Source organism: Streptomyces cavernicola, from assembly GCF_029968035.1.
Classification (GTDB): Bacteria; Actinomycetota; Actinomycetes; order Streptomycetales; family Streptomycetaceae; genus Streptomyces; species Streptomyces cavernicola.
The window spans coordinates 56,876-114,546 of sequence record NZ_JASCIQ010000028.1; the positions used below are offsets into that span (position 1 = coordinate 56,876).

Annotated in this window: 43 protein-coding genes and 2 pseudogenes (1 of these 45 cut by a window edge); 29 read left to right on the top strand and 16 right to left on the bottom strand. The window is 72.7% G+C overall.

From position 1 onward, the window contains the following. Nucleotides 1-1,016: 1,016 nt before the first annotated feature. The 10 genes and pseudogenes from QIS96_RS24755 to QIS96_RS24800 all read left to right on the top strand — a co-directional run. Nucleotides 1,017-1,460 (top strand): SRPBCC family protein, encoded by a 444-nt coding sequence (locus QIS96_RS24755; protein ID WP_282544939.1) that lies wholly within the window; start codon nt 1,017-1,019, stop codon nt 1,458-1,460. A 351-nt stretch (nt 1,461-1,811) separates the two neighbouring features. Then, nucleotides 1,812-4,235, top strand: coding sequence for an MFS transporter (locus QIS96_RS24760; protein WP_282544940.1), 2,424 nt, complete (start codon nt 1,812-1,814; stop codon nt 4,233-4,235). A 232-nt stretch (nt 4,236-4,467) separates the two neighbouring features. Further along, nucleotides 4,468-6,951: an ATP-binding SpoIIE family protein phosphatase gene (locus QIS96_RS24765; protein ID WP_282544941.1), complete on the top strand. Its 2,484-nt coding sequence runs from the start codon at nt 4,468-4,470 to the stop codon at nt 6,949-6,951. A gap of 265 nt (nt 6,952-7,216) precedes the next feature. Then, nucleotides 7,217-7,720 (top strand): hypothetical protein, encoded by a 504-nt coding sequence (locus tag QIS96_RS24770; protein WP_408907246.1) that lies wholly within the window; start codon nt 7,217-7,219, stop codon nt 7,718-7,720. After that, nucleotides 7,720-9,114: a hypothetical protein gene (locus tag QIS96_RS24775; RefSeq protein WP_282544981.1), complete on the top strand. Its 1,395-nt coding sequence runs from the start codon at nt 7,720-7,722 to the stop codon at nt 9,112-9,114. The genes QIS96_RS24770 and QIS96_RS24775 overlap by 1 nt, the downstream gene beginning before the upstream one ends. After that, the gene (locus QIS96_RS24780; RefSeq protein ID WP_282544942.1) at nt 9,111-10,634 is read left to right on the top strand and encodes a VWA domain-containing protein; all 1,524 of its coding nucleotides are present in this window, start codon (nt 9,111-9,113) and stop codon (nt 10,632-10,634) included. Before QIS96_RS24775 ends, QIS96_RS24780 begins: the two co-directional genes overlap by 4 nt. Before the next feature lie 89 nt (nt 10,635-10,723). Beyond that, complete coding sequence (locus tag QIS96_RS24785; RefSeq protein ID WP_282544943.1) at nt 10,724-11,857, top strand: ATP-binding protein; 1,134 nt, start codon at nt 10,724-10,726, stop codon at nt 11,855-11,857. Between the two features lie 23 nt (nt 11,858-11,880). Next, nucleotides 11,881-14,784 carry a hypothetical protein gene (locus tag QIS96_RS24790; RefSeq protein WP_456316880.1) on the top strand — a complete coding sequence of 968 codons (2,904 nt, stop codon included), beginning with the start codon at nt 11,881-11,883 and terminating at the stop codon, nt 14,782-14,784. A gap of 202 nt (nt 14,785-14,986) precedes the next feature. Further along, the gene (locus QIS96_RS24795; protein ID WP_408907248.1) at nt 14,987-15,379 is read left to right on the top strand and encodes a hypothetical protein; all 393 of its coding nucleotides are present in this window, start codon (nt 14,987-14,989) and stop codon (nt 15,377-15,379) included. A gap of 385 nt (nt 15,380-15,764) precedes the next feature. Beyond that, nucleotides 15,765-15,923, top strand: a pseudogene (locus QIS96_RS24800) (DUF1345 domain-containing protein); the annotation flags it as partial. 78 nt (nt 15,924-16,001) lie between these two features. On the opposite strand, the pseudogene QIS96_RS24805 reads toward QIS96_RS24800, so the two are convergent. Then, nucleotides 16,002-16,997 (bottom strand): annotated as a pseudogene (locus QIS96_RS24805) (cation diffusion facilitator family transporter). A 133-nt stretch (nt 16,998-17,130) separates the two neighbouring features. Here QIS96_RS24805 and QIS96_RS24810 point away from each other — a divergent pair. After that, complete coding sequence (locus tag QIS96_RS24810) at nt 17,131-18,063, top strand: LysR family transcriptional regulator (RefSeq protein ID WP_282544944.1); 933 nt, start codon at nt 17,131-17,133, stop codon at nt 18,061-18,063. Here the strand turns inward: QIS96_RS24810 and QIS96_RS24815 are convergent. From QIS96_RS24815 to QIS96_RS24830, 4 genes are all read right to left on the bottom strand, one after another. Further along, nucleotides 18,060-18,992 (bottom strand): LysR family transcriptional regulator, encoded by a 933-nt coding sequence (locus tag QIS96_RS24815; protein ID WP_282544945.1) that lies wholly within the window; start codon nt 18,990-18,992, stop codon nt 18,060-18,062. The genes QIS96_RS24810 and QIS96_RS24815 overlap by 4 nt on opposite strands. Nucleotides 18,993-19,010: 18 nt before the next feature. Then, on the bottom strand, nt 19,011-19,850 hold the full coding sequence (fdhD, locus tag QIS96_RS24820; protein WP_282544946.1) for a formate dehydrogenase accessory sulfurtransferase FdhD: 840 nt from the start codon (nt 19,848-19,850) through the stop codon (nt 19,011-19,013). After that, entirely contained in the window at nt 19,850-22,198 is a 2,349-nt protein-coding gene (locus QIS96_RS24825) for an FdhF/YdeP family oxidoreductase (RefSeq protein ID WP_282544947.1), read from the bottom strand. The genes fdhD and QIS96_RS24825 overlap by 1 nt, the downstream gene beginning before the upstream one ends. A gap of 169 nt (nt 22,199-22,367) precedes the next feature. Further along, nucleotides 22,368-23,738 (bottom strand): NAD(P)/FAD-dependent oxidoreductase, encoded by a 1,371-nt coding sequence (locus QIS96_RS24830; protein WP_282544948.1) that lies wholly within the window; start codon nt 23,736-23,738, stop codon nt 22,368-22,370. Between the two features lie 258 nt (nt 23,739-23,996). On the opposite strand from QIS96_RS24830, the gene QIS96_RS24835 reads away from it, so the two are divergent. Next, nucleotides 23,997-26,471: an ATP-dependent Clp protease ATP-binding subunit gene (locus tag QIS96_RS24835; RefSeq protein WP_408907247.1), complete on the top strand. Its 2,475-nt coding sequence runs from the start codon at nt 23,997-23,999 to the stop codon at nt 26,469-26,471. 235 nt (nt 26,472-26,706) lie between these two features. Here QIS96_RS24835 and QIS96_RS24840 read toward each other — a convergent pair whose 3' ends face one another. Beyond that, nucleotides 26,707-27,192, bottom strand: coding sequence for a GreA/GreB family elongation factor (locus QIS96_RS24840; protein WP_282544950.1), 486 nt, complete (start codon nt 27,190-27,192; stop codon nt 26,707-26,709). 145 nt (nt 27,193-27,337) lie between these two features. Between QIS96_RS24840 and QIS96_RS24845 the strand changes: the two genes are divergently transcribed. The 5 genes from QIS96_RS24845 to QIS96_RS24865 all read left to right on the top strand — a co-directional run bounded on the left by QIS96_RS24845 (nt 27,338) and on the right by QIS96_RS24865 (nt 33,820). After that, the gene (locus QIS96_RS24845) at nt 27,338-28,180 is read left to right on the top strand and encodes a M55 family metallopeptidase (RefSeq protein WP_282544951.1); all 843 of its coding nucleotides are present in this window, start codon (nt 27,338-27,340) and stop codon (nt 28,178-28,180) included. Beyond that, nucleotides 28,173-29,510 carry a M20/M25/M40 family metallo-hydrolase gene (locus tag QIS96_RS24850; RefSeq protein WP_282544952.1) on the top strand — a complete coding sequence of 446 codons (1,338 nt, stop codon included), beginning with the start codon at nt 28,173-28,175 and terminating at the stop codon, nt 29,508-29,510. Before QIS96_RS24845 ends, QIS96_RS24850 begins: the two co-directional genes overlap by 8 nt. Before the next feature lie 271 nt (nt 29,511-29,781). Further along, on the top strand, nt 29,782-31,812 hold the full coding sequence (locus QIS96_RS24855; RefSeq protein ID WP_282544953.1) for a S9 family peptidase: 2,031 nt from the start codon (nt 29,782-29,784) through the stop codon (nt 31,810-31,812). Then, nucleotides 31,809-32,762, top strand: a complete 954-nt coding sequence (locus tag QIS96_RS24860) for a S66 peptidase family protein (protein WP_282544954.1) — start codon at nt 31,809-31,811, stop codon at nt 32,760-32,762. Before QIS96_RS24855 ends, QIS96_RS24860 begins: the two co-directional genes overlap by 4 nt. Nucleotides 32,763-32,824: 62 nt before the next feature. Further along, nucleotides 32,825-33,820 carry an aminoglycoside phosphotransferase family protein gene (locus QIS96_RS24865; RefSeq protein ID WP_282544955.1) on the top strand — a complete coding sequence of 332 codons (996 nt, stop codon included), beginning with the start codon at nt 32,825-32,827 and terminating at the stop codon, nt 33,818-33,820. A gap of 9 nt (nt 33,821-33,829) precedes the next feature. Here the strand turns inward: QIS96_RS24865 and QIS96_RS24870 are convergent, their stop codons facing one another. After that, nucleotides 33,830-34,348 (bottom strand): hypothetical protein, encoded by a 519-nt coding sequence (locus QIS96_RS24870; protein WP_282544956.1) that lies wholly within the window; start codon nt 34,346-34,348, stop codon nt 33,830-33,832. Nucleotides 34,349-34,558: 210 nt separating this feature from the next. Between QIS96_RS24870 and QIS96_RS24875 the strand changes: the two genes are divergently transcribed. The 3 genes from QIS96_RS24875 (at nt 34,559) to QIS96_RS24885 (ending at nt 39,107) form a co-directional block, all read left to right on the top strand. Then, nucleotides 34,559-36,367: a CocE/NonD family hydrolase gene (locus QIS96_RS24875; protein WP_282544957.1), complete on the top strand. Its 1,809-nt coding sequence runs from the start codon at nt 34,559-34,561 to the stop codon at nt 36,365-36,367. Nucleotides 36,368-36,401: 34 nt separating this feature from the next. After that, nucleotides 36,402-36,974, top strand: coding sequence for a GNAT family N-acetyltransferase (locus QIS96_RS24880; RefSeq protein WP_282544958.1), 573 nt, complete (start codon nt 36,402-36,404; stop codon nt 36,972-36,974). 174 nt (nt 36,975-37,148) lie between these two features. Further along, nucleotides 37,149-39,107 carry a DUF5107 domain-containing protein gene (locus tag QIS96_RS24885; protein ID WP_282544959.1) on the top strand — a complete coding sequence of 653 codons (1,959 nt, stop codon included), beginning with the start codon at nt 37,149-37,151 and terminating at the stop codon, nt 39,105-39,107. Between the two features lie 343 nt (nt 39,108-39,450). On the opposite strand, the gene QIS96_RS24890 is transcribed toward QIS96_RS24885, so the two are convergent. From QIS96_RS24890 to QIS96_RS24910, 5 genes are all read right to left on the bottom strand, one after another. Further along, the gene (locus QIS96_RS24890; protein ID WP_282544960.1) at nt 39,451-39,804 is read right to left on the bottom strand and encodes a VOC family protein; all 354 of its coding nucleotides are present in this window, start codon (nt 39,802-39,804) and stop codon (nt 39,451-39,453) included. Between the two features lie 54 nt (nt 39,805-39,858). Continuing rightward, complete coding sequence (gene mdlC / locus QIS96_RS24895; RefSeq protein WP_282544961.1) at nt 39,859-41,472, bottom strand: benzoylformate decarboxylase; 1,614 nt, start codon at nt 41,470-41,472, stop codon at nt 39,859-39,861. Nucleotides 41,473-41,525: 53 nt separating this feature from the next. Beyond that, a complete protein-coding gene (locus tag QIS96_RS24900) occupies nt 41,526-42,332 on the bottom strand; it encodes an ABC transporter permease (protein ID WP_282544962.1) in 807 nt (268 codons plus the stop codon). 34 nt (nt 42,333-42,366) lie between these two features. Further along, entirely contained in the window at nt 42,367-43,365 is a 999-nt protein-coding gene (locus QIS96_RS24905) for an ABC transporter substrate-binding protein (RefSeq protein WP_282544963.1), read from the bottom strand. 118 nt (nt 43,366-43,483) lie between these two features. Further along, on the bottom strand, nt 43,484-44,293 hold the full coding sequence (locus QIS96_RS24910) for a class I SAM-dependent methyltransferase (RefSeq protein ID WP_282544964.1): 810 nt from the start codon (nt 44,291-44,293) through the stop codon (nt 43,484-43,486). A 169-nt stretch (nt 44,294-44,462) separates the two neighbouring features. Between QIS96_RS24910 and QIS96_RS24915 the strand changes: the two genes are divergently transcribed. After that, on the top strand, nt 44,463-46,082 hold the full coding sequence (locus tag QIS96_RS24915) for an ABC-F family ATP-binding cassette domain-containing protein (RefSeq protein ID WP_282544965.1): 1,620 nt from the start codon (nt 44,463-44,465) through the stop codon (nt 46,080-46,082). Between the two features lie 279 nt (nt 46,083-46,361). Here the strand turns inward: QIS96_RS24915 and QIS96_RS24920 are convergent, their stop codons facing one another. Both QIS96_RS24920 and QIS96_RS24925 read right to left on the bottom strand, forming a co-directional pair. Further along, the gene (locus tag QIS96_RS24920) at nt 46,362-47,909 is read right to left on the bottom strand and encodes a PTS ascorbate transporter subunit IIC (RefSeq protein WP_282544966.1); all 1,548 of its coding nucleotides are present in this window, start codon (nt 47,907-47,909) and stop codon (nt 46,362-46,364) included. Between the two features lie 4 nt (nt 47,910-47,913). Then, the gene (locus tag QIS96_RS24925; protein WP_282544967.1) at nt 47,914-48,774 is read right to left on the bottom strand and encodes a PTS sugar transporter subunit IIA; all 861 of its coding nucleotides are present in this window, start codon (nt 48,772-48,774) and stop codon (nt 47,914-47,916) included. Between the two features lie 172 nt (nt 48,775-48,946). Here QIS96_RS24925 and QIS96_RS24930 point away from each other — a divergent pair, with 172 nt between their 5' ends. From QIS96_RS24930 to QIS96_RS24955, 6 genes are all read left to right on the top strand, one after another. Then, nucleotides 48,947-49,174, top strand: a complete 228-nt coding sequence (locus QIS96_RS24930; RefSeq protein ID WP_282544968.1) for a DUF6158 family protein — start codon at nt 48,947-48,949, stop codon at nt 49,172-49,174. Nucleotides 49,175-49,179: 5 nt separating this feature from the next. Beyond that, nucleotides 49,180-49,752, top strand: coding sequence for a TIGR03086 family metal-binding protein (locus QIS96_RS24935; protein WP_282544969.1), 573 nt, complete (start codon nt 49,180-49,182; stop codon nt 49,750-49,752). Between the two features lie 196 nt (nt 49,753-49,948). After that, nucleotides 49,949-50,767 (top strand): SigB/SigF/SigG family RNA polymerase sigma factor, encoded by an 819-nt coding sequence (locus QIS96_RS24940; protein WP_282544970.1) that lies wholly within the window; start codon nt 49,949-49,951, stop codon nt 50,765-50,767. A gap of 195 nt (nt 50,768-50,962) precedes the next feature. Then, entirely contained in the window at nt 50,963-51,688 is a 726-nt protein-coding gene (locus QIS96_RS24945; RefSeq protein ID WP_282544971.1) for a hypothetical protein, read from the top strand. 213 nt (nt 51,689-51,901) lie between these two features. After that, on the top strand, nt 51,902-53,149 hold the full coding sequence (locus QIS96_RS24950; protein ID WP_282544972.1) for an aminotransferase class I/II-fold pyridoxal phosphate-dependent enzyme: 1,248 nt from the start codon (nt 51,902-51,904) through the stop codon (nt 53,147-53,149). Then, complete coding sequence (locus QIS96_RS24955; RefSeq protein ID WP_282544973.1) at nt 53,146-54,294, top strand: MBL fold metallo-hydrolase; 1,149 nt, start codon at nt 53,146-53,148, stop codon at nt 54,292-54,294. The genes QIS96_RS24950 and QIS96_RS24955 overlap by 4 nt, the downstream gene beginning before the upstream one ends. Here QIS96_RS24955 and QIS96_RS24960 read toward each other — a convergent pair. Beyond that, the gene (locus QIS96_RS24960) at nt 54,287-54,910 is read right to left on the bottom strand and encodes a DedA family protein (RefSeq protein WP_282544974.1); all 624 of its coding nucleotides are present in this window, start codon (nt 54,908-54,910) and stop codon (nt 54,287-54,289) included. The two genes, QIS96_RS24955 and QIS96_RS24960, sit on opposite strands and share 8 nt — an antisense overlap. Next, nucleotides 54,907-55,683 (bottom strand): MBL fold metallo-hydrolase, encoded by a 777-nt coding sequence (locus QIS96_RS24965; protein WP_282544975.1) that lies wholly within the window; start codon nt 55,681-55,683, stop codon nt 54,907-54,909. The genes QIS96_RS24960 and QIS96_RS24965 overlap by 4 nt, the downstream gene beginning before the upstream one ends. A 118-nt stretch (nt 55,684-55,801) precedes the next feature. On the opposite strand from QIS96_RS24965, the gene QIS96_RS24970 reads away from it, so the two are divergent. Both QIS96_RS24970 and QIS96_RS24975 read left to right on the top strand, forming a co-directional pair. Then, on the top strand, nt 55,802-56,206 hold the full coding sequence (locus tag QIS96_RS24970) for a hypothetical protein (protein WP_282544976.1): 405 nt from the start codon (nt 55,802-55,804) through the stop codon (nt 56,204-56,206). A gap of 675 nt (nt 56,207-56,881) precedes the next feature. Next, nucleotides 56,882-57,671, top strand: partial view of a phage holin family protein gene (locus tag QIS96_RS24975; RefSeq protein ID WP_282544984.1) — the 5' portion only. Its footprint extends 1,352 nt past the window's final position; 790 of the gene's 2,142 nt are visible here — the first part of the coding sequence; it begins with the start codon at nt 56,882-56,884; its stop codon lies beyond the right edge, outside the window.

Genomic DNA, 57,671 nt, shown 5'->3' on the forward strand with positions numbered 1-57,671 from the left:
GGCCCTCGTCCAGAAGGCTGGCTTTGGGCCTACCCCGGAGGCTGGGTCGGCCGGTCTCGGGCTGGGGTCCACGGGCCCGGCGGTGTGCTGAATTTGGCTCGAGTCCAGGTTCGGGCTTCTGGCCTGGGCCAGGCTGGGCCGATTGCCCTCCTAGGCGGGGCGTGCTGGGCTCGGCCCGCGCTCGGCTCCGGCCCCGATAGGGGCGCGGGGAACTGCGCGACCAGCCACGACGGTGCTTCAGCCGAACGACGGCACCGAGAGGGGCCGGGGCGCAGCCCCGAGCCGACCGCAGGGCGAGAGCCCAGCCACGAGGGCGCTGCCGCCGAATGACAGCGCGGAGAGGGGCCCGGGGTGCAGCCCCGAGCCGACCGCAGGGCGAGAGCCCAGCCACGAGGGCGCTGCCGTCGAACGACAGCGCGGAGAGGGGCCCGGGGGTGCAGCCCCCAAGCTGTCTGCAGGACTTTCGGGAAGGGGCGGGGAGGGGAAAAACCAGCCCGGCAAGCCGGCGCCACAGGGAGGGCAAGAGGGAAGGCCAGCCCGGCATCCCGATGCCACGGGAGGAGGCGGAAGGGGAAGCGTCAGAACGGGAAGGCGGCAGGCGGGAGGAGCCGGCCCGGCATCCCCGTGCCACGGGAAGAAGCGGGCCGGGGGAACACAAGCCCAGCATCCCGGTGCCGCGGGAGGAGGCGGGCCGGGGAAGTGCAAGCCAAGCGTCCCCCTGCCACGGAAAGCGGCGGGCACGGGAAGCGCAAGCCGACGATCCCCGTGCCACGGGAAGAAGCGGGCAGGGGGAACACAAGCCCAGCATCCCCGTGCCACGGGAAGAAGTGGGCCGGGGAACACAAGCCCAGCATCCCCGTGCCACGGGCGGGGGAGGGGGCACGGCGGGAACAGCCGCACCGGCAACCCCGGGCCGCCGGTAGAGGCGGGTGGGGGGAAAGTCCCGCCTCGGCAACCGTCACAATGGAGTGCGCAGCACCCCGTACCCCCGAAAGCAACGCAGTGGAGGAAGTGCCATGGCACAGGTCGAAGCCGTGACCGAGCGGATCATCGCGGCGGACCCGGACGATGTCTTCGACGCGCTCGCCGACTACAAGGACGTGCGCCCGAAGGTGCTGCCCGAGCACTTCAGCGAGTACGAGGTCCGCGAGGGCGGCGACGGCGAGGGCAGCCTCGTGCACTGGAAGCTCCAGGCCACCAGCAAGCGCGTCCGCGACTGCCTCCTCGAGGTGACCGAGCCGACCGACGGGCAGCTCGTCGAGAAGGACCGCAACTCCTCGATGGTCACCACCTGGACCGTCACCCCCGCGGGTGAGGGCCGTGCCAAGGTCGTCGTATCGACCGTGTGGAACGGCGCGGGCGGCATCGGCGGCTTCTTCGAGAAGACCTTCGCCCCCAAGGGCCTCGGCCGGATCTACGACGCCCTCCTCGCCAAGCTCGCCGCCGAGGTGGAGAAGTAGGGGAGCAGAGGCCCCGTAGGGGCCCCGCGGTGGGCCGGTCGTGATCGTCGTGATTGTCGCGGTCGGCTCGCCGTCCACCCCGTCGTCCGACCCGCCTCCCAACCCCAACCCCCGCCCCCGCCCTGTCACTTGTTCGGGTGGTTTCCCGTGCGCCCCGCGGCGCACCCCCGCGTGCGCCCCGTATGCGTGCAGCGCGTCAAACCCCGAGGTCCACAGGGTGAGCGCGCGGCCCAACACCCGTACGGGAAGCGGCCGTCGGCCCTGTTTGAGGCGAACCGTTCAGTTGCCCGAGGTTGTCGCGTAATGCGAGAAATGGGCGGCGCGATCGGGCGCGGATGAGGGGAGCGGGACGTGCGTGGGACGACTCTGGTGCAGGACGAGCAGGCCCCCGAGGCCGCACCGGCAGCGGAGCAGCCCCCACCGCCCGCAGAGCCCGACCCCGAGCCCGCCCCCGGTGCCGCACCCGAACTCAGCCCGCGCCGGGTCCGCCTCGTCTTCGCCGGGCTGATGCTCGCGCTGCTCCTCGCCGCCCTGGAGCAGATGATCGTCGCCACCGCGCTGCCGAAGATCGTCGGCGAGCTGCACGGCCTCGACAAGATGTCCTGGGCGATCACCGCGTACCTCCTGACCGCCACCATCGGACTGCCGATCTACGGCAAACTCGGCGACCTCCTCGGCCGTAAGAGCGTCTTCCAGTTCGCGATCGTGGTCTTCATCATCGGCTCCGCGCTCGCCGGTTGGTCGCGGACCATGGACGAGCTGATCGCCTTCCGCGCGGTCCAGGGCATCGGCGCGGGCGGCCTCATGATCGGCGTGCAGGCGATCATCGCCGACATCGTCCCGCCCCGCCAACGCGGCCGCTACATGGGCGTGATCGGCGCCGCGTACGGACTCGCCTCCGTCGCCGGACCCCTGCTCGGCGGGTTCTTCACCGACCACGCGAGCTGGCGCTGGTGCTTCTACATCAACGTGCCGTTCGGGCTGCTCACCCTCGCCGTCATCGCCGTCGTGCTGAAGCTTCCCAAACCTGTCGCCAAGCCTCGCTTCGATGTTCTGGGCGCCCTGCTGCTCGCCGTCGCCTCAACCTGCCTGGTGTTGCTGACCAGTTGGGGCGGCACGGAGTACGAGTGGGGCGATCGCGTGATCGTCGGGCTCGCCGTCGGGTCGGTGCTTTCGACCGTGCTGTTCCTCGTCGTCGAGCGGTTCGCGGTCGAACCGATCATTCCGCTGCGGTTGTTCCGCGACCCGACGTTCAACATCACCGGGCTCGTCGGCGCGGTCGTCGGCGTCGGCATGTTCGGCGCCGCCAGCTATCTGCCGACCTTCCTGCAGATGGTCGACGGGGCCACCGCCACCGAGTCGGGCCTCCTGATGCTGCCGATGATGTTCGGCATCGTCGCCGCCTCCATCGTCTCCGGCCAACTCATCAGCCACACCGGCCACTACCGCATCTACCCGATCATCGGCGGCGCCGCCTCCGCCGTCGGCATGTGGCTGCTCTCCCGCCTCGAAACCGACACCTCGCGGCTCGACTACAGCATCTGGATGGGCGTGCTCGGCATCGGCATCGGCCTGATCATGCCGGTCCTCATCCTCGCCGTGCAGAACGCGGTGCCGCCCGCCGACCTCGGCACCGCCACCAGCGCCAACAACTACTTCCGGCAGATCGGCGGCAGCGTCGGCGCCGCCGTCTTCGGCACCCTCTTCGCCGACCGGCTCGCCGACGCGCTCACCGACCGGCTGCCCGCCGGCGTCGACCTGCCCGACCCCGAGTCGATCACGCCCCAACTCGTCCACCGGCTCCCCGAGCAGCTGCGCGAGGGCTACATCCAGGCGTACGCGGACGCCATGCCGCGGATCTTCCTGTACCTCGTGCCGGTCCTCGTACTCGGCCTCCTCATCGCCCTGTTCCTCAAGGAGACACCTCTGTTGTCCGCCAACCCGGCCAGCGCCGACCTTCAGAACAACGCCGAGCCCAGGGCCGCCGTTCCCGCCGCCCGCACCGCCGCGCACTCCGCGGGCGTGCCCGTCTGCGGCAGCGTCCAGCACCCCGACGGGACCAGCGTGCCGCGCGCCGCGCTCACCCTGATCGACGTCACCGGACAGCAGATCGGCCGCGGCGCGAGCGGCGACGACGGGCGGTACGCGCTGTCCACCCCGGGCGCCGGTTCGTACGTCCTGATCGCCGCCGCGGGCGGGCACCAGCCGCAGGCCGTGTCCGTCACCGTCGGCGAACGGCCCGTCGAACTCGACGTCGTGCTCGGCGGCGCCGGACGCCTCGCCGGGACCGTCGTCACCGCCGACGGCAGCCCCGTACGGGACGCCGCCGTGACCCTCACCGACGTACGCGGAGAAGTCGTCGCGAGCGCGCGCAGCGGGCGCGAAGGGGGCTATGTCATCAGCGAGTTGGTGGCCGGCGAGTACACCCTCGCCGCCAGCGCGCCCGCCTTCCGGCCGGCCGCCGTCCCGGTCAGCGTGCAGGCCGCGCGCGAGACCCGGCAGGACATCGAACTCGCGGGCGGCGCCGTGCTGCGCGGCACCGTGCGGGCCACCGGAGGGCGGTGCGTCGAGGACGCCCGCGTCACCCTCCTCGACGCCGCGGGCAACGTGGTCGACACCCTCACCACCGGACCGGACGGCACATTCCGCTTCGTCGACCTGTCCTCCGGCGAGTACACCGTGATCGCCGCGGGCTACCCGCCGGTCGCCACCGTCCTCCAGGTCGCGGGCGGCGGGCGCACCGAGCGCGACCTCCAACTCGGCCACGAGGACTGACGATCCGGGCCCCGCGCAACCTGCGCCCGCCCGTGCGCCGCACCTCGCGCCGATGCGCCGCACGTCGCGGCCGGTGCGCGCGGGACTCGCGCGGCAGGGGGCGCACAGGGGGCGCGCCGAGAGCGCGTCGTTCCGGTGCAAATTCCGAAGATGCCCCACGCGGCGGGGCACACCCGCCGTACCGTGGTCGTGGCGCAGATCTTCATCTGCGTCACGGGAAGGAGCCCAGACCATGGAGCGTGGCACTCCGGATGGGCCGGCGACGCAGTCAGCCGTCGCCGGCCGTATTCCGCTGGCCGTGGTCGTCGTGGACGGAGCAGGCCTCGTCTCGCACTGGAGCAGCGGCGCCCGCCGCCTGTTCGGGTACGTGAAGGACGAGGCGGTGGGCCGTCGCGCCGTCGACCTGCTGCCTGTCTCCGGCGCCCTGCCCGAGGACGCGACACCCCTCGAAGTGCCCGTGGAGTACGAGGAGTTGGGGCCCGAGGAGGAGCTGGGCCCCGAGCTGGAAGCGTCCCTCGGCGGGCGCACCTCCTACCCGGCCGCGGGCCGCGCCCGCCTCTCCGAGCCGGGCCGGGACCCGGTGGACGTGCTGTGGTGGGCGTACCCGCTGGTCGGGCCGGGCCCCGAGCGGCTGCTCGTGCTCGCCGCCGACGCCGACCGGCTGCGCCGCGAGAACCCCGACGACCCCATCGATCCGGAGGGCGCCACCGAGAGCATCGCCCCCGGCTTCGGGCTGCACACCGAGTTCCCCGGGTACGACGAGCTGGCGCGCAGGCTGCCCGAGATCCTGCCCAGCATGAGCGTCGCCGAGGGCTCGCGGATCGTCTCGCAGGTCCTCGAACTGGGCTATCCCGTCCTGGAGTTCAGCCAGCACGACCGCGTCCCGGTCACACCGGACTGGGGCGTGCCCCGGCGCGCGGAGCGCAAGGTGCGCCGCGAGCGGGTGGCGCGCGCCCTGGCCGAGGGGAAGCCCGTCCCGCCCGAACTCGCGGACGAGGCCGAGGACCTGGAGTACCGCGCGGTGCGCGAGCGCCTGGAGTTCCTCAACGAGGTCAGCGGGCGGATCGGCACCTCCCTCGACCTGGCCCGCACCATCAACGAGGTCAGCCAGGCGATCGTGCCCCGCTTCGCCAACGTGGCCTGCACGTATCTGCGCGAACAGGTCGTCGCGGGCGAGGGGTTCGCGGAAGGCGTGCCCGACTCCACCACCATGTGGCACCGCGTCGCCCTGGAGCACACCGACGAGCCGGGCCGCTGGGACGACGTCGTGCCGGTCGGCGAGGCCATGCCGTTCCCGGCGGACACCCCGTTCTTCCAGTGCATGACGACCGGGGACCCTGTGCTGATCCCGCACATCAGCGAGGAGATGGGCCATGCCATCGCCTCCGAGCTGGACAAGCGGGACATCCGGCCGTTCATCGTCGACCGCTCGATGCTGATCGTGCCCCTCAAGGCGCGCAACGTCGTCCTCGGCTTCAGCGTCCTGCTGCGCCACCCGGACCGCATCGTCTTCAACGACATGGACCGCGTCACCGCCGCCGAACTCGCCGCCCGCGCGGCCCTGGTGCTCGACAACGCCCGCATGTACACGTACCAGGAGAACGTCGCGGAGACGCTCCAGGACAGCATGCTGCCGCACATCGCGCCGCGCATGTCCGGCTGCGACATCGCCACCCGCTACCTGCCCGGCACCCTCCTCGGCCGGGTCGGCGGCGACTGGTTCGACTCGGTGAAGCTGCCCGGCTCCCGCACCGCGCTCGTCGTCGGCGACGTGATGGGACACGGCCTCAACTCGGCCGCGATGATGGGCCAGTTGCGCACGGCCGTGCAGACCATGGCCGCCCTCGACCTGCCGCCCGCCCAGCTCCTGCGCAACCTCGACGACCTCGCCCAGCGCCTCGGCGAGCAGTACCTGGCCACCTGCCTGTACGCGGTCTACGACCCGATCGCCGGCGAGCTGCAGATCTCCAACGCCGGGCACATCCCGCCCGTCGTGGTCCGCGCCGAGGACGGCCGCAGCGACCTCCTCGAACTGCCCACGGGCGCCCCGATAGGCGTCGGCGGCGTGCCCTTCGAGACGGTACGCGTCCCGGTCGCGCCCGGCGACCGGCTCGTGATGTGCACCGACGGCCTGGTCGAGGTGCGCGGCGAGGACATCGGCGTCGGCCTCGCCACGCTCTGCGAATCGGCCGCGCACCCGGCCGCGTCCATGGACGACGCCTGCGACACCATCATCCGCGCCCTCGCTGTGACATTTGCTGAAGCGGGCCGCGGCGGCCGCAAGGACGACGTCGCCCTCCTGATGGCCCGGCTCAACGGCATCGCCGCCGAGGACGTCGCGGACTGGCGGCTCCAGGCCGAGCCGTGCGAGGTCGGCCGGGCCCGCCGCCTGGTCCGCGCCCAGCTGCGCCGCTGGGGCCTCGAACAGCTCGTGGAGAACGCCGAGTTGCTGGTCAGCGAGGTCGTCACGAACGCGGTGCGGCACGCCCGGAGCGACCGCCTTGCGCTGCGCCTGGTCCGCTCCGACGTCCTGCAGTGCGAGGTCCTCGACGACGAGCACACCTTGCCCACACTCCTCAGCGCAGGCCCCGACGACGAGTCCGGCCGCGGCCTGGCCGTCGTCAGCGCCCTCGCACGGGAGTGGGGCTCGGCGCGCGCGGGCGACGGAAAGTCCGTCTGGTTCGAGTTGGCGTTGCCGGGACGACGCCGGGGCTGAGGGGGCTTTTCCCCCTCCCCTCCCCTCCCCTCCCCTCCCCTCCCCTCCCCTCCCCGCCCTTTCCCGAAAGTCCTCAGCGGACAGCTCCGGAGGCTGCCGCCGGATCACGTGACCCGACGGAGGCGCGGGGAGGTGAAGCCTCAACTATCCCTGTGACCAGCACCTTTGGCCTCCCCAGGTCGATTGTCAGTGGTCGCCAGTAGGTTCTTTCATGTCCCCACCGATCCGGCCGGGGACAGTCCTCTGGTGCATGGGAGATGGTGCGTTGTCAGGGTGGGAGAGGTCGAGCACGGCACGGGTCATAGCGCCCGCACGGCCGCGGAAGCTCGCCAAGGTTCCGTTCGTCGAACTCGCCGACGGACGCTTGCAGGGGGTGGTCTCCAGCGGCTCCGACATCAGCCGCGTGTACGTCTCGTCGGTCACGGTGGGCGCGTTCGCGTACGCCTGCAGCACGAACAACAACCGGCCGTGCGGAGGCACCAGCAGTTCGTACTGCAACCACATCCGCGCGTTGATCGACCAGGCGGTGCTGCAGTACGGCGCCGAGCGCGTCGCCCGCTATCTGAAGTGCGACCTCGGTGACACCGAGGCCGACGCGTTCAGCCTCACCCAGGCCATGGTCGGCACGCACCCGATGCCGGGCGACAGCAACGCCGCGGCCACGGTCTTCAGCCGCTTCCTGCGGCACCTCGCCTACCTGGAGTTCGACGCGACCACGGCGCCCCTGCCGGAGATGCAGTGGTTCCCGCCGACGAGGGCGGTGGCCTGATGCGCACGGATCTGCTGACCGAGACCGTCGACGGCCTCGACGAGGCCCTCGCCGCCGTGGACGCCTTCGACGGTGCGCTCGCCGCCGGGCTGCTGCGGCCCCAACCCGCCCAGGCGGCAGGCCTGTTGGAGCTCGCCGACGCCGTCGCGGGCACGCCGCTCGCCGCGAAGGTCACCGAGGCCGCCGACAAGGCCGCCGCCGGCGCCGCCGACGAGAACCACTTCGTCGCGCTCGCCGCCGCCCGTACGGCACTCCTCGGCTCCGTCCACGACGCCCTCGGCGCCCGGGTCGAGGAAGCCACCGGCCGCCCGCGCGGCACGCACACCCAGGCCGACAGCCCGCGCGAACCCGGCGAGCAGGTCAACGTCCTCCTCGCCGCCCGGTCCTGGCTGTCCGACCTGGCCCGCTGCGGCTGGCAGGGCATGGACCACGACGTGGTCTCCGGCGCGGCCCCCGTCGTCTCGGCGCTGCTGCCCGAGCCCGGCCTGCGCCGGCTCGCCGCCCTCCTCGACGGCTTCGCCGCCGAACTCGCCGCCTCCTGTCCGGGCGCTTCCCTCAAGAGCGTCCCCGAGCGCCGCTGGGCCGACCTGTGGGCGCGCGCCATGCTCCTCACGGTGCCCGGCGCCGCCGACGCGCCCGAGACCGGCACGGTCACCGGCCGGCTGCTGCCCCTCGGCGCGGACGTCCAGGAGCACCCCACCGCCGTACAGGCCCAGATCCACGCCGTGTTGGAGCCCGCGGACGGCTCGGGCGCCCGGCTCGTACGGGCCAGCGTCTCGGCGCCCAAGCCGGACACGGTCGTCGGCGCGGGCCTGTGGCAGCTGCTGCGGCCGCACATGTCGCTGCTCGAAGCGCTCAGCGAGGGCCGCTCCATGGAGCTCACCGACATGCCGGTCACCGCCGAGGGCGACCTCCTGTGGAGCGACGACCACGCCCGCAAGGGCGAGCCCGCCGACGCCTTCGCCACCGCCCGCGTAGCCCTGCCCACGGCCGCCGAAGCGCCCACGGCACCCCTCGACCGGCATCCGTCACGCCTCGCCGTCCCGGTGTTCGTCGAGGGGTACGCGGCCCAAGCAGCGGAGGACGAGCTGACGTTCACGATCGCCGGGCCGGAGCTCCACGTCGACGCCGACCGCATCCCCGCCGCGTCGCCGCTCACCCCGCAGGCCGTCGCCAAGTCCGGGGCCTGCATCGGGCTGCTGCGCTGGGACGCCGGGCGGTTCAGGCTGCAGCCGCTGGCCGTGGAGTCGACGGTGCGGAAGAAGACCGTCGCGCTGCACGCCGGGGCATGGGCGGGCGGCACCACCGACAAGGTCGGAGCGAAGGGCGAGAAGACGGCCACCGACGCGGTGAAGGTGCTGCGGGAGCGCGCGGGAAGGCTGCTGCGGAAATGACCGAGCCCATCACGCCGGAGCCCATCACGCCGGAGGCCACGGCCCCGGCTGCTACGACTGAGGCCGCGGCTGCCACGCCCGAGGCGGTGGCCGGGCCTGAGGTGACGGCCGAGGACAGTCGTCGGCAGGTTCTGTACTGGCGGCTGCTCGCCCGGCTCTTCGACTCGGAGGAGCAGGCCACGCTCGAATCGGCGAGCCTCGCCGTCGTGGAGGACATCGACCTGCCGGCGGCCCTCCTCGACCCACAGGCCTCGGTCGACTCGATCGTGCAGCGCCACCCTGACCTGGCCGCCGAGTTCGACGGACTCATGGCGCCCCAGGACTCGGACGCGCAGGACGAGCGGGACCGGGCCGCCGAGGTGCGGCGCGCCGCCCTCGTCTCGAAGGTGCTGCTCAACACGTTCACCACCGGCCAAGGAACCGTCAGCGCCGAGCAGTTGGCGCGCTGGCAGTCCGACGCGGGCTGGCTGGAACGCGCCCTCGGCTGCAAGCCGGGCGACCTGCGCGGCGGCCGCCCCGGCGGCGGCGCGGGCGGCAACACCGCAGGCGGCAGCGGCGGCGTCCCCGGCGGCGTCAGCCCCACCGGCACCGGAGGCGGGCGCGCGAACCCCGACCTCAGCCGGCTCATCCCCGCGATCGGGCCCGAACTCGGCTCCATCGAAGCCGAGTTGGTGAAGCGCATGCACCTGCGCGAGGTGCTCGCCGACCCGCAGCTCGCGGCGCAGCTCACGCCCAGCATGTCGCTGATCGAGCAGCTCCTCCGGGACAAGAACAACCTCTCCGGCGTAGCCCTCGCCAACGCCAAGGCGCTCATCCGCCGCTTCGTCGACGAGGTCGCCGAGGTGCTGCGGACCCAGGTGGAGAAGTCCACGGTCGGCGCCCTGGACCGCTCCGTCCCGCCCAAGCGGGTGTTCCGCAACCTCGACCTCGACCGCACGATCTGGAAGAACCTCACCAACTGGAGCCCGGAGGAGGAGCGGCTCTACGTCGACCGCCTCTACTACCGCCACACCGCCCGCAAAACGACCCCGCAGCGCCTGATCGTCGTGGTCGACCAGTCGGGCTCGATGGTCGACTCGATGGTGAACTGCACGATCCTGGCGTCGATCTTCGCCGGCCTGCCCAAGGTGGACGTGCACCTCATCGCGTACGACACCCAGGCGCTCGACCTGACGCCGTGGGTGCACGACCCCTTCGAGACGCTGCTGCGCACCCAGCTCGGCGGCGGCACCGACGGCACGGTCGCGATGGCCCTGGCCCAGCCGAAGATCGCCGAACCGCGCAACACCGTCGTCGTCTGGATCTCCGACTTCTACGAGTGGCGCGGCGAGGAACTCTTCGAGTCCATGGCCGCCGTGCACCGCTCCGGCGCGAAGTTCATCCCCGTCGGCTCGGTGACCAGCGCGGGCCGCGGCAGCGTCAACCCGTGGTTCCGGGAACGGTTCAAGGACCTCGGCGCGCCGGTGCTCTCCGGGCACATAAAGAAGCTCGTGCACGAGCTGAAGACGTTCCTCGCCTGAGCCGAGCCGAGCCGAGCCGTACCCCGGCTCCGCCGACCATGCGAGACCTCAACTCCTCCTTCCGTAAGACCTGTTCAGAAAGGCTTGCCATGTCCGACCTGCTGCGCGCCCCCGCCGAGATCAAGTACGCCGAGGAACTCGACTGGCTGGAGTCCATCGACGACAACCCCAAGCCGTTCTCCTGGCGGCTCTCGCCCAAGATGGTCCGGCTCTTCATCGTGGGCTCCGAGCGCGCCGACGGCCTGGACCGCGAGATCGCGCCCAAGTGGTTCGGCGACCGCAGTTTCGTCGAGCGCTCCATCGTCACCCTCGCCTCGGACCGCGGCCTCCTCCTCATCGGCGACCCGGGCACCGGCAAGAGCTGGCTGGCCGAGCTGCTCTCCGCCGCGATCTCCCGCAACTCCACGCAGGTGGTGCAGGGCACGGCCGGTACGACCGAGGACCACATCAAGTACTCCTGGAACGTGTCGATGGTCATCGCCAAGGGCCAGTCGCGGGAGTCGATGATCCCCTCCCCGATCATGACCGCCATGGAGACCGGCACCATCGGCCGCTTCGAGGAGCTGACCCGCTCCACCAGCGACGTGCAGGACGCGCTGATCTCGATCCTCTCCGAGAAGTACATCTCCGTACCGGAGTTGGGCGGCGACCAGGCCGGTGAGGACGGGGACAACATCGTCTTCGCCAAGCCCGGCTTCTCGATCATCGCCACCGCCAACAGCCGCGACCGCGGCGTCAACGACCTGTCGTCGGCCCTCAAGCGCCGCTTCAACTTCGTCCGCATCCCGGTCGTGACCAACAAGAAGAGCGAGGCGGAGATCGTCCGCTTCCGCACCGAGGAACTCCTTCGCCGCCACCAGATCGAGCTCGACGTGCCGCCCACGCTGCTCGACGTGCTGCTGCAGAGCTTCGCCGACCTGCGCGCCTCCTCCGCCGCGGCCGGCAGCGACGACGAGAAGCTGGAGTCGGCCCTGTCCACCGCCGAGCAGATCGGCGTCCTGGAGGATGCGATCCTGCACAGCAACTTCTTCGGCGAACGCGCCCTCACCGCCCGTACGCTGGCGTCCTCGCTCGTCGGCTCGCTCGCCCGGCGCGAGCCCGAGGACCTGGCCATCCTCAACAAGTACCTGCACGGAGTGGTCGAGCCGCGCAGCACCGAAGAGGGCGGCTCCTGGCCGGAGTTCCTCGAGGGCGGCCGCGACGCGATCGCGACCCTCTCGTGAGCGCGCCCCACGTGCAGCCCCACGTGCAGTCCGGCGAGCAGTCCGGCGAGCAGCCCCACGGGCCGTCCCACGAGCAGCCGTTCGCCTCGCTGCGCGGCCAACTCCAGGAAGCCGCCGCCACGTTCGCCGGCGGGCAGGACGCCCTGGAGGGCATCCTTCTCGGCCTCGTCGACGACGTGGACCGTGCGGTGCGCGAACCCCTCGAGATCTTCCCCGTCTGTCACCACTCGCCCGCGTCCGCGCTCGCGATGGCCCGCAGGCTCCGGGAGAAGCAGCCCAAGGTCGTGTACCTGGAGCTGTGCGAGGACATGGCGCCGCTCCTGACGGAACTGCGCAACTGCAAGCTGCCGGTGGCCGTCCAGTCCTTCGCGACCGAGATCGACGGCTTCCCCGCCGAGTGGTCGCCGCTCTCGGTGGTCGCCCCGATCACCGAGGCCTCCGCCGAGTACCAGGCCATCGCGTACGCCCTGGACACCCCGGGCGTCGAGCTGGTCCTCGTCGACCGCTCCTCGGACCACGTCTTCCAGTGGGACGCCCGCGGCGAGCAGCACGAGCGGACCGATCAGGCGGCCGACCCGGACGCGCCGCCCGCCGAGGAGGAAGCGGCCCTGCACGGGGACGCGGTCGGCGTGGACATCGGCGACCTGCGGCCGCGCTTCGCCGAGCTGGAGGAGCACCTGCTGCGCCACGGCCGCGTCCGGCACTGGTCGGAGTGGTGGCACCAGTACGTCGAACTGCCCCTCGGCGACAGCGACCACGACACGTACCGGCAGGTCATGTTCCTCATCGGCAGCCTCTTCCGGCGCCTCGCCCCGGGCGACCCGCACCGGGTGCGGGTGGACGAGGACCGCGAGCGGTACATGTGGACCCGGATGCGTGAGCACCGGGCGGCGACCGGCGTCGACCCCGCCGACTGCCTCTACGTCTGCGGCGCGTTCCACGCGGCAAGCCGCGTCGAGGAGTTCGGGATCGAAGGGGCGGACACCTTCGAGATCAGTCCGCGCAGCGCCACCAAGTGGCAGCACGGACTGATCCCGTCCAGCCACGCGGCGATCGAGGCCCAGTTCGGGCTCGCCGCCGGCTCGGTGTCGATCGCCGCCACGGTCTGGGCGAAGAACGTCAAGCGCACCCGCGTCCAGCCCTACCGCCTCGAAGGGCAGGCGGGCACGAAGAAGTCCAGAGCCAAGAAGAAGGCCGTGGCCGCGGCCCCGCCCGTGCCGGAGATCGAGGCCGCGGACCGGCTGACCGGCTTCCTGCAGCAGCCACCCGTCCTGGACGCCCTCGACGAGGCGGAGCTGCGCGGCTGGTCGGTGGACGTCGTGCGCGCCGCCCGCAGAAACGGCTACCTGGCGTCCACCGCCGACGCCATCGCCGTGTTCGAGACGTCGATCCTGCTCGCCGGGATGCGCGACCGGGCCAAGCCCACGCCATACGACTTCCAGGACGCGGCCGTCACCTGCATCGAGAAGGACGCGGTGCCCGGACGGCGGGACGTGCGGCGGATCGTCGAGATCATGATGGGCGGCGACCGCGTCGGACAGGTCGGGTATGAGTCGCTGCCGCCCCTGGCCCGGGACGTGCACTACCGCCTCGCACCCCTCCAACTGCCCCTGGAGAAGCGGGGCGTGCAGCGGGCCCTTCTCGACATCGCGGGACGGCCGGAGCTCGAGGCCTGCTCCGACGTGCTGTGGATGCTGCGCCGCCTCCTTCCGCACGGCGCGGCCCGCCCGATCATGGGCGAGCGGAAGCTGGGCGAGCGGTCCATCCAGGAGTCCTGGGACCTGGCGCTCGGCACCCACCAGCGCGCGCTCATCGAGCTCGGCTACGAGGGCGTCAGCATCGAGCAGGTCCTGGAACAGCGGCTGCGCCGCACGGCGTACGCGCCGACGGCCACCGCCGCCACGGTCCTCGAAGCCGTCGAGGACGCCACGCTCTACCTGGGCAGCCGCCGCCTCGCCGACGAGCTGGGCTCGCACGCCCTGACGGTGCTCGCCGCGGAGCGCAGCGTCGACGGAGCGCCCGAGGTGCTGCGCCGGGTGCGCCGGCTCCTCGCCTACTACCGGACGAGCGAGCCGGTGCTTCCGCCGTGGATCGAGTCCTTCGTCAAGGCGGGGTACGCGCACTATTGCACGCTGCTGCCGGTGGCGTTCACCGACGAGGACGCGACCGTACGGCAGGTGGCGGCGATGCTGGGCTTCCTGTTCAGCATGGAGAGTCTCGCGCTGTCCCTCGGCTGCGACCGGACCCAACTGGAGCTGGCCGTCGGGCAGTCGCACCCGGAGGACCCGTCGAAGACGGCGCTGCTCTGGGCGGCGCAGACCCACCTGGGAACGCTGCCGCGGGCCGAACTGCGCTCCCGCTGCGACGAGTTGCTTGGCAATCCGCTGGTGGTGCCCTCGTATCCGCGCTATCTCAGCGGGTTCGTGCACGCGCTTGAGCCCGTGCCGGGGCTCACCGACTTCGTGGTGGAGGCGGTGTCGAACGCCTTCGGCCGGCTGCCGGACCCGGTGCTGCTGCCCTGGCTGCCGACGCTGATCACGACACTCCGCAAGGACGGGGCGGACCTGGCTCCGCTGCTGATACGGGAGGCGGGCCGGATCTTCCCCGGACGGCTCGCCGCCCTGGACGAGTGGGTTCCGCCGTGGCTGGCACAGCCCGTCGTGGACGCGGCACGGCGCGGCGGGCGTACGGGCGGGGGAGCGGGCGGGGGAGCGGCGCACGCCAAGCGCAGCACGCTGCTCGTCGCGCACCCGCAGACGTGTGACGCGCTGGCGGGGCTGCTCGGCTACGACGGCGCGTGGGCCTCGGCGGACCCGGGCGCGGATGCCGGCTCAGGCACCGGCTCAGGCACCGGCGGTGGGGGTGCGGTGCTGGTCGGCCGGCATCCGGAGACGGCGGCGGCGCTCGGGGCCCTGCTCGGCGGGTGAGTCCGTGCATGTGTCGGCACACGTGTCGTCGCGCCCGTCGATGAAGGGAAGTGCCCGAACAGGTCGCCATTTGCATTCCATTGGCGGCCGGGCGTGTAACGCGGCGGTGTTTCCGGGGCGCAGAAGAACATGAAAAAGGGGGTGCCTTCCAAGGCGTTTTACCGCTGCCCTCGGAAACCCTGCCGACGCCACGACACTTCAGATCGGATTTTCAGTGAGCCACGAGCCTGTTTCCGGATACCAGACGTACAACGGGCCGCCCGCCGGTCCCGTCGGGCCTGCGGGACCGCCGCAGCCCGAGCGCCGCGTGCGTAACGAAGGTACAGGTCGCAAGGTGGCGCTGGCGATCTGCACGGTCGCCGACATCGCGGCGGGCTTCCTCGGTCTGTGGATCCTGCTGTTCCTTCTCGAGGCGAATCAAGGAAATGGCTTCGTCGAGTTCGTGCACGATATGGCGGACTGGCTCGGCGGTTGGGCACAGGATATTTTCACGATGGACACCGAAGGCTTGCGAGTGATCCTCAATTACGGCCTGCCGGCGGTGATTTACCTCGGGCTCGGCCACGGGATAGCAGCCCGGCTCAACCGCGCCTGATCCCTGAGCGCGCGCCGGCTCGCCGGGCCGACCCGCCGCCCCCCCGCCTAGCGTGGGCGCATGAGTACCGGGATGTCCGTGGGCGCCGTTCCACGGCTGGGCGGGGCGGTGGTCGTCAGCGTCCAGTAGCCTCGCGATCGGAGGCTGAGACGCGAAAGGCACGAACCACTCGCCGGTGGGTGGGGACACGGTTGCAGCTTGGACCAGCTCCTTGAGACTCGGGTCGCCCAGAGGCGGCTCGCGGCGACTCCGCCACCCTCCGGGGTGCGCGGTAGTGGGGCGCAGTCAATCGCCCCTGTACGGAACTTCGTACTGGACGCAGCCGATCCCCTCACAGCCAGTGAGGCTCGAGCAGCAAGCCTGGTCGTTCAAGACCCGGTAGTTGACCTACAACCTCGGCGTGACCTACCAGGTCTCGGACACCGACGTCTCGGCGACCGGGATCAGGGCCGTCGTCCTGCGGCACTCGGTCCTGTCGTACGTCTTCGGGACGGGCATCCTGGCCACGGCGATCAACCTCGTCGTGGGCATCGTCACCGGCTGAGGCCCCCGGGGGCCCTAGGCCGTGTCCGGAAAGTCCCGCCCGCCCTCCGGGCGGACGACGGGACTTTACGGACACGACCTAGGGATGTGCCCGGCGGCCCGGGGTCGGGTCGAGGTAGACCCGGCGGACCGCCGGAAGCAGGGCGCGCAGACGGGCCTCGGCCTCCTCGCAGGCCGCCTCGATCTCGGCGGCGGTCGAGGCGTCGCGGAAGTCGACCTTGGCGGCGACCAGGATCTCGTGCGGGCCCTGCGCCAGCGTGGTGAGCTCCAGGACGTCCTCGACATGGTCGAGGGCGAGCAGCTCCCGGCGCAGCGCGTCCCGCGTCGGGCGGGGCAGAGCGCGGCCGATCAGGAACTCGGTGTTGGAGTGCCTGAGGGTCGCCACGTACGAGATGAGGAGGCACTCGACGCCTTGCCGTGGTGAGGGCGCGGAGGGCCCGCACAGGGCGGCGCCGCCGTCGCCCACGAAAGTGGGGACGGCGGCGAGCAGTGCCCAGATTTGACGTCCTCGTCTGTGTGAACACAGACGATTCCGGTCAGCAACGCTGCGCGCTGCGCCCTTGGGTTCCTGCTTCACTGGCCCCTGCCACCCGAGGGTGGTCTTACAAGGCCTCCACAGGCCTGACTTCCCGCCCGCCCGGCGGTAGGTCCGACAACTCCGTTGTCGGACAAAGTGACTTTAGCGGTGATGCTGGGCCCTTCGGGGCGCTGAGGTGGGGATGCCCAGCACTCCACCCTGAGGGATGGCGTGCTGGGCAAGTGTTCGGAAACGGGCGGGCCCGTAGCCGAGCGGGTGGTCCTCGTCGGCGGGCTTCTCGCTGCGCCGCAGGGCGGTGAGCAACAGCAGCTCGGTGACGGTGTCGGCGATGGAGTGCCCGGCCTCGGACAGCATGGCGCTGGAGCCGCTGATGACCCCGGCCACGGCCTTGGCGAGCGCGATGCCGAAGTTGGCGGCGGCCGCGACGACGACGGTGAACGCCGACTCGCCCCCACTGCCGGTGTCCCTCCCGGGCGCGGGCGAGAGCGCAGGCGAGGGCGAGGGCGACGGCGAGGGCTGTTCGTCCTGTGGCTGCATGCGCGGCAGTATGCCCGGGTGATGAGGAATGTCCAAGCTGGGCGGCGAGGAGAGAGCGGCCTGCGTCCGCTCGCGGGTCCGAGCGGCGAACACCGCCTTTACCTGCGGCTTTCTTTCGCGTATCCATGTCCGCATGCTGTTGCGCCAGTTGGAGTACTTGAGTGCCTTGTCGCGAGAAGGGCATTTCGGCCGCGCGGCAGAGGTCTGTCACGTCTCGCAGCCCGCGCTCTCCGCGGGCATCCGCAAGCTGGAGGCCGAACTCGGCGTGCAGATCGTCCAGCGCGGCCAGCGGTTCGAGGGCTTCACGCCCGAGGGCAAGGAGGTGTTGCAGTGGGCGCACCGCATGCTCGCCGAGCAGGGCGCGCTGCGGCACACGCTCGCGAGCATGCGCGGCGGGCTCGCCGGGGTGCTGCGCATCGGCGCGGTGCCGACGGCCCTCACCATCGCCTCGCTGCTGACCGCGCCGCTGCGGGAGAAGCACGAGCGGGTGCGGTTCTCCCTTGAGTCGATGTCGTCGCGGGAGATCGTCAGCCGGCTCAACGACTTCGAGATCGACGCCGGCATGACGTACGTCGACGGGGAGCCGCTCGGCAAGGTGCGCGTGGTGCCGCTCTACCGGGAGCGGTACGTGTTCCTGACGCCGCTCGACGGGCGGTTCGGCGGGCGGGACGAGATCGGCTGGGCCGAGGCCGCGCTCGCACCGCTGTGCATGCTCACGCCCGTGATGCAGAACCGCCGCATCCTCGACGCCTGCTTCGCCGAGGCCGGGGCGCTCGTCAGCCCGGTCGTCGAGACCGACACCGTCGAGGCGATCTACGCGCACGTCACGTCCATGCGGCTGTCCAGCGTCATCCCCCACGCCTGGCTGCACAACTACGGCGTACCGGACGGCACGCGCGTACTGCCGCTGCCGCGCCCGACCGGTTCCTGCCACGTCGGTCTGGTCCTCGCCGACCGGGCCCCCGAGTCGATGCTGGCCCGCGCCCTGGTGGAGACGGCGCGCGAGGTCGACCTGCACGGCGCGCTCGACGAGACGCTCCGCCGCCACCTCTCGCCCAGCGCCTAGTACGACCCGTCCGGCACCCGCTCCAACGCCGCCCGCACATCCGTCCTGCGGGCGACGTCGGTGAGGGCGCGGGCGAGTACGGACCCGGGTTCGCGGGCGGCGACGATCAGGCCCATCGGCATCGTGTGCGCGGGCTCGGCCATGGGCAGGGCCCGCATGCCGTGCGGCACGCCGAAGACGTGCAGCCAGGTGTGCGGCACGACGCCGGCCCAGCGACCGGTCCTGACGTGGGCGAACAGCGCTGCCACCGAGTCCGTCTCGACCCGCGGGGCGGCCTCGAGCCCGGCCTCGGCGAACACCTCGTCCAGGACCTGGCGCCCCTGCATGGCCGGGTTGAGCAGGCAGAGCGGCAGCCGCGCGGCCTCCGCCCAGCCGACCGAGGTCTGCTCGGCCGACGGCCCGAATCCCTCGGACGCATCGGCGAGCAGCACGTACCGCTCCTCGTACAGCGGGATCGCGCGGACGCTGTCCGGGAGTTCCCGGTGCAGATACGTGATGCCGGCGTCGAGTTCGAAGTTCTGCACCTGGCGGACGACGTCCACGGCCCGCAGGTCGGCCGTCACCTCGACCGTGACCAGCGGGTGGGCGGTGCAGAGCGGGGAGGTGAGCTGGGCGACCGCGCCGGAGGCGGTGGGCACGGAGCCGATCCGCAGGGTGCCGGAGAGGCCGGTGCGCAGGGCGGTGACCTCGCTCTTCATGGCGTCTCGGTCGGCGAGGATGCGCTGGGCCCAGGCGACGACGCGCTCGCCCTCCGGGGTGAGGCCCTCGTACTTCCGGCCGCGCCGGACCAGCGGGACGTCGAGGTCCTCCTCCAGTTTGCGGATGGCCTCGGAGAGGGCGGGCTGGGAGACGTAGCAGGCCTGGGCGGCGCGGGCGAAGTGCCGTTCCCGGGACAGGACCACGAGGTATTCGAGCTGACGGAGGAGCACGATTCGGGTCTACCGGACTTACCGGGTGACCGGAAGTGGCGCGAGGCGTTCGGGGCGGCTGTAGACGTTCATGGACGTGCCGCGCAGAAAGCCGACGAGGGTGAGGCCCGCGTCCTCGGCGAGGTCGACGGCGAGCGACGAGGGCGCGGAGACGGCGGCCAGCATCGGGATGCCCGCCATCACCGCCTTCTGCACCAGCTCGAAGGAGGCGCGGCCGCTCACCATCAGGACGGTGTCCCGCAGCGGAAGCGTCCCGCCGCGCAGGGCGTGCCCGATCGCCTTGTCGACGGCGTTGTGCCGGCCCACGTCCTCGCGCAGGCAGATCAGCTCGCCCTCGGGCGTGAACAGCGCGGCGGCGTGCAGCCCGCCGGTGCTGTCGAACACCCGCTGCGCGGCCCGGAGTTGATCGGGCAGCGTGCTCAAGGTCTCGGGCGTGACGCGCAGCGGGTCGTCCGCCACCGGCCAGGTCGTCTGCGTGCGGACGGCGTCGAGGCTGGCCTTGCCGCAGAGCCCGCAGGACGACGTGGTGTAGAAGTTCCGCTCCAGGGACGCGTCGGGCGGGGCCACGCCGGGGATGAGGGCGACGTCGACGATGTTGTACGTGTTGCCACCGTCGTCCGTCGCCCCCGCGCAGTACCGGATCGCGGCGATGTCCTCGGCCCGCCGGACGACGCCCTCGCCGACGAGGAAGCCCGCCGCGAGGTCGAAGTCGTGCCCCGGGGTGCGCATGGTGATCGTCAACGGCCGCCCGCCGACCCGGAGTTCCATCGGCTCCTCGACGGTGAGGGTGTCGGGCCGGGTGGACTGCCGGCCGTCCCGGATGCGCAGGACGGGCTTGCGCGCGGTCACACGTCCCATCAGACGCTCCCCGCCGCCGCGCCCTGCGACTCCTCGGACCCGTTCTCCGCCTCGGACGCCTCCGTCGTACGCGAGGGCTCAAGGCGTACGAGAACACCCTTGGAGGTCGGGCAGTTGCTGATGTCGGCGACGCTGTCGAGCGGCACCAGGACGTTGGTCTCCGGGTAGTAGGCCGCGGCCGAACCCTTGCTGCTCGGGTACGAGACGATGCGGAAGCCCTCGGCGCGCCGCTCCCGGCCGTCGTGCCACACGGTCACCAGGTCCACCAACTCCCGGTCGGTCAGGCCCAGTTCGCGCAGGTCGTCCGGGCTGACGAGGACGACGCGGCGGGCGTTGTGGATGCCCCGGTAGCGGTCGTTCGGCGCGTACCAGACGGTGTTCCACTGGTCGTGGGAGCGCAGGGTCTGCAGCAGCAGGTGGCCCGGCGGGATGTCCGGCATCGTGAAGTCGTTGCAGGTGAACCGGGCCTTGCCGGTGGCGGTGCGGAACTCGTACGCGTTCACCGGGTTGGGCAGCGTGAACCCGCCGGGCACCGAGACGCGCGCGTTGAAGTCCTCGAAGCCGGGCACGACCCGCGCGATACGATCCCGGATCGTGCCGTAGTCCCGCTCGAACTCCTCCCAGGGCAGGGCCGGTTCGTCGCCGAGCGTGGCGCGGGCGAGGCGGGCGACGATCGCGACCTCGCTCAGCAACTCCGGGGAGGCGGGCGGCAGCTTGCCGCGCGAGGCGTGCACCTCGCTCATCGAGTCCTCGACGGTGATGAACTGCTCGACGCCGTCCTGCACATCACGGTCGCTGCGCCCGAGCGTGGGCAGGATCAGCGCCGTGTCGCCGCAGACGGTGTGCGAGCGGTTCAGCTTCGTGGAGACGTGCGCGGTCAGCCGGCAGCCGCGCATCGCCTCCTCCGTCACGGCGCTGTCGGGTGTGGCGCGGACGAAGTTCCCGGCGACGCCGAGGAACACCTTGGCCCGCCCCTCGTGCATGGCGCGGATCCCGTCGACCGCGTCGAGGCCGTGGTGCGCGGGCGGCGTGAACCCGAACTCCCGCTCCAGGGCGTCGAGGAAGGGCTGCGGCATCCGCTCCCACACGCCCATGGTGCGGTCGCCCTGCACATTGCTGTGTCCGCGTACGGGGCACACGCCCGCACCCGGCCGGCCGAGGTTGCCGCGCGCAAGGAGGAAGTTGACGATCTCGCGGATGGTGGGCACGCCGTGCTTGTGCTGCGTCACGCCCATCGCCCAGCAGACGATGATCTTCTTCGCGCCGAGGACCCGGTCGAAGAGCTCGTCGATCTCCTCGCGGGGCAGACCGGTCGCGGCCAGGACGTCGTCCCAGGACACCTTGCGGGACTGCTCGGCGAACTCCTCGAAGCCCGAGGTGTGGGCGTCGATGAAGGCGTGGTCGAGGACCGTGCCGGGGGCCGTGTCGTCGGCCTCCACCAGCATGTGGTTCAGGGCCTGGAACAGGGCGAGGTCGCCGCCGGCGCGGATGTGCAGGAACTGGTCGGCTATCTCGGTGCCGCGGCCGATGACGCCGCGGGCCTTCTGCGGGTTCTTGAACCGCATGAGCCCTGCCTCGGGCAGCGTGTTCACCGCCACGACCTGGCCGCCGTTGCGCTTGGTCTCCTCCAGGGCGGACAGCATGCGCGGGTGGTTGGTGCCCGGGTTCTGGCCGACGACGAACACCAGGTCGGACTCGTGGATGTCGTCGAGGGAGACGCTGCCCTTGCCGATGCCGAGGGTCTCGTTCAGTGCGGAGCCGCTCGACTCGTGGCACATGTTGGAGCAGTCCGGCAGGTTGTTCGTCCCGTACGCGCGGGCGAACAGCTGCAGCAGGAACGCCGCCTCGTTGTTCAGCCGCCCGGACACGTAGAACAGCGCCTCGTCCGGGGAGTCCAGGCCCTTGAGTTCGCCGGCGAGCAGCGTGAACGCCTCGTCCCAGCCGATCGGCTCGTAGTGCGTGCCGCCGGGGCGCTTCACCATCGGCTCGGTGAGGCGGCCCTGCTGGTTCAGCCAGTAGTCCGACTTGCCGTCGAGCTCGGCGATGGAGTGCTCGCGGAAGAACTCGCGGGTGACCCGGCGCGAGGTCGCCTCGTCGTTGATGTGCTTCGCGCCGTTCTCGCAGTACTCGTTCAGGTGCCGCTTGCCGGCGGGCGGCTCGGGCCAGGCGCAGCCCGGACAGTCGATGCCCTTGGCCTGGTTGATGTTCAGCAAGGTCAGCGCGGTGCGCCGCACCGAGGTCTGCCCGAGCGAGTACTGCAGGGCGTGCGTCACCGCCGGCACGCCCGTCGCCCACGACTTCGGGGGAGTGACCGCCAGGTCGTCGACCGGATCCTCAATGCTGCCCATGTGCCGCTCTGCCTCTTCCCCTGATGCGTGATGCGTGACGCGTGCCGCACGCTGCCGGAAAAGAGCTTCCGCCCAGCTCGGAGGGCAAGTCAAAGAGGGACTTTCGATGACCTCATAGGCGATGCTTATCAGCTGCCGAGACCAGCCCGCCGAGACCAGCCCGCCGAGGTCAGCCCGCCGACGTGATCCCGGACGCCTCGTCGCCGACGATCTTCCGCATCTCGTCCCGCCCCAGATACACATCCGTCTTCTCGAAGTCCTGCAGCGTCGCCGGCCGCCCCGCCTGGAATCCGATGCGTACGAAATCGTCCCCCGCCACCGCGTTCAGGGCCCAGTTCGCCCCCGTACGGAAACGGGCGGGCAGGGTGCGCAGCGCCCCCAGGTGGTAGCCGCGCGCCACCAACTGGGCGGGCAGGCCGGAGAGTTGAACGCCGAGCGGCTTCGACACCGCCTGCATCCCGCCGAGGTCGACGACCAGACCCAGGTCCTTGTGCCGGTACGGGGCGGGCTCCTCGCCCCGCAGCACGGCGGCCACATTGCTCGCGGCCGCCCAGCCCTGGCGCATCGCGTGCTGCGCGGTCGGCGGGCAGATCGCGTCGCCGCCCTTGGCGAGGTCGGGGACGGCCGCGGCGTCGCCGAGCGCGAACACCCCGTCGACGCCGGGCACGGTCAGATCGGCGTCGACGACGAGCCGGCCCCGACTGGTCTCCGCGTCGAGGGTCTGCACCAGCGGGCTGGCCGCGACGCCCGCCGTCCAGATCAGGGTGCGGCAGGGCAGCACGCGCCCGTCGGTCAGCGTCACGGTGTCCTCGGTGGCCTTCGCCACGGACACCCCGAGCGACACGTGCATGCCGCGCCGCCGCAGGATGTCGAGGGCCTTCTCGCCCAGGCGGTCGCCGAGCTCCGGCATCAACTTCGGCGCGATGTCGACGAGATGCCACCGGATCCAGGCCGGGTCGAGCCCCGGATAGCGCTTGACGGCCGACGAGGTCAGCCGCTGCAGGCAGGCGGCGGTCTCGGTGCCCGCGTAGCCGCCGCCCACCACCACGAACTGCAGCCGCGACGCCCGCTCCTCGGGGTCGCTGCTCGCCGCGGCCAGGTCCAGCTGGGAGATCACGTGATCGCGGATCCACGCGGCCTCCGCGAGCGTCTTCACACCGACCGCGTGCCGGTCGAGCCCCGGGATGTCGAACTGCCGGGTGACGCTGCCGGGAGTCAGCACGAGGTGGTCGTACCGCTCCACCGCGGTCTCGCCGTTGATCAGCCGGACGACGACGGCCTTCGCGGCGGTGTCCACGCCGACGGCGCCGCCCGGCACGATCTCGGTACGCCGCAGCATGCGCCGCAGCGGCACGGCCACCGACTGCGTCGTCAGGACGCCGGAGGCGACCTGGGGCAGCAGCGGCAGATACAGCTGGTGCGCCTGGGGCGTGACCATCCTGATCCGCGCCTCGCCGCGCTGCAGGATCCGCTCCAGTTTGTGCGCGCACTCCATGCCTGCGAAGCCGCCGCCGACGATCAGAATCCGGGGGACTGCCACGATGTTTCCTCCTGGTCGCCGGATGCCTGGAATCGACCTTGCCACGCCCGCCCGGGGGCCACTAGTCGGCGGGGGCGACGGGCAGTTCCGTAGCGGCGTGACGGGCTCCGGCGCAGCGGAAATGCTCAGGTTGCGGCCGTACGGGCGCGGGGTTTGGGTGAGAGGAACCGCCCTGTTGCTGTGCCCCTTGCCGGCCGTCGCGGCTGTCCGACGCACGTGGAGCTGCAGCAGCCCGACGCATGGGGAGCTGTCGTGTCGATGTCCTCTTTCGGTTTCGGTCCCTCCGACCCGTTCAGCGAGATGTTCAACCGGTTCTTCGGAATGTCGCCGCAGTCCTCGCCGCCGGCGGTGCAGCGCGTGCCGATCGGCCGGCTCCTCACCGACTCGTCGCAGGAACTCCTGAACCAGGCGGCGCAGCGGGCGGCGGACGACGGCACCTCGGACCTGGACACCGAACACCTGCTGTGGGCCTGCACCAAGGTGGACCCGGCGCGCTCGCTCCTCGCGCAGGCCGGGGTGGATCCGCAGACCCTCGGCGGCCGGATCGCGAAGGTGCTGCCGAGCGCGGCGGGCCAGCCGTCGGCGGAGCCCGGCCTGACTCCGGCCGCGAAGCGCACCCTGGCGAGCGCCTACGCGCTGTCGCAGCAGGCGGGCGTCTCCTACATCGGCCCCGAGCACATCCTCGGCGCGCTCCTGGACGACCCGGACTCGGGCGCGGGCCGGTTCCTGCGCGCCGAGGACGTGGACGCGAAGAAACTGCGGGGCGTCGCGGAGCAGGCGGCGCGCGCGGAGGGCGGACCGCAGGCGGCGGCGAAGCCTCCGGCCACGACCCTCGACGAGTACGGCCGTGACCTGACCGAGGAGGCGAAGGCGGGCAAGCTCGACCCGGTGGTGGGGCGGGCGGACGAGATCGAGCAGACCGTGGAGATCCTGTCTCGGCGGTCGAAGAACAACCCGGTGCTGATCGGCGAACCCGGCGTCGGCAAGACCGCGATCGTGGAGGGTCTGGCGCAGCGGATCGTGGCGGGCGAGGTCCCGGAGACGCTGAAGGGCAAGCGGGTCGTGTCCCTGGACCTGTCGGGCATGGTGGCGGGCGCGCAGTACCGCGGCCAGTTCGAGGAGCGGTTGAAGAAGGTCATCGAGGACGTGCAGGAGGCGGGCGGCGACATCGTCCTGTTCATCGACGAGCTGCACACCGTCGTCGGCGCGGGCGCGACCGGCGAGGGCTCGATGGACGCGGGCAACATGCTCAAACCGGCCCTGGCGCGCGGGGAGTTGCACGTCGTGGGCGCGACGACGATCGACGAGTACCGCAAGCACATCGAGAAGGACGCCGCCCTGGAGCGCCGCTTCCAGCCGGTCCTGATCCCCGAGCCGACCGTCGAGGAGACGATCCAGATCCTCGAAGGCCTCCGGGACGCGTACGAGGCACACCATCAAGTCCGGTTCGAAAACGGGGCGTTGGCGGCCGCAGCCGAGCTCTCCGACCGCTACGTCAGCGACCGGTTCCTGCCGGACAAGGCGATCGACCTGATGGACCAGGCCGGTGCGCGGGTGCGGCTGCGCAGCGCGGGCCGCTCCACGGAGGTCGTCTCGCGCGAGGACCGGCTCGCGAAGCTGCGACGTGAGAAGGACCAGGCGGTCGCGGCGGAGGACTTCGACAAGGCCGGTCAGTTGAAGCAGGAGATCGCCGAGGTCGAGGGGGAGTTGGCGGGCATCGAGGAGCGCCGCGAGGGCGTCGTCTCCGTCACCGCCGCCGATATCGCGGAGGTCGTGTCCCGCCGTACCGGCATCCCCGTGGCGCAGCTGACCACCAGCGAGAAGGAGCGGCTCCTGAAGCTGGAGGAGGAGATGCACTCCCGCATCGTCGGCCAGGACGAGGCGGTCACGGCGGTCTCCGAGGCCGTACGGCGCAACCGCGCGGGCATGGGCGACCCGAACCGGCCCGTCGGCTCGTTCCTGTTCCTCGGCCCGACCGGCGTCGGCAAGACCGAACTCGCCAAGACCCTCGCCGAGTTGCTCTTCGGCGACGAGGACCGGATGGTCCGCTTCGACATGAGCGAGTTCCAGGAGAAGCACACCGTCGCCCGGCTCGTGGGCGCGCCTCCCGGCTACGTCGGGTACGAGGAGGCCGGTCAGCTCACCGAGAAGGTACGCCGCAACCCGTACAGCGTCGTGCTCTTCGACGAGGTGGAGAAGGCGCACCCGGACGTGTTCAACACGCTCCTGCAGATCCTCGACGACGGCCGGCTCACGGACGGGCAGGGGCGGACGGTCGACTTCCGGCACAGCGTGATCATCATGACGTCCAACATCGGCGCGCACCGCATTCTCGCGCACGAGGGCGACGCGGCGGAGCTGAAGGACGAGCTGATGGAGGACCTGCGGGGGCGGTTCCTGCCGGAGTTCCTCAACCGGATCGACGACATCATCGTCTTCCACAGCCTCACCGAGGACGACCTCACCGAGATCGTCGAGCATCTGCTGCGGCGCAGCGAACACCGCGTCCGCGCACAGGGGTTGAAGCTGGAGGTCACGGAGGCGGCGAAGAAGCTCCTTGTCGCGCACGGGTACCAGCCGGAGTTCGGGGCTCGGCCGCTGCGCCGCACGATCCAGACCGAGCTGGACAATCGGGTGGCGTCGTTGTTGCTCGGTGGGGAGGCGGATCCGGGCGACACGATCGTTGCGGACGTCAAGGACGACTCCTTGCACTGCTCGATCCGCCGCGCCTGAATTTTTCCCCTCCCCGCCCCTTCCCGAAAGCTTGCAGCAGCTTCGGGGCTGCGCCCCGGACCCCGCTGTCTTTTGGCTTTCCCGCCGTCGTGGCTGGTCGCGCAGTTCCCCGCGCCCCTGTAGGGCGCCGCCCGAATTCAGCCCCTCCGGCGTTTGAGGAGGCCCGTCCGGCAGGCCACGCGGCGGCAGCCGCAAATCGACACAGCGGGAAGGGGCGGGGAGGGGAAAGAAGAGGTCAACTGCCTTTCGCCCGGCCCCCGATGGACACGATCACCGCGGTCGTGGGCCCCGCGGGCGTGTCGTAGTGGACGCTGTCGCCCGTGCGGCGGCCGAGGAGGGCCCCGCCGAGCGGACTGTCGACGGTGACCAGCGTCGGATCGAGCGCCTCGGCGACCTCACCGACCTGAAGCGTCTGCTCACTCCCGTCGGCGAAGCGCAACGCGACACTGCTGCCCACGCCGACCTGGTCCGTGCGCGCAGGCCCCGCCAGGTCGGCCTGGTGCAGGCGGACGGTGAGGTCCCGGATGCGGGTGTCGAGGTGCGCGAGCCGCTCCGCCCGCTCCAGCTCGTCGGCCCGGTCCGCGTGATCGCCCGCGGTGTCGCCGCCGACGCCCGCCAGGGACTCGGCGACCCGGCCGCGCTCGGTGCGCAGCCCGTCGAGCTCCTGCTCGATCGCTTGCCTGGCCTCGTCGCTGATCGGCTCGGGGTCACCCGTCGTCATCGCCGCTCCTGAGATGGGGAAAGTGGGGGGCAAACAGGCCAACAGTCCCCATTACACGCGCGTCGCGCCGTGTGCGCGACACGGCGAGTCGGCAGGTGACAGGGTTGGCCCGCGAGGAGCCACGGAGACCGCGACGGGAGACCGTATGAAGATCCTCATCAGCGCCGACATGGAAGGCGCCACGGGCGTCACCTGGCCCGCCGACGTACTGCCCGGCACCCCGCAGTGGGAACGCTGCCGCGCGCTGTTCACCTCCGACGTGAACGCCGCCGTGCTCGGCTTCTTCGACGGCGGCGCCGACGAGGTCCTCATCAACGAGGCCCACTGGACGATGCGCAACCTGCTCCTGGAGCAGCTCGACGAGCGGGCCGAGATGCTCACCGGCCGGCACAAGGCGCTCAGCATGGTCGAAGGCGTGCAGCACGAGGGCGAACTGGCCGTCGACGGCATCGCGTTCGTCGGCTACCACACGGGCGCGGGCGCGGACGGCGTCCTCGCGCACACCTACCTCGCCAACTCCATCACCGGAGTCTGGGTCGACGGCGTGCGCGCCGGCGAGGGCCTGCTCAACTCGCATGTGGTCGCCGAGTTCGGCGTGCCCGTCGTACTCGTCACCGGCGACGACCTGACCTGCGAGGACGCCCTCGGATACGCGCCGGGCGCACTGAAGGTCGCCGTCAAGGACCACGTCTCGCGGTACGCGGCGGTCTGCCGCACCCCGACCCGTACCGCCGCCGACATCCGGGCCGCGGCCAAAGAGGCGGCCGCGCTCGCGGTGCGCCACGAGCCCGTCCACGGCGGGCCGTTCACCGTCGAGGTCGAGTTCGACGCCGCGCACCTCGCGATGGCCGCGACCGTCGTGCCGGGCGTACGGCAGCACGCGGAGCGCAAGGTGATGTACACCAGCGACACGATGTACGAGGGCATCCGCACGTTCAAGGCCGTCACCACGATCGTCTCGGCCGCAGTGGAGGAGCAGTATGGCTGAGGAACCCGGCGCGACCGTCGACGCGCAGGCGCTCGACGAAGTGGTGCGCTTCACCAGCGAGTTGATCCGGATCGACACCACCAACCGGGGCGGCGGGGACTGCCGCGAGCGGCCCGCCGCCGAGTACGCCGCCGAACGCCTCGCGGACGCCGGCCTCGAACCCACCCTCCTGGAACGCACCGAGGGCCGCACCAACGTCGTGGCCAGACTCGAAGGCACAGACCCGGGCGCCGACGCGCTGCTCGTCCACGGCCACCTGGACGTCGTCCCCGCCGAGGCCGCCGACTGGCAGGTCGACCCGTTCTCCGGCGAGATCCGCGACGGGGTCGTCTGGGGCCGGGGCGCCGTCGACATGAAGAACATGGACGCGATGATCCTCGCCGTCGTACGCGCCTGGGCCCGCGCGGGCGTACGGCCACGGCGCGACCTCGTGATCGCGTTCACCGCCGACGAGGAGGCCAGCGCGAACGACGGCTCAGGCTTCCTCGCCGACCAGCACGCCGACCTCTTCGACGGCTGCACGGAAGGCATCAGCGAGTCCGGCGCGTTCACCTTCCACGCCGCGCCCGACCTGCAGCTCTACCCGATCGCGGCGGGGGAGCGCGGCACCGGCTGGCTGAAGCTCACCGCCAAGGGCCGCGCCGGGCACGGTTCGAAGGTCAACCGCGCCAACGCCGTGTCCCGGCTCGCCGAGGCCGTCGCCCGGATCGGCGCGCACGAGTGGCCGGTGCGCCTCACCCCGACCGTGCGCGCCGCCCTCGCCGAACTCGCCCGCCTGCACGGCCTGCACGTGGACGTGTCCGACCCCGACTTCGACGTGGACGCCCTGCTCGGCAAGCTCGGCCGGGCCGCGGAGCTGGTAGAGCCGACCGTGCGCGGCAGCGCCAACCCGACGATGCTGCAGGCCGGTTACAAGGTCAACGTCATCCCCGGCGAGGCCGTCGCCTACGTCGACGGACGCTTTCTTCCCGGCGGCGAGGAGGAGTTCCGCGCCACGCTCGACGAGCTGACCGGGCCCGATGTGGCGTGGGAGTTCGACCACCGCGAGGTCGCCCTGCAGGCGCCGGTCGAGTCGCCCACGTACGCCCGGATGCGGGCCGCCGTCGAGGAGTTCGCGCCCGAGGGGCGGGTCGTGCCGTACTGCATGTCCGGGGGGACGGACGCCAAGCAGTTCTCGCGGCTCGGCATCACGGGGTACGGCTTCTCGCCGCTGCGGTTGCCTCCCGGGTTCGACTATCAGGCGCTGTTCCACGGGGTGGACGAGCGGGTGCCGGTGGATGCGCTGCACTTCGGGGTGCGGGTCCTTGAACGGTTCCTGCGGACGGCTTAGGGGTACGGTTCCGCACCGTCGACTCGGAGGCCCTCGAGCTTGCCCCCACCCCGCCCCTTCCCGAAAGACTGCCGTCGGCTGTTCTTCGTCTGCTGCGCCGTCGTGGCTGGTCGCGCAGTTCCCCGCGCCCCTGTCGGGGCCCGTATCGCCGCCCAAATCCAGCCCCTGCGGCGTTTGAGCAGCGGGGGTCTGGGGGCTGGCCCCAGGAGCGGACGGCAGTCTTTCGGGAAGGGGCGGGGTGGGGAAAACACACACACGACCAGGAGAAGGTATGGGGGACATGATCAACACCGCGCCGTACGGGGCATGGGCATCGCCCGTAGATGCCGAACTCGCCGCCGCGCACGACGGCCGCCCCGAATACGCCCGCTTCGTCGGCGACGAGGTCTGGTGGACCGCCCCCCGCCCCAGCGAGGCCGGCCGCCGCGCCCTCGTCCGCAGCCGCCCCGACGGCGAAGAGGAGTCCCTGCTCCCCGCCCCGTGGAACGTACGCAGCCGCGTCGTCGAGTACGGCGGAGTCCCCTGGGCCGCGACGGCGACTGGCCCGCACGGCCGCCCCCTGCTCGTCTTCGTGAACTTCACCGACCAGCGCCTCTACGCCCACGAGCCCGACCTGCCCGGCGCCGCCCCCCGCCCCCTCACACCCACCTCGGCCGTCGGCGGCGGACTGCGCTGGGCCGACCCGCAGTTGCTTCTCGACCGGGGCGAAGTCTGGTGCGTACTGGAGGAGTTCACCGGCGACGGGCCGAGCGACGTGCGCCGCGTCATCGCCGCCGTGCCGCTCGACGGCTCGGCCGCCGAGGACCGCACGCGGGTGCGTGAACTCACCGACGGCGCACACCGGTTCGTCACCGGGCCCCGCCTCACCGCCGACGGCCGCCGCATGGCGTGGCTCGCCTGGGACCATCCGCGGATGCCGTGGGACGGCACGGAACTCCGCGTCGCCGAACTCGATGCGGACGGCGTGCCGTACGGCGTACGGACCGTCGCGGGCGGTCTCGACGAGGCGATCGCACAGGCCGAGTGGGCCGCGGACGGCACGCTGCTGTTCGCCTCGGACCGCAGCGGCTGGTGGAACCTGTACCGGACGACCGTGCCGCGACCCGGAGGGCCGGGAGCGGGGGAGCCGAAGCCCGAAGCCGTCCAACTCTGCCGTCGCGACGAGGAGTTCGCCGGGCCGCTGTGGAAGGTGGGCCTGCGCTGGTTCGCCCCGCTCGCCAGCGGACTGATCGCCGTCGTCCACGGCAAGGGCGCCACCGCCCTCGGCATCCTCGACCCCGAGACCGGCGAGCTCGTCGACGCCGCCGGACCCTGGACCGAGTGGTGGCCGTCCCTCGACGCGAGCGGCACCCGCGTCGTCGGCATCGGCGCGGGACCGCACACCGCCCACGAGGTCGTCGAACTGTGCACCGCCGGCGGCCGCGCCCGCGTCATCGGCAATCCGCACACGGACCCCGCCGACCCCGCGTACTACCCGGACCCGCAGATCCGCACCTTCGCGGGACCCGACGGCCGTGTGGTGCACGCACATGTGTACCCGCCACACAACCCCGGCCACCGCGCCCCCGACGGCGAACTCCCGCCCTATGTGGTGTGGGCACATGGCGGCCCCACCGACCACGCGCCGCTCGTACTCGACCTGGAGATCGCCTACTTCACCTCGCGCGGCATCGGCGTCGCCGAGGTCAACTACGGCGGGTCCAGCGGCTACGGCAGGGAGTACCGCGACCGGCTGCGCGAGCAGTGGGGCGTCGTGGACGTCGAGGACTGCGCGGCCGTCGCCCGTGCGCTCGCCGCCGAAGGGGCCGCCGACCCCGCACGCCTCGCGATCCGCGGCGGCAGCGCGGGCGGCTGGACCGCGGCGGCCTCCCTCGCCACCACCGACGTCTACGCCTGCGGCACCGTCAAGTACCCGATCCTCGACCTCACCGCGTTCGCGACCGGCGAGACCCACGACTTCGAGTCCCGCTACCTGGAGTCCCTCGTCGGACCCCTCGCCGAGGTCCCCGCCCGCTACCGCGACCGCTCCCCGGTCCGCAACGCCGACCGCGTCACCGCACCGTTCCTGCTGCTCCAGGGCCTGGACGACGTGATCTGCCCGCCCGCGCAGTGCGAACGGTTCCTGGAGCTGATGAAGGGCCGCGGCGTGCCGCACGCCTACCTCGCCTTCGAGGGCGAGAGCCACGGCTTCCGGCGCGCGGACACCATGATCCGCGCCGTGGAGGCCGAACTCTCCCTGTACGCCCAGGTGTTCGGCTTCCAGCCGGCCGCCGGGGTGCCCGAGCTGGAGCTGGAGCGATGACGGCGACAGCCGGGGCGCCGGTCCCCGCGCTCACCCGGCCCCGGCGCCTCGTCCCCGGCGACCGGGTGGCCGTCGTCGCACCCAGCGGCCCCGTGCCGAAGAAGCGCCTCACGGCCGGGCTCGACATCCTGCGCGGCTGGGGCCTCGACCCTGTGGTGGCACCACATGTGCTCACCGCACATGGCCGGTTGGACTACCTCGCGGCCGCCGACCGGGAGCGCGCCGACGACCTGCGGCAGGCCTGGTGCGACCCCTCCGTCGCGGCGGTGCTGTGTGCCCGCGGCGGCTACGGCGTCCAGCGCATGGTGGACCTGCTCGACTGGGACGCGCTGCGCGCCGCCGGGCCCAAGGTGTTCGTCGGCTACAGCGACATCACCACTCTGCACGAGGCGTTCGCCCTGCACCTCGGCCTCGCCACCCTGCACGGCCCGATGGTCGCCGCCGCGGACTTCCTGGAAACGGAGCGGGCGAGGGACCACCTCAAGGCCACGCTGTTCGCACCCGAGTCGACGCTCACGATCGACGGCCTGCCCGGTGTGGCCCCGCTCGTCCCCGGGCGCGCGAGCGGCGTCACCCTCGGCGGCTGCCTCTGCCTCGTCGCCGCCGACCTGGCCACGCCGACCGGCCGCGCCTCGCTCCGCGGCGGCCTGCTGTGCATCGAGGACATAGGCGAGGAGCCGTACCGCGTGGACCGGATGCTCACCCAACTCCTGCGCTCCGGGCGGCTCGACGGCGTCGCGGGCGTGCTCCTCGGCTCCTGGGAGGAGTGCGGCCCGTACGAGGAGGTGCGCGCCGTGCTCGCGGACCGGCTCGGCCCGCTCGGCGTCCCGGTGGTGGAGCGCTTCGGCTTCGGCCACTGCGCGGGCGCGCTGACCGTCCCCCTCGGCGTACGGGCGGAGCTGGACGCGGACGCGGGCCGACTGCGGCTCACGGAACCGGCGTTGGCGTAGCCCTGCAGACGGGCCCGAAACCCGGTGGCGGGCGGGGCGCGGGTCGGGAAAGCTGGGCCGACATGCACCCCGACGCGCACCCCGACCCGCCCGCGGGCACCCACCTCGACTCGCCCGCGGGCACCCACCTCGACTCACCACCGGAAACGCACCCGCAGGCGCACCCACAGGCGCACCCCATCGACGACGCGCTCGTACGGCGGCTGATCGCCGGGCAGTTTCCGCAGTGGGCCGGGCTGCCGGTCGAGCGGTTCCCGTCCGGCGGAACTGTCAACGCGATGTACCGGCTGGGCGAGGACCTGGCCGTACGGCTGCCGCTGGGGCGCGGCGGAGCCGGCGACGTGCTCCTCGAACGGACCTGGCTGCCCCGCATCGCGCCCCGACTTCCGCTCCCCGTCACGGAGTTGCTCGCGACGGGTGGGCCCGCCGACGGCTATCCGTGGCCCTGGTCGGTGTGCCGGTGGCTGGCCGGGGCGAACCCCGAGGCGGGCGCGTTGCGCGAGCCGGTGCGGCTCGCCGAGGATCTGGCCCGGTTCGTGGCCGCGATGCGGAGCATCACTCTGACCGGGGCGCCGCAGGCCCACCGGGGCGGCCCGCTCGCCTCGCTCGACGTGGGGACGCGGGCGGCGATCGAGGAGCTGCGCGGCATCCCGCAGGAGGGCGTCGACTGCGACGCCGTGCTCGCCGTATGGGAGGAGGCCCTGCGCGCCCCGGTCTGGGACGGTCCGCCGGTCTGGCTGCACGGCGACCTCATGCCGGGCAACCTCCTCGTGGCCGGCGGTGATCGCGGCGGCCTGGCCGGGGTCATCGACTTCGGGTGTATGGGCGTGGGCGACCCCGCCTGCGACCTGTTCCCGGCGTGGAACCTGCTGCCTGCCGAGGCGCGCGAGGTGTTCCGCGCGGCCCTCGACGTGGACGACGCGACCTGGATCCGCGGACGGGCCCGCACCCTCTCCCAGGCGCTGATCGCCCTGCCGTACCACCGGACGACCAACCCGGCGATGGCCCGCAACGCCCGGCATGTGATCCGGGCGGTGCTCGGGGAACGAACCACCTGAGCCGGGCCCTCAGTCGATCGAGCCCCAGGCCCGGAACGGTTGCCGCGCCTCCTGCGCCGCCGCCCGCGCACGGGCGGCGGCCTCCTCCTCCCGGGCCTGCCGCTCGCGCCGGTTGATCAGCGTCACGACGACGATGGCGCCCGGCAGCAGCATCAGTGCGGCGAGGACGAAGCTGAAGACCGCCGCGGGCGTCTTCCCGGCCTGCACGGAGCCGACGCCCAGGACGGTGAAGGCCACGCAGATCACGAGCATCGGAAGCAGCCAGGGCCACGGGTGCGGCTCGGCCACGGTCCGGGACGGGCGGCCCTCGCTGAACGCCGCGTACGTGTAGCGCACCGACCACCACACGACCGTGTAGACGGAGAGCGCCGCCGAGCCGAAGCCGATGAGCGACCAGGTGTCCGCGGCCACGCTCACGGCCGTGGCGGTCAGCCCCACGGCGATCACCAGCGTGAGGAGTGTGAGGAGCACTCCCGTGACGAGACGGTGGCGGCGGTTGCCGTTCAGGGCCCTGGAAGGCACGAACATGCCAAGCACCCTAACCAGCACGCCCGGTGGGCCTCGCCCGCCCGGGGGCCCGTACGCCCGGCCCTTCACTGAATCTCCGTCAACCCGCACCGTGCACGCCCGTTGACGCCCTCATGACACGTGTCACAGCATGAGCGCGGCCCCGGCTTACCCGGCGGTAATTTCGCTCCTCAGTGTGGAGGTCGTGCGTTGTCCCGTTCCCGTAGCCCCTTGGCTCTCTCTGTCGGCATCGCCGCGGCCGCCGTCGCCGCGCCTCTCGTACTCGCCGGTCCCGCACACGCCGCGGACGCCGCGGTGAAGGCCCAACAGGGCGCGAATGGCGGGGAGTTCACCGTCATTCCGCTGAAGTTCAGCGTCGACGCGGGCGGCCGCACCTGCACCGTGGACGCCGACCTCTACCGGCCGACCACAGTCGACAAGGACCACAAGGCGCCCGCCGTCCTCACCACCAACGGCTTCGGCGGCAGCAAGGCCGACGGGTCCACCGACGCCACCGCCAAGGCCTTCGCCGAGCGCGGCTATGTGGCGCTCGCCTACTCCGGGCTCGGCTTCGGCAAGAGCGGCTGCCCGATCTCCCTCGACGCCCCGGAGTTCGACGGCCGCGCCGCCTCGCACCTGGTGGACTTCCTCGCCGGGACGCGCGCCGCGGACAACGGCACGAAGGCGAACTTCGTCAGCACGGACAAGGCCGGCGACCCGCGCGTCGGCATGATCGGCGGCTCGTACGGCGGCGCCATCCAGCTGGCCACGGCCGCGCAGGACCAGCGGGTCGACGCCCTCGTGCCGCTGATCACCTGGAACGACCTCGCGTACTCTCTCGACCCCAACAACACAGCACAGTCAGGGGAGTTGGGCGGGGTCTCGTCCGACACCCCGGGCGCGTACAAGCACCAGTGGACGAACGGCTTCTTCCTCATCGGTGAGGCGCAGGGCCTGCTCCACCCGAGCCTCGACCCGTCCCGGCTCGGCGACTCCGGCTGCCTGCACTTCGTCGCCGGGGCGTGCGAGACGAAGCGGCTGCTCGACCAGAAGCGGTACCCCGCGGACCGCACCGCCGAGATGCTGGCGTACGCCCGCGGCGTCTCGCCCGTCTCGTACCTGGACCGGGTGAAGGCGCCGACGCTCCTCGTGCAGGGGCAGGCCGACACCCTGTTCAACCTCAACGAGGCCACGGCCACGTACGAGACGCTCAAGAAGCAGGGCACCGAGGCCAAGATGGTCTGGCAGTCCTGGGGCCACAGCGGCGGCATGACGGACCCCGCGTCGGGCGAACTGAACCTGGGCGAGGGCAACTTGGAGACCTCGTACGTCGGCAAGCGCATCCTCGCCTGGTTCGACCGCTACCTGCAGAAGAAGGGAGACGTGGACACCGGCCCCGACTTGGCCTACTACCGGGACTGGAAGCCCGGCCCCGACGCGTACGCCACGGCGCAGCGGCTGCCCGCGCTGTCGCAGAAGCTGTACCTGTCCGGGGACGGCAAGCTCGTCGACGACCGGGCGAAGGTGGCGCGCGGCAGCCGCGAGTACCGCAACTGGCTGATCCCCACCAGCCATTCGGAGAGCTCCCTCGCCGGGATCATCGGCCTCGGCGACCCGGCCCCGCGCGACACCGAGGGCACGTATCTCGGCTGGACCAGCGAGCCGCTCACCGAGGCCACGGACGTCGTCGGCGCCCCGAAGGCCACCCTCAAGGTCGTCTCGCCGAAGGCCGAGCGCGTGCAGAACTCCGGGGACGCGGCGGACCAGCTGGTGCTCTTCGCGAAGCTGTACGACGTGGCGCCGGACGGCACGAAGACCCTGGTGCACCGTCTGGTCGCGCCCGCGCGCGTGCCTGATGTGACCCGCGAGTTCACCGTGACCCTGCCGGGCATCGTGCACCGCTACGAGAAGGGCCACCGCCTGCAGTTCGTGATCGCCGCGAGCGACGACGCGTACTACGGGAACCGGGGCGTGAAGCCGGTGACGGTCACGCACGAGCCGTCGGACACGGGGGTGCTGCAGCTGCCGGTCGTCGAGTGACCGTGGGGCCGGGCGGACGCCGTACGCTGCCGGGATGGCTGAGAGTTCCCGCTACCTCGCCCACGGCCCGCGCGTGGGCATCCGCCCCCTCACCCTCGTCGACGGTGAGGCCTTCACCACGCTCGCCCGGCAGAGCCGCGAGCTGCACCACCCCTGGCTCGCCCTCCCGCTCACCGCCGAGGAGTTCACGGCCTACGCGAGCCGCCTCGTCGGCGAGCCCGCACGTGCCGGGTTCCTGGTCTGCGAGCGGGACTCCGGGAAGCTGGCGGGGTTCGTCAACGTCAACAACATCGTCCAGGGCGCCTTCCGCAACGGCGCGCTCGGCTACGGGGCGTTCGCGCACGCGGCCGGCCGCGGTCTCATGTCCGAGGGCCTCGGCCTGGTCGTCCGGCACGCCCTCGGCCCCGGCATGGGCCTGCACCGCCTGGAGATCAACGTCCAGCCCGCCAACCACGCCTCGATCGCCCTGGCCCGCGCCAACGGCTTCCGCCTGGAGGGCTTCTCGCCGGACTTCCTGTACGTCGACGGGGCCTGGCGCGACCACGAACGCTGGGCGCTCACCCGGGAGATGCTCCAGGGCCGGGAACGGAAGGGTGCGCCGGGGTAGCCCGCCCGCGCCCGGTCACGCCCGCGGAGGCGTGAGGTGTGGCGGCGGCGTGAGGTGTGGCGGCGGCGCCGCCTTCGTACGGCCGTGCCTGAGGGTGACCGCTGCCGCCCTGGCCAGGGCGGCCGGGTTGAGGATGTGCTGGCGTACCGACGCCGCAGCCTGTTCCATGGTCGGGTGACGACGATCCGACGCGACGAACTCACCTTGCCCGGCGTCGAGTTGGGCCCGGAGAACCCGCTGCCCGCGCTGCGCCCGCTGCGCGAGACGCACACCGTCGACGAACGCGCCCGCGCTACCCTGCCCCGCGACATGGCCCGCCAGATCGGCTACGAGCCGCTGCGCAGCGTGCTGCCCGCCCGCCTGCTCGACGGGTACGGGCGCGACCGGGCCGACACGACCCTCGACACCCTCGTCCTGGAGAACGACCGGCTGCGCGTCACCGTCCTGCCGGGGCTCGGCGGCCGCGTCCACTCGCTGTGCCACAAGCCGACCGGCCGCGAACTCCTCTACCGCAACCCGGTGTTCCAGCCCGCGGGCTTCGCCCTCAACGGCGCCTGGTTCTCCGGCGGCATCGAGTGGAACATCGGCGCCACCGGCCACACCGCGCTCTCCTGCGCACCCGTGTACGCCGCGCCCGTGCCCGGCCCCGACGGCACGCCGATGCTCCGCCTGTGGGAGTGGGAACGGCTGCGCGGCCTGCCCTTCCAGGTCGACCTGTGGCTGCCGGACGGCTCGGACTTCCTGTACGTCGGGGTCCGTATCCGCAACCCGCACGAGCGGCCCGCGCCCGCCTACTGGTGGTCCAACATCGCCGTCCCCGAGGAGCGCCGTGTCCTCGTACCGGCCGACGAGGCCTGGCACTTCGGGTACGAGCACACCCTGCGCCGGGTGCCCGCGCCGGTGTCCGACGGGGTGGACCGCTCGTACCCGCGGCACGGCACACACCCGGCGGACTACTTCTACGAGGTGCCGGACGGCGAGCGCCGCTGGATCGCCGCACTCGACGGGGACGGGCACGGCCTCGTGCAGACCTCCACCGACCTGCTGCGCGGCCGCAAGCTGTTCCTGTGGGGCACGGGCACGGGTGGCCGCCGCTGGCAGGACTGGCTCACCGAACCCGGCACGGGCGGCTACGCCGAGATCCAGGCGGGCCTCGCCCGCACCCAGCTGGAGCACGTGAAACTGGAGGCGGAGAGCGACTTCAGCTGGCTGGAGGCGTACGGGCCGCTGGCCGCCGACGCTGCGCGCGTGCACGGCGCGGACTGGACGGCGGCCCGCGCGGAGGTCGCCGCTCGCCTCGCCGCCGCCCTGCCGCGCGCGGCCGTCGAGGACGCGTACGGGGCGTGGCTGGACCGCGCCGACACCGAGCCCGGCGAGCGTCTCGCCGTCGGCTCGGGCTGGGGTGCGCTCGAACTCCTGCGCATGGGAGGGAAGTTGTTGCCGGGCACGCCCTTCGACGCGGCGACGCTCGGGCCCGAACAGGAGCCGTGGCTGGAGCTGTTGCGCGCGGGCGCGTACCCGGCGGCGCGTTGCGCCGCCGCGCCGCCCGGCCCGTCTCTGGTCGACCGGGCCTGGCGGGACATGCTGGAGACCGCGCCCGCCGACCCGGCCACCGAATACCACCTGGGCGTCGCCCAGTGGCACGCCGGGGACCGCGCGCAGGCCGTGCGCAGTTGGGAGCGCGGGCTCGAACGCGCGGTCTCGGCTTGGCCGTTGCTGCGGTGCCTCGCCGTCGCGGACCGGGAGTCCGGACACCTGTCGCGGGCCGCGGACCGGTACGCCGAGGCGTTCGACGGGTTGTGCGCGGAGCGGGCGTCGACGTCGGCCTGGACGGCGGCGACGGTCGCGCTGGCGCGCGAGGCGATCGAGGCGTTGCTCGCCGTGGGCCGGCCTGCCGTGGCCCGTACGGTCTTCGACCGCTTGGACCCGTCGATCCGGAAGCGGGGCCGCTTCCGCTTGCTTCTGGCTCAACTCCTCGTTGAGGAGGGCGACTTGGTGGGTGCGCGGGGCGTTTTCGACGTCGGGTTCGAGGTGGCGGAGTTGCGGGAGGGGGCGGAGGTGTTGGGGGAGGTGTGGGTGCGGGTCACGGATGCGCCGCTGCCTGCGCGGTACGACTTCCGCATGCGCCCATGAGTTTTCCCCTACCCGCCCCTTCCCGAAAGCTTGCAGCAGCTTCGGGGCTGCGCCCCGGGCCCCGCTGTCTTTTGGCTTTCCCGCCGTCGTGGCTGGTCGCGCAGTTCCCCGCGCCCCTTAAAAACCCGCCCACCCCGGCAAATACAGCCCCACGCCCCACCAAATCAGCCCCACGCCGCACCAAATCCAGCCCCACGCCCGCCAAATCAGCCCTACGCCCGCCAAAGCAGACCCACGCCCGCCAAATCCAGCCCCTCCGGCGTTTGAGGAGCGGGGGTCCGGGGGCTGGCCCCCGTGCCGACGGCAGTCTTTCGGGAAGGGGCGGGGAGGGGAGAATGTCCCGTCAGGACGCCGGGCGGCGGTCCGCGTATTCGAAGATTGCTCCGTCCGGGTGGAGGGCGATGAGGTTGCGGCCCACCGGGGTGGCGACGGGGCCCGCGACGACGCGCGCGCCGGAGGCGGTGAGGACCTGCTGGGCCTCGTCGACGTCCGGCACGGCGACCGTGGCCGTGACCTTCCGCAGCACCTCCAGCTCCGCCGCGGGCCCGCTCATCAGGAGGAAGCAGCCCACTGCGGCGACGGACACCCCGCCACGGTCGGACCGCTGCGCCGCGACGCCGGTCAGCTGCTCGTAGAACGCGACGGCGGCGTCCAGGTCATCGACGCAGATGCGCAGCGTGGTTCCCAGGATCTCCATACGCGGAAGGGTAGTTGGCGACGCCCACGCCTGTGATCGTTTCGAGCGGAAAGCTCACTCGCTGTACGCCGCCGCGCCCTCCCGTCGCACCCGGACCCGGACGAGCACCGGCCCGCCGCCCGCCGGTTCCAGGGCGCGGAGCAGTTCGGGGCGCAGCTGTTCCGGGGACTCCACGTCCGTCGCCGGGCAGCCGAAGGACGTGGCGAGGGCGGGGAAGTCGATGCCGCCGATGTCGGTGCCGGGCACCCGCTCCGCGCCGAGGCGGCGGCCGAGTTCCTTGACCGCCTCGTAGCCCCCGTTGTCGAGCACCACGAAGGTCACGGGCGCCCGATGCCGTACCGCCGTCCAGACCGCCTGCACCGAGTACATCGTCGAGCCGTCGCCCACCACGCACACCACCCGGCCGTCCCCGGCGAGGGCGCGGCCGACCGCGAGGGGCAGGCCCCAGCCGAGCGCGCCGCTGCCCGTGGTGAGGAACGCGCCGGCCCGCCGGATCGGCACCCGCGCGTGCAGCGCCTCGCGATGGCTGGGTGCCTCCTCCACCAACACCCGCTCCGGGGGCAGGAGTTCGGCCAGGGCGTCCAGGACGTACGCGGCCGACGGCGGCTCGGTCGGTGCGGCCCGCGAGACCTGCGGGCGCGGGGGAGGCGCGGTCCGGGTGGCCGGTTTCAGCAGCGCGGTGAGCCCTTCGACGCCCGCCCGCAGCGTCGTCAGGATGCTGGTGCCGACCGGCAGCCATGCCGCCTGGGCCGGGTCGCAGTCCAGGTGGAACAGTTCGCAGCCGTCGGCGAGCAGCGGCCCCGTACCGCTCACGTGGTACGTGAAGAGGGGCGCGCCGAGCGCCACCACCACGTCGTGTCCGGCGAGCCGGTCCGCCAACTGCCCACGCACCGGCGGCAGGAAGCCCTGGAACAGGGGGTGCGTCTCGGGGAAGCCGGAGCGGCCCGACATCGGGCTGATCCACACCCCGGCGCGGGTCCGCTCGGCGAGCGCCACCACCGCGTCGAGGGCGTCCTCGTCGTCCACCCCGGGCCCCACCACGAGCGCGGGCCGGGCGCATGCGTCGAGGCGGGCGGCGAGTTCGGCGAGTGCGTCAGGTGAGGCCGTGAATCCGCCGTGCACGGTGCGCGGCGTCACCGGCTCGGCGGGCGCGTCCCAGTCGTCCTCCGGCACGGACAGGAACACCGGCCCGCGCGGATGCGTCATCGCCGCCCGGTGCGCCTCGGCGAGCGCGGCCGGCACGTCCTCGGCGCGCTCGGGCTGGCGGCTCCACTTCACGTACGGGCGGGGGAACTCGGCGGGTTCGTCGGCGCCGAGGAACGGGTGCAGCGGAAGGAGCGAACGGGACTGCTGGCCCGCGACGATCACCACCGGCACCCGGTCGCGGTACGCGTTGAACACCGCGCCGAGGCTGTGCCCGACCCCGCCCGCCGAGTGCAGGTTCACGAGCGCCGCCCGGCCGGTGCCGAGCGCGTGCCCGGCGGCCATGGCGACGGCCAGGGACTCCTGCAGGGCGAGGACGTAGCGGAAGTCTCCGGGCCAGTCGCGCAGCAGGCGCAGTTCCGTGGAGCCGGGGTTGCCGAACACCGTCGTCATGCCGGTGCGCCGGCACAGGTCGAGTACCGCTTCGCGCACGGTGGTCGTCGGCGGGGTCATCGGTGCGGTCACCGGGCAACTCCTTTGCTTCGAGGGCGGGTTGGGGTGGGTCGGGGAAGGGGGTGTCAGCCGGCCCGTGCGCCCTTGTGCCAGCCGAGCAGGCGCCGTTCCACGCCGAGCAGCGCCGCGTTGCAGAGGTAGCCGAGGACGCCGAGGAGCACGATCACCGACCAGACGGTGAGCAGGTCGGAGCGGCTCTGCGCGTCGGTGAGCTGGAAGCCGATGCCGTTCGCGGTGCCGGGCAGCAGCTCGGAGAAGACCATCAGGATCAGGGAGAGGGAGAGCGCGAGCCTGAGGCCCGCGGAGATCTTCGGCAGTGCGGCGGGGAGCAGCAGGAACCGGACCCGCTGCGGACCGCTGAGGCCGTACACCCGGGCCGTCTCCAGCTGCACCGGGTCCACGGCCCGCGCCCCTTCCGCCGTGTTGATGAGCACCGGCCAGACGGCGCTGAACACGATGGACGTCACCTGCATCTGCGTACCGAACTCCAGGAACACCACGAACACCGGCACGAGCGCGGGCGGCGGCACCGCGCGGGCGAACTGGAGCACCGGGTCGAGCGCGGCGTGCGCGTACGCGGAGCGGCCGAGGGCCAGGCCGAGGAGGACGCCGAGGGAGGCGGCGAGCAGGAATCCGGCGCCCATCCTGGCGACGCTCGGCAGGATGTCGCCGACGGCCGCCTCGGTGAGGAAGGCGTGCGTGACGGGCCCGTCGAACCACAGGCCGTGCATGTGCGCGGCGATGGCCGAGGGCGGTGGGAAGAACACGCTGCCGTGCCCGCCGGCCGTCAACTGCCAGGCGAGGACGGCCAGGACGAGGACGCCCCAGCGGAAGAGGCCGGGCAGGGCGCCGGGGGGCCCTGCTTTTTTCATGTCACCCTGTGTCATCACTTTTTCGAGGCGCCTGTCACCGGCCGCCGACGCGCATCAACTCGGCCGGGTCGACCGCCTCCTTGAGGAGTTTCTCCCGCACCATCAGGTCGATCAGCTTCCGCATCCGGCGCGGATCGGAGCCGTCGGGGAAGCCGGGCAGCGTCAACGCGCGGGCGCGCTCGGGCGAGATGCGCGCATACCCGGGCAGGACCGCGTCGACGGCGGCCCGGTCCCGCTCGGCGAGCGCCTGCGCCGTGCGGACGGCGCGCCGGAAGGCGGCGGCGGTCCGCGGGTTCTTCTCGGCGAACGTGTCGGTGCTGACGTACCCGCTGATCGGCAGGCCCTCGACGGGGGAAGCGCCGCCCTCGGCGACGACGCGCGCGCCGATCTTCTTCTTCACGTCGGTCAGGAAGGGCTCCACGACGTGTGCGGCGTCCACCTGCTTCTCCTCCAGGGCGACGCCCATCTGCGGGAAGGGGATCTGCCGGTACTTCACCGGGCCCGCCTCGTCCTCGGCGAGCACCGCGTCGAAGGTCAGCGACTGGATGTTGTTGAGGATGTTCACCGCGACCGACCGGCCCTTGAGGTCGGCTGCGGACTTCACGGGCGAGTCCTTCGGCACGACGACGTCCATCATGCCGGGCGAGAGCGTGGCGCCCTCGGCGAGGATCCGCGGTTCGAGGGTGCCCTTCTCCCTGGCCTGCAGGAACGTGACGTAGTTGGCGCCGGCGATGATGTCGAGCTGCCCGTTGGCGAGCGCGGGCAGGGCCTGTACGGACTGCTGTACGGGCTTGATCCGTACGGTCAGGCCCTCTTTCTCGAAGAGCTTCCGCTGGAGCGCGATGTGCAGCGGCGCCACGTCCACGAGGGGCAGTGCGGCGACGGTGACGGTGGTCTTCTCCAGGCCGCCCGCCCGGCCGCCGGATCTCCCGTCCGCGTCCCCGGAACACCCGGCGGCCAGCAGTGCGAGCCCGGCCAGCGCGGCCGTCGAGGCGGTCAACTTTCCCCGGATCGAACCCAGTTGAGCCTGCATGGTCGGCGAGGCTAGTTGCTCCCTGAATCAACTTCCAGAGGCTGTTTCCGGCCCGCGTGTCGAAGGCGGCGGGGGCCTCACACGGCCCCACGCGGCCCCCTCGCGGCCCCACGCGGCCTCACACCCGGCAGAGCACTTCCCCGTGCAGCACCGAGAACCAGCCGTCCTCCCGCGCGCCCCACTCGCGCCACGCCTGCGCGATCGCGGCGAGGGCGGCCTCGTCCGCGTGGCCGCGCTCGGTGGCGCGGCGGGCGTACGCGGAGTCCGTGGTGCGCTCGGCCCACAGGCCGCTCCACCAGGCGCGCTCCTCCTCGGTGCTGAACGTCCACGTCGAGGACGACGCCGTCACGTTCGTCAACCCGGCGGCCAGGGCCCAGGACTTGAGCCTGCGGCCCGCGTCCGGCTCGCCGCCGTTGGCGCGCGCCACCCGCTCGTACAGCTCGCGCCAGTCGTCCAGGCCCGGGGTGGACGGGAACCAGGTCATCGCCGCGTAATCGGAGTCGCGTACGGCGACGATCCCGCCGGGCTTCACCACGCGCCGCAGCTCGCGCAGCGCCTGCACCGGGTCGCCGACGTGCTGCAGCACCTGGTGCGCGTGGGCCACGCAGAACGTGTCGTCGGGGAAGTCCAGGGCGTGCACGTCCGCGACCGCGAACTCCACGTTGTCCAGGCCGCGTTCGGCCGCGGTGGCCCGCGCCCGGTCGAGGATGTCGGGGGCCGCGTCGACCCCGGTGACCCGGCCGTCGGGGACCAGTGCGGCCAGGTCGGCGGTGATGGTGCCGGGCCCGCAGCCGACGTCCAGGATCTTCATGTGCGGCTTGAGTTCGCCGAGCAGATACGCGGCGGAGTTGGCGGCGGTCCGCCAGGTGTGCGAGCGCAGCACGGACGCGTGGTGCCCGTGGGTGTAGACGGCGGTCTCCTTGGGCATGGCGCGGTCTCCTCACTCGACGGTCCGGGCCGCGGTGGCCCGGAGGCGGTGGCAGCACCGTACGCGATCATGTCGAATAATGAGACCCATCGTCTCGCAATGTGGACGTACTGCTCGGGGCGGAAACGGGTTTGCCCTGCTCGCCGCCGCCCGTCGAGAATGCGGAACCATGGGTCATCTGGAAGCCGCACACCTCGAGTACCACCTCCCCGACGGGCGCACGCTGCTCGGCGACGTCTCGTTCCGGGTCGGTGAGGGGGCGGTCGTCGCCCTCGTCGGGCCGAACGGCGCCGGCAAGACGACCCTGCTCAGGCTGCTCTCCGGCGAGCTCAAGCCGCACGGCGGCGCCGTCAACGTCACCGGCGGCCTCGGCGTCATGCCGCAGTTCGTGGGCTCGGTGCGCGACGAGACCACCGTCCGCGACCTGCTCGTCTCCGTCGCCCCGCCGCGCATCCGGGAGGCCGCGAAGGCCGTCGACGCCGCCGAGCACGCCATCATGACCGTCGACGACGAGGCCGCCCAGCTCCAGTACGCACAGGCCCTCTCCGACTGGGCCGAGGTGCAGGGGTACGAGGCCGAGACCGTCTGGGACATGTGCACCACGGCCGCCCTCGGCGTGCCCTACGAGAAGGCCCAGTTCCGCGAGGTGCGCACCCTCAGCGGCGGCGAGCAGAAGCGCCTCGTCCTGGAGTCGCTCCTGCGCGGCACGGACGAGGTCCTCCTCCTCGACGAGCCCGACAACTACCTCGACGTCCCCGGCAAGCGCTGGCTGGAGGAGAAGCTCAACGAGACCCGCAAAACGATCCTCTTCGTCTCCCACGACCGCGAACTCCTCGCCCGCGCCGCGCAGAAGATCGTCAGCGTCGAACCGGGCCCCGCGGGCGCCGACGCCTGGGTGCACGGCGGCGGCTTCGGCACGTACCACGAGGCGCGGCGCGAACGCTTCGCCCGCTTCGAGGAACTGCGCCGCCGCTGGGACGAGAAGCACGCCCAGCTGAAGAAGCTGGTGATCAACCTCCGCCAGGCCGCCGCCGTCAGCCACGAGATGGCGTCCCGGTACGCGGCCGCACAGACCCGCCTCCGTAAGTTCGAGGAAGCCGGGCCGCCGCCCGAGCCGCCCCGCGAGCAGGACATCACGATGCGCCTGCACGGCGGTCGTACGGGGGTGCGCGCGGTCACCTGCGCGGGCCTCGAACTCGCCGGCCTGATGAAGCCGTTCGACCTGGAGGTCTTCTACGGCGAACGCGTCGCCGTCCTCGGCTCCAACGGCTCCGGCAAGTCCCACTTCCTGCGGCTGCTCGCCGGGGAGGGCGTCGCGCACACGGGGGAGTGGAAGCTCGGCGCGCGCGTCGTGCCCGGCCACTTCGCGCAGACCCACGCCCACCCGGAGCTGTTCGGGCGCACCCTCCTCGACATCCTGTGGCGCGAACACGCCCAGGACCGAGGGGCGGCGATGTCCCGACTGCGGCGGTACGAGCTGACCGCCCAGGCCGAGCAGGCCTTCGAGCGGCTCTCCGGCGGCCAGCAGGCCCGCTTCCAGATCCTGCTCCTCGAACTGGCCGGCTGCACGGCGCTGCTCCTCGACGAGCCGACGGACAACCTCGACCTGGAGTCGGCGGAGGCGCTTCAGGAGGGCCTCGAATCCTTCCAGGGCACGGTCCTCGCGGTCACCCACGACCGGTGGTTCGCCCGCGCCTTCGACCGGTACCTGGTGTTCGGCTCGGACGGGCGGGTGCGGGAGGCGCCGGAGCCGGTGTGGGACGAACGCCGCGTCGACCGCCAACGCTGACCTTTCCCCACCCCGCCCCTTCCCGAAAGTCCTCAGCGGACAGCTCCGGGGGCTGCCGCCCCCGGGCCCCCACTTGCGGGGCTCCGCCCCGGATCCCCGGTCGTCGTTCGTCTGCCGCGCCGTTGTGGCTGGTCGCGCAGTTCCCCGCGCCCCCATCGGGCCCCGTCAAGGGCGCGGGGAACTGCGCGAGCAACCACGATGGCGCCGCACCCGAAACGACACCGCCGGAGGCTTTCGGGAAGGGGCGGGGCGGGGAACAAAAGGCGCCGCAGGCGCGGCCTACTCCGGGGGAGGCGGGGGCTTCGGGGCGCCCGTAGGCGGGGCGAGCCTCGCGTACGGGCGGGAGGTTGAAGGGGGCACCCCTTCGTCCGGCGCCGCACGCGGAACGTCGCGCCCCGCCCCCGGCACCCACCCCGCATCCACCACCCGCCGCTGCACCACGACCGCCGCCCCCAGCACCGCGAGCCCGAGCAGCAGCATCAGCACCACCCCACCGACCGATCCCCCCTTCGCCGCATTGCCGACCAGCGACCCGAACCACCCGAAGTCCGCGTCGCCGAACGTCGTGTTCTCCTCCCCGAACGCCCCGAGCACCTTCAGCAGCAGCGCCGGCAGGAACGTGATCAGCACACCGTTCAGGAACGCTCCGACCACCGCCCCGCGCCGCCCGCCCGTCGCGTTGCCGAACACCCCGGCCGCGCCGCCCGTGAAGAAGTGCGGCACGAGCCCCGGCAGTACGAGCGCGAGCCCGAACGCCGGGTGGAACACCGCCGACAGCAGCCCAAGCCCGACCAGCCCGCCGAGGAAGCTGCAGACGAACCCGATGAGCACCGCGTTCTGCGCGTACGGGAAGACGATCGGCGCGTCCAACGACGGCACCGCACCCGGCACGACCCGCTGCGCGATGCCCTGGAACGCGGGGACCAGCTCGCCGAGGATCGTACGGACGCCGAAGAGGATCACGGCGACCGCGATGCCGAACTGCAGGCCCTGCATCACGGACTGCATCAGATAGTTGCCGACGTCCGTGGCCGCGGTGCCGCCGTCGCCCGCGAAGGCCTTGAACGCGGTCTCCCGGCCCGCCTTCAGCAGGAACACGACCGCCATGACGAGATAGATCAGCAGCATCGACAGGGCCGTGGCCACCATCGAGTCGCGCAGGAACCGCAGCCCCTCCGGCAGCTTCATGTCCTCCGTGGACCGGCTCCGCCTGCCCACCAACTGCCCGGCCGCGCCCGCCGCGATGTACCCGGCGGTGCCGAAGTGCCCGATCGCCACGGTGTTGTTGCCGGTCACGCGCTTCGTCCACGGGTGCGCGAACGCCGGCATCGCGACCAGCATGATGCCGAGCAGCACACCGCCGACGACCACCACGACCACCGAGTTGTGCCCGGCGGCGGCCAGGACCATGGTCAACAGGGTTGCCATGAACAGCATGTGATGCCCAGTCAGAAACGCGTACCGCAGCGGCGTGAACCGCGCGAGCAGCAGGCTCACCGCGAAGCCGAGGATCATCAGCCACGCCACCCGCGCGCCGTACTCGGCCTGCGCGATGCCGACGATGGCCTCGTTGGTGGGGATCACGCCGTGTGCGCCCGTAGAGCCCTGGATCATCTCGCCGAGCGGCGCGAGCGAGCTGACGACCAGGCCCGCGCCCGCGCCGATCAGCAGAAAGCCGAGGGTGGCCTTGATGGCGCCGCCGACGACCTGCCCCGCCGACTTCCGCAGGGCGATCAGGCCGGCCGCGGTGATCAGGCCGATCAGATACGCCGGTTCGCTGAGGATCTCGTCGACGAGGAACTTCGCGATCGACACGAGCACGTCCACGCCGTCACTCACTCCCGCCGGAGCCGGTCATACCAGAGCCGGTCATGTCGCGGCCGGTCCCGCCGGAGCCGGTGGCGACCGCGCCGGACCCGTCCGTACCGCTCACGTCGTACGTGTCCCGCAGCACCCCGTCGACCTCGCCCGTGGACGTGAAGTCCGCCACCACCTTCACCGGTACGCCCACGTCCCCGAGGGTGCGGGCGATCTCCCCCGAGGTGAGGATCGCGACCGCCTCGGACGCCTTGCCCTTGGCGGAGATCGTGTCCGTGGCCTCGACGGTCACGTACGGGGTCCAGCCCCAGCGGTCGAGCACCTGCTCCAGGGTGTTCTTCAGGAACAGGCTGGTGCCGAGGCCGTTGCCGCAGACGGTGAGGATCTTGTGCGTCTGCGTCTGCGTGCGCGTCTCGTACTTGGTCCCGCCCCCGCCGACCACCGCGATCAGCTCCTCCGGCGTACGCGCCGCACGCAGCGCGGCCGCCGTCGCCGGGTCGCCGAGCAGCCGCGCGAGCGCCGCCAGCGCCGCCGTGTGCTCGCTCGCGTCCCGCGCGGCGAGCCCCACGACCAGGTCGACCGGGTCGTTCGCCGCGTGCCCGAACTCCACCGGCTCCGCGAGCCGCACCCACGCCATCCCGGTCCGCAGTACCGCGCGCGAGGGCCGCGCGTGCGCGAAGGCGAAGCCGGGGGCGACCACGATGTACGGGCCGTTCGCCACGAGGTTGTCGATCATCTCTGTGGTGTACGCCTCGGTGCCCGCGCCCGTAGCCGCCAACAGGTCGCCCGCGGCACGCACCGCGCCCCGCCAGTCGGCCGCGCGGACGTCGAGCCGTACCGCCTCCACGGGAAGCAGCTCACTCAGCTCAGCCATGCACCGGATCGTCGCACGGGTGAGCGGATCGAGCGCCCCCTCGGACGGGACCCGTGCGGGCAGGGCGCAAGGCGCGCCCCGGCGGTCCCCGCCGTGCGTGATCGCCCCGCCCCGGGTACCCGTGGAAGTAGGCACCACGGGTACCGCGCCCGACGCCCCGAAGGAGACGGCCATGACCCCCGGAGTGGACCCCGCACAGCTCGACGACCGGACGCTGCTGCGGGAACTGCAGACGCTGCACAACACCCGCCACGACACGCTCCTGCACGCCTCCGACGAGGCCCTCACGGCCCACACCCAGCGGCAGACCGCGCTGGAGAACGAGTATCTGCGCCGCCACCCGGACCGACCCATCGCCGCAGCGCGCACGCGCGACGGCGCCCGAGCGAGGGAAGAATGACCGCCATGACGCACAGCACACTGCTCGCCCGGCACGCCGAGGCCCTGGACGCGTTCGGCGACCGAGTCCACCGGATCGCCGCCGACCAGTGGGACGCGGACACCCCCTGCACCGACTGGTCGGTCCGCGACCTCGTCAACCACCTCACCGCCGAGCAGCTCTGGGTGCCGCACCTCGTGCGCGGCGCCACCATCGCCTCCGTCGGCACCGCCTACGACGGCGACGTGCTCGGCTCGGACCCCGTCGCCACCTGGGACAAGGCCGCCGACGCCGCCCGCGCCGCGTTCGCCGAGCCCGGCGCCCTCGACGGCACCGTCCACCTCTCGTACGGCCCGAGCCCCGCCGCCCACTACTGCGGCCAGATGGTCACGGACCTGGTCGTGCACGCCTGGGACCTGGCCCGCGGGATCGGCGCCGACGAACAACTCCCGCGCACCCTGGTCGACTTCGCGGTCCGCGAGGTCTCCCCGTACGCCGCGGAGCTCGCGAAGAGCGGCCTCTTCGCACCCCCGGTGGAACCCCCGCCGGGCGCGGACGTGCAGACGAAACTCCTCTGCCTCCTCGGCCGCCGGCCGTAGCGGACCACCCCTGTTTGTCGGGCGGGGGCTCGGGCATGCGCAGCGTGTGCTTCGGACCGGAGGCATGTCCGTGGGAGCCCCAGGGAGAAGCCCCCCGGCGCCCCGGGTGCAGTGACCCCCGCGCAGGCGCCGGCCGCCCCACGGTGAACGGTCGAACAGCCCGAGAACCCGCACCGACCAGGGAGTTGCAGCACGTATGCGCCCCACCACAGCGGTGAAGCAGCACCCGCACGACGACGCCCCCGACACTTCCGCGGACTTCCGCAGGCTCAGCGAACTCGAAGCGCTCCCCGACCCGTCGCGCACGGACGAGGCCGAGCGGGAGCGGCTGCGCGCGGACCTCGTGAACGCCTGGCTGCCCATGGCCGACCGGCTTGCCGGCCGCTTCCGGGACCGCGGGGAGCCGTACGACGACCTGCGCCAGGTCGCCGCCCTCGGCCTCGTCAAGGCCGTCGACCGGTACGACCCGGCGCACGGCTCCGCCTTCGAGAGCTACGCCGTGCCCACCGTCACCGGCGAGATCAAACGGCACTTCCGCGACCACACCTGGACCCTGCACGTGCCGCGCCGCGTCCAGGACCTGCGCAACCGCGTACGGTCCGCCCGCCAGGAACTCACCCAGACCGTCCCCGGCCGGGCCCCCGCCCTCGCGGAGGTCGCCGAGCGGGCCGGCCTGAGCGAGGACGAGGCCCGCACCGGCCTCGAGGCCCTGGAGAGCCACAGCGCGCTCTCCCTCGACGCGGAGCTGTCCGGCAGCGAGGACGGCCACGTCCTCGGCGACGCGATCGGCTCCGAGGACCCGGCGCTCGACGTCGTCGTGGACCGCGAGGCCGTCAAACCCGAGCTGCGCCGCCTGCCCGAGCGGGAGCGGGACATCCTGTACATGCGGTTCTTCGACGACATGACGCAGAGCCGGATCGCCGAGCAGCTCGGCATCTCCCAGATGCACGTCTCCCGGCTGATCACCCGCTGCTGCACCCGCCTCCGCGACCGGACGGACCGGCAGGCGGCCTGACCCCCTGGGGCCTCTGAAGCGGAACCCGCAGGCAGGACGCGTTCCTCACCCGTGCGGCCGCCCCCTGCGCCCGAATGGTGCTCGCGCACGGGCGGTTGAGGAACGGTCAGGTTTCCATGGCTCCACGGCGCGGGTCCCTGCGCCCCAGGTCTGGCGGCCTGGCACCAGCGGCACCCTGCCCGAAGGAGCCCACCCATGCGTACCGCCCGAGCGTTCGCCGCGACCGCGCTGGCCTGCGCGGCCCTCGCCGGCGCCGCCCCCGCAGCCCCAGGAGGTGGCTGGCAGACCCAGCACAGCACCCACGGCGCCCGGCACGCACTCTCGCCGCACCAGCCAAAGGCCCAAGTAGCTCCGCTACGAGGACCTTCGTCCGGCACGCCGAGAGCACGCACCGAACACCGCGGGCACCGCACTGGAACTGCCAGCCGCCTCCTAGCGGGGGAGACCGCCGCCGAGGTCAGCCCGCGCACCGTCGCGCCCGGCGGCACCCTGACGATCTCCGTCTCCTGCCCGTCGACCGGATCCACCCCCGCGCCCCCCAGCATCGCCGCGAACTCGCAGGCCTTCGCCGACGGCAGCGTGCGCCTGCACAAGGTCGAGAACGCCTCGATGCCCGGCGTCGGCCCCGCCTACCGAGGCACCGCCCGCATCGCCGACACCAGCGGCTTCGGCGGGAACGGCCCCAACGGCGTCGGCTCCATGTCGGAGTGGACCGTCGACGGGGCCTGCCCGCACGACGGCCAGTGGAGCGCGAGCTTCACCGTCTCCCGCACCCACCACAACGGGCCCGTACGCGGCGGCATCGGCGGCAGCTTCACGGAATCCACGACCACCGTGCTGACCGGCGGCGTCCTCATCGCCGGGGCCCTCGGCTACGCGTACTACCGCACCCGCCGCCGGAACGAGCCCGCACAGGACTGACACCCCGCCAGGACCCGCCAGGACCGCGCCCGGAACGGCAGTCCGCACCCCGCCCGTATCACCCGCCCCGTCCCGGGCATGCATACGACGAGCGGCGGCAGGAGCGCGCCACCCCGCGCTGCGGCGAGGCGCGGACGGCGGTACGTATGGACGTACGCACGGAACGCAGGGACCGCCCCGGCGCACGGGGGCCACGACTTCGCGGAGGCCGGCATGCGGCGGACCGACCCTGAGGGCCACGGACCCGTCCGTTACGCGCCGCCCGCCCCCGAGCCTGGCCTGCCCGTGCTGCCCCGCCTCGCGGAGGTCCTGGCCACGGCGGCGGCGCGCGGGCCGGTCGAACTGCCGGGCGGATCAAGTGCGTTGCGGGCGGCGGCGAGCGGCTACTGGGGGCGCCGCGGACTGCCCACCGAACCCGACCGCACCGCGGCGGCCCCCGGCGCGGCCCCGCTGCTGCTCGCCGTGACCGCCGCGCTCGCCGGTGACGTGCTGCTGCCCCGGCCGTGCCCCGCCTGGTGGGCGCCCGCCGCGCGGCTCGTCGGCCGGCGCACCTACTCCGTGGCCACGCCCGCCGAGTCCGGCGGCGTCCCCGACCCGTACGCGCTGCTCGAAACGGTACGGCGGGTGCGCGACGAGGGCGGCGGGCCGCGGCTGCTGCTGCTCAGCGTCGCCGACGACCCGACGGCGACCGTGGCCCCGCCCGAAGTGCTGCACGAGACCGTGGAGGCGGCGCTCGGCGAGGGGCTGCACATCGTCTCCGACGAGACCTGGCGCGACACCCTGCACGACCCGCGCGACACGGTCCTCATCAGCCCCGCCGAGATGGCCCCGGACCACGTCACCGTCGTCTCCGACCTCGCGGGCGGACTGCTGCCGGGCGACTGGCCCGCCGCCGTCGCCCGCTTCCCGCATACCGCCGACGGCGCCGAGCTGCGCGCCCGCGCCCTGGACGCGCTCACCGGACTCGGCGCGGTCGTCGCCGCCCCGGTGTCGGCGGCCGCCGCGTACGCGCTCGCCGAACCAGAGGAGGTCACCGCCCGCCGCGCCGCCGCCGTCGCGCTGCACGCGCGCGTGGCGGCCGCCGCGTACCGACTGGTCCGGGACGCAGGCGTGTTCGCGCGCCCGCCGCAGGCCGGGCGGCACCTGTACGTCGACCTGGAACCGCTGCGGGCCGGGCTCGCGCGGGCCGGGGTCGGCGACGCGATGGAGCTGGAGGACCGCCTCACCCAGGCCCTCGGCGTCCGGGCCCCCGGCGGCCACCGCTTCGGCGACGACCTGGCGGCCCTGCGCGCCCGGCTCTCCCTCGCCCCGCTGCTCGGCCGTACGCCCGCGGAGCGGCTGGAGTCGCTCACCGCACCGGAGCCGCTCGAATTGCCGCACGTACAGGCAGCGTTGAGCATGTTCGGATCGGCCCTGGACGCGGTCCGGGACGCCGCCCCACGAATGGAGCCGCCTCGATGACGCAGCAGCAGTCCGAGTCGACGACCTCTCGCCCCACACACTCCCGACCCGCACCCGCACCCGCACCCGCGCCGACCTCCGAGCCCGACCGCGCCCCGGGGCCGCTGCAGCCCCAGCAGTTGCTGCAGTCCCCGCAGCCCCTGCGGCCGCTCGGTGAGGAGCGCAGCTGGCCGAGGAGCTTCGCGGACCGGCTGACCGCGCCGCTGCCCGGCGTGCAGGCCCTCGCCCGCTTCGCCCGCGAGGGCGCGACCCGGCCGGACGCGGCGGGCCTCGCCGACATCCCCCTGCTGCCCTTCGAACCGGGACCGCTGCCCCGGCCCACCGCGACCGACCTCGCCGTGACCTGGGTCGGGCACGCCAGCTGGGTCGTCGGCATCGGCGGCCTGACCGTGCTCACCGACCCGGTCTGGTCGCGCCGCATCCTCGGCATCCCGCCGCGCATCACCCCGGCGGGCGTGGCCTGGTCGGCGCTGCCCCGCATCGACGCGGTCGTCATCAGCCACAACCACTACGACCACCTGGACGCCCCCACCCTGAAGCGGCTGCCGCGCGAGACGCCGCTGTTCGTCCCGGCAGGTCTCGGCCGCTGGTTCCGGCGCCGCCGCTTCAGCTGCGTGACCGAGCTCGACTGGTGGGAGGCGGCCCAACTCGGCAGCGTCCGCTTCGAGTTCGTGCCAGCCCACCACTGGTCCAAGCGCACCCTCACCGACACCTGCCGCTCCCTGTGGGGCGGTTGGGTCCTCACCGACCGGGCCGACCGCAAGCTGTACTTCGCCGGCGACACGGGCTACGGCCACTGGTTCGCCGAGATCGGCCGCCGCCACCCCGGCATCGACCTGGCGCTCCTGCCGATCGGCGCGTACGACCCGCGCTGGTGGCTCAGCGACGTCCACTGCGACCCGGAGGAGGCGGTGCGCGCGGTCACCGACCTCGGCGCGACCCGCCTGGCCCCGATGCACTGGGCCACGTTCCTGCTCTCCGCCGAGCCGGTGCTCGAACCGCTGAAGCGGGTCCGTCGGGCCTGGGCGAAGGCGGGGCACAGGAGGGAGTACCTGTGGGACCTGCCGGTGGGCGCCTCGCGGGTGCTGAGCGGCGTGCCCAGCCGGTCCGGGGACAGCACCGGCCCGGCAGCGGCGTCTACCTGAAGACCCGCCGCCACACCGCAGGCGCGACACCGACCAGGAGGGTCAACCCGACCGCGGCCACCACGCCCTGCCACGGCTCGGGAAACAGGGACCCGCCGAGCACCCCGATCACCTGGTACGTCGCCGCCCAGGCGAGGCACGCCGGCGCGTTCCCCCGTACGAACCGCCGCAGCGGCAGCTTCGCGAGAAGGCAGGCCAGCATCACCGGGATCCGCCCGGCCGGCACGAGCCGGGACAGGACCAGAACGGTCACCCCGTGCGCGTCCAGCTTCTCCTGGGCCTGCGCGAGCCGCTCCTCCGGCGCCCGGTCGCGCAGCGCGCGCAGCCAGCGCGAGCCGTTCTTCGAGCGCAGGCCGCGCTGCCCGAGGCAGTACAGGCCGACGTCCCCGAGGAACGCCGCGCTCGACGCCACCAGGAACACGAACAGCAGCGACAGCGGCGCCGAGTGATGGAACGCCACCACGGCCGCCGAACTCACCAGGGCCCCCGTCGGCACCACCGGCACCAGCGCGCCGATCACCACGAGCAGGAACAGCGACGGATAGCCCACCGCCTGCTGCGTCGACTCCGGCGGCACCTGCGCCGCGAGCTCCAACGCCCGTAGGCCTGCGCTCACTTGGCGACCTCCGGGCGTACGCTCTCGCCGTGCCCGAGCCGGTGCACCGCGACCTCCGGGGCCAGCAGGGCCGCCTGCCGGGCGAACTCGTCGCCGGGCGCGTGGAATTCGTGCGGCCGGACCGCGTCCATGCCGATCGGCCAGTACGTGCCGTAGTGAACCGGCACCGCCGAGCGCGGCGCGATCCGGGCCAGGGCGACCGCCGCGCGCCCCGCGTCCAGATGGCCGTGCCCGAGGTACGGGCCCCAGCCGCCGACCGGGAGCAGCGCCACGTCGACCTCGCCCACCTCCTCGGCGAGCGAGTCGAACAGGCCGGTGTCCCCGGCGAAGTACGTGCGCGCCTCGCCGGTCACCACGAAGCCGAGCGCCGGACAGCGGTGCGGGCCGATCGGCAGCCGCCGCCCGTCGTGCAGCGCGGGCACCGCACGTACCGTCAGACCTTTTTCGACCGACACCTCGTCGCCCGGTGCGACCTCCGTGATGTCGAGGCCGGTCAGGCGGCGCAGGCCCGGCACCGCGTCCCGGGCGCCGCGCGGCACCAACAGGCGGGTGCCGGAGGCGAGTTGGGCCAGCGACGGCAGGTGCAGGTGGTCGGCGTGCAGATGCGAGACGAGCGCGAGGTCGGCGCTCCGCGCGCGCGGTCCCGGCAGCTCCCCGCGGCGGCGGCGCAGATGCGCGAGGCGCCGCGCGAACAGCGGATCGGTCAGGACCCGCACGCCCGAGTCCTCGACCGTGCACGTGGCATGGCCCCACCAGGTGATCTCCACCGGCACGAACGGCCTCCTCTGCGCCCTCTTGCGCCCTCGCACGGAACTCCTACGAGCCTACGGCGAGTAGTAGGGTCGGCGACGGAGCGCAGCCTTGAGCGGAGGAGCGCGGGAGGGGACGGGCATGGGTGAGCTGAGGGTGGCGTCCATCGCCAGCCTGACCCCGCTGGAGGAGCTGGACCAGGACCCGTTCCTCGTGGACTCCCGCAGCCAGTACGCGATGTGCGCGCGCTGGGCCGCGGAGCGGGGGTACGTGGTGACACGTGAACTGCTCGTGCACCGGCTGCGCACGGATCATCAGAGCCTGTGGGCGGACGTCGAGGCGGGCCTCGTGGACCTGTTCGTCGCGCCGAGCCGCAGGGTCCTCGAGCGGGCGCTGGCCTCGGTGGACGAGTTCGTGCGGGAGTGCGCGCGGCGGGGGGTGCGGCTTGAGACGGCGGGGCTTGACGAGCCGTTGTACGACGCGGGGATGAAGGCGCAGGTGCATCGGCGGTTGTCGATGCCGACGGCCGGCTACGACGGCTGCTGACCCCTCCGGGACCTCCGCCCCCGAACCCCGTCCGGGTCTGCCGCCCCCGGACCCCGTCCGGGTCTGCCGCCCCCGGACCCCGCTTCGGGGCTTCGCCCCGGCCCCGGCCGTCGTTTGTCTGCTGCGCCGTCGTGGCTGGTCGCGCAGTTCCCCGCGCCCCTATCCGGGGCTTTGCCCCGCGCCCGCGGGGGTTGTTTGTCTGCCCCGCCGTCGTGGTTGGTCGCGCAGTTCCTCGCGCCCCTATCCGGGGCTTTGCCCCGCGCCCCGGGGGTTGTTTGTCTGCTGCGCCGTCGTGGTTGGTCGCGCAGTTCCCCGCGCCCCTGAAGGGGGCTGGAAATCGCGTAGTTCCCCGTTCCCTTGTAGGGGCTGGGAAATCAGCCCCTCCGGCGTTTGAGGAGCGGGGGGCCGGGGGCGGAGCCCCCGTAGCCGACGGCAGTCTTTCGGGAAGGGGCGGGGTGGGGAGCAAAGACAGCCCGTCCGGCGCTTGAGGACGAGCGCGTCAGCGCGATGCGGGGTCTGGGGCGGAGCCCCAGGGTGGGGCGGCCGTGGCAGGCTGGGACCGGGCCCGGCGCAAGGGGCCCGGGACGTGAGGTGGACGTGGCCGAGAGCAAGTGGCGCCAGACCGGGCGGGCCGCATGGCGCATCGGCGCCGTCTGGGCCATCAGCACCGTCACGATGCTGATCCTCGCCGGCCTCCTCCCGGACTTCCGGCTGCAGTCGGAGAGCGGCGACAGCGCCACCCGCATCGGCATCACCGCGGCCATCGGCGCGGGCGTCTTCGGCCTGCTCACCGCACTCGTCTGGCCGCTGATCGTCCGCGCGCTGCTCCTCGTGCCCGCCCTGGTCCTCGGGCTCCTCGTGTTCTTCCTCAACGGCTCCCTGCTGCTTGTCGCGCTCAGCCTGATCCCGGACGGGCGCGGCGAGTCCGACCCGCAGACCGCCGTGGTCGTCGCCGCCGTGATGTCCGCCGTCGCCTCGGCCGCGTCCACCGCGCTCGCCGTCCGCGACGACACCGCGTACCGCCGCAGGCTCTACCGCCTCGCCGACCGGCGCCGCCGCAGGGACGTGGCGGTCGCCGGGCCACGCACCCCCGGCACCCTCTTCCTGCAGTTCGACGGCGTCGGCCACGACGTGCTGCGGGACGCCGTCGCCAAGGGCCTGATGCCGACCGTCGCGAGCTGGCTCGGCGAGGGCGAACACCCCGGCACCGGCCCCACCCACCGCCTCACCCCCTGGCGCACCGACTGGTCCAGCCAGACCGGCGCCAGCCAGCTCGGCATCCTGCACGGCAGCAACCACGACATCCCCGCCTTCCGCTGGTACGAGAAGGACACCGGCGAGGTCATGGTCTGCAACCGGCCCGCGAGCGCCGCCGAGCTGCAGCGCCGCGCCGTCGCCCGCACCGGGGACGCGGGCCTGCTCACCGTCGACGGCGCGAGCCGCGGCAACCTCTTCAGCGGCGGCG

What these genes read in the sequence shown, in the direction of transcription:
- QIS96_RS24845 (WP_282544951.1), top strand. Translation starts at nt 27,338, where the DNA reads ATGAAGATCCTCATCAGCGCCGACATGGAAGGCGCCACGGGCGTCACC.
- QIS96_RS24865 (WP_282544955.1), top strand. Translation starts at nt 32,825, where the DNA reads ATGCACCCCGACGCGCACCCCGACCCGCCCGCGGGCACCCACCTCGAC.
- QIS96_RS24935 (WP_282544969.1), top strand. Translation starts at nt 49,180, where the DNA reads ATGACGCACAGCACACTGCTCGCCCGGCACGCCGAGGCCCTGGACGCG.
- QIS96_RS24755 (WP_282544939.1), top strand. Translation starts at nt 1,017, where the DNA reads ATGGCACAGGTCGAAGCCGTGACCGAGCGGATCATCGCGGCGGACCCG.
- QIS96_RS24840 (WP_282544950.1), bottom strand. Translation starts at nt 27,192, where the DNA reads ATGACGACGGGTGACCCCGAGCCGATCAGCGACGAGGCCAGGCAAGCG.
- QIS96_RS24850 (WP_282544952.1), top strand. Translation starts at nt 28,173, where the DNA reads ATGGCTGAGGAACCCGGCGCGACCGTCGACGCGCAGGCGCTCGACGAA.
- QIS96_RS24880 (WP_282544958.1), top strand. Translation starts at nt 36,402, where the DNA reads ATGGCTGAGAGTTCCCGCTACCTCGCCCACGGCCCGCGCGTGGGCATC.
- QIS96_RS24860 (WP_282544954.1), top strand. Translation starts at nt 31,809, where the DNA reads ATGACGGCGACAGCCGGGGCGCCGGTCCCCGCGCTCACCCGGCCCCGG.
- QIS96_RS24890 (WP_282544960.1), bottom strand. Translation starts at nt 39,804, where the DNA reads ATGGAGATCCTGGGAACCACGCTGCGCATCTGCGTCGATGACCTGGAC.
- fdhD (WP_282544946.1), bottom strand. Translation starts at nt 19,850, where the DNA reads ATGGGACGTGTGACCGCGCGCAAGCCCGTCCTGCGCATCCGGGACGGC.
- QIS96_RS24945 (WP_282544971.1), top strand. Translation starts at nt 50,963, where the DNA reads ATGCGTACCGCCCGAGCGTTCGCCGCGACCGCGCTGGCCTGCGCGGCC.
- QIS96_RS24905 (WP_282544963.1), bottom strand. Translation starts at nt 43,365, where the DNA reads ATGCAGGCTCAACTGGGTTCGATCCGGGGAAAGTTGACCGCCTCGACG.
- QIS96_RS24970 (WP_282544976.1), top strand. Translation starts at nt 55,802, where the DNA reads ATGGGTGAGCTGAGGGTGGCGTCCATCGCCAGCCTGACCCCGCTGGAG.
- QIS96_RS24930 (WP_282544968.1), top strand. Translation starts at nt 48,947, where the DNA reads ATGACCCCCGGAGTGGACCCCGCACAGCTCGACGACCGGACGCTGCTG.
- QIS96_RS24825 (WP_282544947.1), bottom strand. Translation starts at nt 22,198, where the DNA reads ATGGGCAGCATTGAGGATCCGGTCGACGACCTGGCGGTCACTCCCCCG.
- QIS96_RS24765 (WP_282544941.1), top strand. Translation starts at nt 4,468, where the DNA reads ATGGAGCGTGGCACTCCGGATGGGCCGGCGACGCAGTCAGCCGTCGCC.
- QIS96_RS24950 (WP_282544972.1), top strand. Translation starts at nt 51,902, where the DNA reads ATGCGGCGGACCGACCCTGAGGGCCACGGACCCGTCCGTTACGCGCCG.
- QIS96_RS24940 (WP_282544970.1), top strand. Translation starts at nt 49,949, where the DNA reads ATGCGCCCCACCACAGCGGTGAAGCAGCACCCGCACGACGACGCCCCC.
- QIS96_RS24915 (WP_282544965.1), top strand. Translation starts at nt 44,463, where the DNA reads ATGGGTCATCTGGAAGCCGCACACCTCGAGTACCACCTCCCCGACGGG.
- QIS96_RS24900 (WP_282544962.1), bottom strand. Translation starts at nt 42,332, where the DNA reads ATGAAAAAAGCAGGGCCCCCCGGCGCCCTGCCCGGCCTCTTCCGCTGG.
- QIS96_RS24835 (WP_408907247.1), top strand. Translation starts at nt 23,997, where the DNA reads ATGTCCTCTTTCGGTTTCGGTCCCTCCGACCCGTTCAGCGAGATGTTC.
- QIS96_RS24955 (WP_282544973.1), top strand. Translation starts at nt 53,146, where the DNA reads ATGACGCAGCAGCAGTCCGAGTCGACGACCTCTCGCCCCACACACTCC.
- QIS96_RS24925 (WP_282544967.1), bottom strand. Translation starts at nt 48,774, where the DNA reads ATGGCTGAGCTGAGTGAGCTGCTTCCCGTGGAGGCGGTACGGCTCGAC.
- QIS96_RS24775 (WP_282544981.1), top strand. Translation starts at nt 7,720, where the DNA reads ATGCGCACGGATCTGCTGACCGAGACCGTCGACGGCCTCGACGAGGCC.
- QIS96_RS24780 (WP_282544942.1), top strand. Translation starts at nt 9,111, where the DNA reads ATGACCGAGCCCATCACGCCGGAGCCCATCACGCCGGAGGCCACGGCC.
- QIS96_RS24910 (WP_282544964.1), bottom strand. Translation starts at nt 44,293, where the DNA reads ATGCCCAAGGAGACCGCCGTCTACACCCACGGGCACCACGCGTCCGTG.
- QIS96_RS24870 (WP_282544956.1), bottom strand. Translation starts at nt 34,348, where the DNA reads ATGTTCGTGCCTTCCAGGGCCCTGAACGGCAACCGCCGCCACCGTCTC.
- QIS96_RS24785 (WP_282544943.1), top strand. Translation starts at nt 10,724, where the DNA reads ATGTCCGACCTGCTGCGCGCCCCCGCCGAGATCAAGTACGCCGAGGAA.
- QIS96_RS24810 (WP_282544944.1), top strand. Translation starts at nt 17,131, where the DNA reads ATGCTGTTGCGCCAGTTGGAGTACTTGAGTGCCTTGTCGCGAGAAGGG.
- QIS96_RS24855 (WP_282544953.1), top strand. Translation starts at nt 29,782, where the DNA reads ATGGGGGACATGATCAACACCGCGCCGTACGGGGCATGGGCATCGCCC.